Below are 57,671 nucleotides of genomic sequence, written 5' to 3'. Positions count from 1 at the left end.
CTTCCTGAACCTGGTTGAAAAGACCGACAAGCCAATCATCGTCGTCGGCTCGATGCGTCCGGGCACTGCCATGTCGGCAGACGGCATGCTTAATCTGTACAACGCCGTCGCCGTGGCGAGCAGCAAAGAAGCGCACGGCAAAGGCGTGCTGGTGACCATGAACGACGAGATCCAGTCCGGTCGCGACGTCAGCAAAATGATCAACATCAAGACCGAAGCGTTCAAAAGCGCCTGGGGTCCGCTGGGCATGGTCGTCGAAGGCAAATCCTACTGGTTCCGCCTGCCGGCCAAGCGTCACACCATGGATTCGGAATTCGACATCAAGAACATCAAGAGTCTGCCTGATGTAGAAATCGCCTACTCCTACGGCAACGTCAGCGATACCGCCTACAAGGCGTTGGCGCAATCCGGTGCCAAGGCGATCATCCACGCCGGCACTGGCAACGGCTCGGTGTCTTCGCGTGTGGTCCCGTCCCTGCAAGCCCTGCGCAAGGATGGCGTGCAGATCATTCGTTCGTCCCACGTCAACGCCGGCGGCTTTGTCCTGCGTAACGCCGAACAGCCTGACGATAAATACGACTGGGTTGTCGCTCACGACCTGAACCCGCAAAAAGCCCGCATCCTGGCGATGGTCGCGTTGACCAAGACCAACGACAGCAAAGAACTGCAGCGGATGTTCTGGGAATACTGATTGACCTTCGCCTGATCAGTTCTCGATCGGGCATTGCGCACCACCTGTCAGCTTGGCAGGTGGTGCCCCGCTGACACCCTTCAAGCATTTTTCCCACAAAAAAACTCGTCGAGTTCTACACCGAAATCGGAAACACGCTGTCAGAGGATTTTCTTGAATTTTAAGCAGTTGCGAAATCGCTTACAGTTAAATACTGTATGCACGTACAGCTTAATAAGGATAACCTCGTGGCCACCTCTCCTGCTGCTCCTGACGCTTACGAACGCATGGGTATGCGCGTTCAGAAAATCATCAATTCCCCCACCGCACAAAAAGCCAAAGCCGCACTGATTTTCCGTTTGCCGGATGAGCCAATGGACGACTGGGAGCGCTTGCTCGAGGAAATCGACGAGAACGACAACGTTACCCTCGCTTATCGCGATGACGGTGGCGTGCAGATTTTTTGGGTTGTGCCGAAGGAAGATTGATTCAATGAGTGTCCGCTGTGTTGCTTTGCTGTTGTTGTTTTTCGCCATGGGCGCCCAGGCTGGCGCCCCACGAACCTTTTCGGAAGCCAAGAAAGCCGCGTGGAAACTTTACGCACCGCAGTCCACCGAGTTTTATTGCGGCTGCAAGTACACCGGTAACAAGGTCGATCTGAAGGCTTGCGGTTATGTGCCGCGCAAGAACGCCAAACGCGCATCGAGAATCGAATGGGAGCACATCGTGCCGGCCTGGCAGATCGGTCACCAGCGACAGTGCTGGCAACAAGGCGGACGCAAGAATTGCACCCGCTACGATCCGGTGTATCAAAAGGCCGAAGCTGATTTGCACAACCTGGTGCCGAGCATTGGCGAGGTCAACGGTGACCGCAGCAACTTCAGCTACGGCTGGTTGCCGGTACAATCGGGCCAGTACGGTTCCTGCCTGACGCAGGTCGATTTCAAAGCGAAGAAAGTCATGCCCCGCCCTTCGATTCGCGGCATGATCGCCCGCACGTATTTTTATATGAGCAAACAATACGGACTGCGCCTATCGAAGCAGGATCGGCAGTTGTACGAGGCGTGGGACAAGACCTATCCGGTGCAGGACTGGGAGCGTCAGCGTAATCAAAGCGTGGCGTGCGTGATGGGACGAGGCAATGAGTTTGTCGGCTCGGTAAATCTGAAAGCCTGCGGTTGATTGCAGCACAAATAGAAAGGCCTCGAGCGCTATGCTCGAGGCCTTTTTCATGTCCGGCGTTCAACCTGCGTTGAAGGCGCTTCGTTTATGGCGTAAGCGGATGCTCAATCACCACTGACTCAATGTTCTGTTTCTTGGCTTTTACCAACGCCGCATCGACCTGCACCTTCCGCGCTTCGGCGTCAGCCTGAGAATTGAACGGACCGATCAGAATTCGTGTTTTACCACTGCCGTCCTTGACGACCGTCGGAACGAAAGCGTGCTCGATCAACCAGCCGCTCAGGTCACTGACTGCCTGAGGCGTTTCGCCACGCACTTCCAGATCCCACTGTGGCGCAGCGGCCGCCGGCGTTGCCGCGACCTTCGTCTCAGGCTTCGGCGCATCTACATTCTTGCCCTCACCGCAGCCTGCCAATGCCAGTGCCGCTACCAGCCAAACCAATTTGCGCACAACGCTTTCCTCGGAATTCGTAAAGCGGCGATCTTATCATTCATAAATACTTCGCGAGCCCCGCAAAATGGGCGCAAAACAACGAGAATGATGATTGCAGCCTCTGTATAGTTACGCCCTGGGAATTAATGCCGCATCTGCGCGTCAGAAAGAGGCACCCAAACCGTGAGACTTCGCACTAATCTATAGATACCACCGACCTCTGCACTGTCTGAATCAGGTGCCCTACAAAGCAATCAAGGAGAAGACCATGCTGATACTCACCCGCAAAGTCGGTGAAAGCATAAACATTGGTGATGACATCACGATCACCATCCTCGGAGTCAGCGGCCAACAGGTTCGCATCGGCATCAACGCTCCGAAAAACGTGGCAGTGCATCGTGAAGAAATTTACCAACGCATCCAGGCCGGCCTGACCGCTCCGGACAAGCCGCAAACCCCCTGAGCCACACCGCCTCACGTAGCCAGTCGTTTTGCCGTCGCGCAAGACTGGCTAAAGATTCACGCGCCGTTTAGCCATCCGCATTTCACCCCGCTGGGCACGGCGCCTGAAGCATGCTGACTCCCTTCACTTGCCCCTCCCTCCTTTCTTGCGCCGATATTACCTTTCACTCCTGGAGCTGGCTGTCGGACGTTTCCGATAGAGCGCGGAGAATTCCGCCTTCTAAGCGAATATCACGCCACGCGCCATGCCTGTCGCCGCGACCATTATCATGATCAGCAGCAGCGCTTCAACATGACTGATTCGCGCGTACAATTTCGCACGTCCGCTATCAAGCGCTACCCCGCGCGATGATGCGATGCGCCATTTGATCAGTGTGATCATGGGCGCAAGCTCTATCAGCAGGATCAGCACAAACAACGTCATCTTCAGATGAAACAGCGGCTGATGCAGGTAATAGTCAGAGCCTTTCTCGTAACCACCGAACGCACGCATCGCTCCGGTGATAAGCAGCGTCAAGGCTGAAAGCCCCCACAAGTTATCCGCGAGCAGAACGCGCTTGACCTCTCCCGTGCCCGCCGAGAGCTGGCTGAGCGCTGTGCCGCGCCTCAGCACCGCCCAGAAAGCCAAGGCAAACGCGAATAGATGAACAGCCGCAAGGATCCACTGGCTCAGCATCGAAGTGCCCCCTTATAAAGAGATGAAAATCAGCTGACAGTAGTAGACGAAATAACGGCGCTTCGCGCGCGGGTGAAGGGGAACCGATGCCAAACGCCAAATCGCAGGCAAAAAAATCCCAAGCAGCTGATGGAAGCTTGGGATTTAAAAATGCATAAACCGTGGTGGTGAACGCGGGACGAATGTTACTTAAATTCCCAACTTGCAACAAGGCTTTTTCGATAACTGGTTGGAGATTAAACTCTGTAACTCTTTGGATATCCGGATATTTTTTATGAACGAGGGCTAAAAAGCGCACCAAAAAAGCGCTTTGTATCGCTCCCTCTCAGTGCGCGGAAAAAAACAAAGCCCAGCGCAAGGCTGGGCTTGGATACCGGCAGCGAACTACTTTCGATAGAAGCGGCGGAAAACCGTTTTGCCGCTGTAGAGTCGCTTGCAAAGCTTTCGTGAGGCAAGCCCGGCTGCCAGGAATATCGCCCCAAATACGAACCACAGCACTGCCGAGTTCGTGGTGATGAAGGTATGAACCAACTTGGCCCCCCACCATCCAGCAACAACGCAAATGATCAGAAAGAAGATTGCGACGCCTTGTGGTGTGCCATAGCTCACCTCGGCTTGGCAACCCCGGCAGACTTGCGCCCCCCATGGCACCTCATTCAGGCAGTGAGGGCAAATAACAGTGTGATTGTTAGTCACTGATTCATTCCTTTGACAGGTTTCAGAAAACACAGCAGTTTATAAGGTTGTTGACCTTGTGGCGTCAGAAGCCAAAGCGCCGCATCATCAAGCTTCCAGCTTCGGCCAATTGAACTTGTAGTTGAGTGGTGGAAGCTCGAAATGCTCCGCCAGGTAAAGCGCCAGCATCTGTCCTTCTTTAGCGTAAGCCGTCGCCTTGTCCGGCGTTGGATACCAGCTCACCCACAACGACTCCAAAGGGAAAACCTGCTCGAAGGATGCGTAATTGAATCGCCATCCCGCCATATGACCAGCAGCGCCCGGATTTTTCGCGCACCGCACGAATGCGGCCAAACGGCGGCGTAAATTTTCGGATTCGCCAATGGTCAAAATGCCATGCTCGTCCGCACCGATTGCGCGCTGAATCTCCCTGTCTGCGCAAATGATGTACGCACCCGGTCCCGGCGGAGCGCTTGCATAGTGTTCGGTCAGCTTGAGCCACTCAGGCTCCCAGCCTCGCCAGTGTTCAACTTTCATCTTGCCTCCATAAATGAGGCGCAATGATATCACCGATAGACGTGATACCGACTTTGCTTCTAACTGCAGCCCAAAGTGACACAGGGACAGGACGACAGGGCGACAGGGCGACAGGACGAGCGACTGCGTTGAAGCAGGCGCCCAACTGGCTTTCTGAAATGGGTTTTGCAAAAGTTTTGCAAATCGCAGACAACAAAAAAGGGCCCACCTTTCGGTGAGCCCTTCCAGACCGCCCAGCAGAGCGGATTTTGTTTGGTAGGCGCGATTGGACTCGAACCAACGACCCCCACCATGTCAAGGTGGTGCTCTAACCAACTGAGCTACGTGCCTGCTGTGAGGCGGCATTCTACGGAATTCCGGAGGGGTGTCAACACCTTTTTTCACCTAACCCTATGAATATGCAAAATATTTAATTTCGCCTCAGCGACGAAGATTTTCCGGTGGCTGGCGGAGGTTTTTCAACTCGGGTAGGATCGACGCACTCGTAAAATATATTAAACAGAGGCGGCAGGATGGCGAACACCCAATACCCAGAGTCTTATTACGCTGCGTCGGCCAATGCCGTACCGCCCCGTCCCGTGCTGCAGGATGATGTGGAGACGGACGTCTGTGTGATCGGCGCCGGGTATACCGGGCTTTCCTCTGCCTTGTTCCTGCTGGAAAACGGCTTTCGCGTGACGGTGCTGGAAGCGGCCAAAGTCGGTTTCGGCGCGTCGGGGCGGAACGGTGGACAGATCGTCAACAGTTATAGCCGCGACATTGATGTCATCGAACGCACCGTGGGCCCCAAGCAGGCGCAACTGCTCGGTGAAATGGCCTTTGAAGGTGGCCGGATCATTCGCGAGCGCGTGGCCAGATACAACATCCAGTGCGACCTGAAAGACGGCGGTGTATTCGCCGCCCTCTCCGCCAAACAGATGGGGCATCTGGAATCGCAAAAGCGCCTTTGGGAGCGCTTCGGCCACACCCAACTTGAACTGATGGATCAACGCCGCATCCGTGAAGTGGTGGGTTGCGATCAATACGTCGGTGGCATGCTCGATATGAGCGGCGGACACATCCATCCGCTGAACCTGGCGCTCGGCGAAGCGGCGGCAGTCGAATCTCTCGGCGGCACTATCTATGAGCAATCACCTGCCGTGCGCATCGAGCGCGGTGCCAATCCGGTTGTGCATACACCGCAGGGCAAGGTCAGGGCCAGGTTCATCATCGTCGCCGGCAACGCCTACCTCGGTAATCTGGTGCCGGAACTGGCGGCCAAATCAATGCCGTGCGGCACTCAAGTGATCACTACCGAGCCGCTGGGCGATGAGCTGGCGAAGGCGCTATTGCCGCAGGATTACTGCGTGGAGGACTGCAACTATCTCCTCGACTACTACCGCCTCACCGCCGACAAGCGCTTGATCTTCGGCGGCGGCGTGGTTTATGGCGCTCGCGATCCGGCGAACATCGAAGCGATCATCCGCCCGAAGATGCTCAAGGCGTTCCCTCAACTCAAGGACGTGAAGATCGACTACGCCTGGACCGGCAACTTCCTGCTGACCCTGTCGCGCTTGCCGCAGGTCGGGCGCCTGGGCGACAACATCTATTACTCGCAGGGCTGCAGCGGTCACGGCGTCACCTACACGCACCTGGCGGGCAAGGTCCTCGCCGAAGCGTTGCGCGGTCAGGCCGAGCGCTTCGATGCCTTTGCCGACCTGCCGCACTATCCCTTCCCCGGCGGGCAATTGCTGCGCACACCGTTTGCCGCGCTGGGCGCCTGGTATTACGGACTGCGCGATAAATTCGGGATGTAAAAAGGGCCGCAAATCGCGGCCCTCTTCATTTCTGCATAAAGCTCAGAGCTGATCCCGGGCGATCCCGCTACGAATCCGCAGGATATCCGCCAGTACAGCCAGCGCAATTTCCGCCGGCGTCTTGCTGCCAAGGTTAAGACCGATCGGCGCATGAATTCGCGCCAGCTCCGCCTCGACCAGACCGCCAATGCGGCGCAAGCGCTCGAAGCGCTTTTGCGACGTCTGCTGCGATCCCATCACACCTATGTAAAACGCCTCGGTGCGCACCGCTTCCATCATCGCCAGATCGTCGATACGCGGATCGTGGGTCAGCGCCACCACTGCTGTGTCGCGATGGCAGCCACCGTCGGCAATGAACACCGAAGGCAACTGCCGACGGATTTCCACGCCATTGAGCACCACACCTTCAAGCACTTCATCGCGCGGATCGCAGAGAATCACTTCAAAGCCAAGCCCCACCGCGAACTCGGCACAGGCCTGCGCCACACTGGAGTAGCCAGCGAGCAACAAGCGCTGCGCCGCGCCGATACGGATGCGCACCCGATCGATCTCACGCTCGATCCGCGCGCCCTGCTCGCGATCAGCGAACAGAGCGCGCGCACCGCTGGCCAGATCGACTTCGCGAAGCAGACGACGCTGCCCCAGCAGCGCCGACTCCAGTTCACGCAGATGCGCCTGCACCGCGCAGTCGGCGTCAAGTTTCTCCACCAACACATCGAGAATGCCGCCACAAGGCAGGCTGACCCGCGAACGCGGATCATCGCCTTCGCCATAACGCACGACGCTGACCGCTTCGAGAAACGCACCTTCGGCGACGCGCTGAAGAAAATCCTCCTCGACGCAACCGCCGGACAGCGAGCCGATCCACTGCCCGCCTTCATTCACCGCGAGCAGCGAACCCGGCGCGCGCGGTGCCGAGCCGTAGGTGGCCAGCACGGTGCTCAGCCAGATGCGCTGCCCGGCCACCGACCATTCCAGCGCCCGACGCACCACTTGCAGATCGAGATGCTGCATATCAGTGGGCCTTGTGCTCGACGCTCGGCGCGTCGGCTTGCAGCTTCTGCACTTCGCTTACCGCCAGTTCAGCGCTCTGCCCGCCCCAACCCTGACGCAGGTAGTTGAGCAGATCGGTCAATTGCTCAGGACTGAGCTTTTCAGCAAAACCCGGCATCGGCTGCATGTGCTCGAACCCGGAGAACTTCTGCTCACCGATACCGTCCTCGATCACTCGCAACAGATTGCGCGGATCTTCCAGACGCAACGTGGTGTTGCCGCGCATGGCCACGGCGATGTGCGGCTTGCCTTCACCGCCAGCCGCGTGGCAACCGGCACAGACGTTCAGGTATTCCTGACGGCCGCGCTGTGCACTTGGGCTGAGCTTGTCCAGCGGCACCTCGACGAGTTCTTTGGCCGGCGCCGGTTGCTCGCCGAGAAGGAATGTCGCCATTGCTGCCAGATCAGCATTGCTCAGACCTTGAGTGCTGTTGTGAAACACCGGGAACATCTCGTTGAACATCGTCCCTTGCGCGCTCATGCCGTGCTTGAGAAACGTGCTCAGATCCTGCTGATTCCAGCCGCGCGCGGCCAGGTCGGTCGCCAGCAGGCTCGGCGCCAGATAACCATTGAGGATGCCGCCGGTCATGCGCTTGTCCATTTGCATCGCGCCGGGCAGGCCGCGTGGCGTATGGCATTCGCCGCAATGACCAAGGACGTCGACCATATACTGGCCGCGCTTCCACGTCTCACTCTTGCCTTCCGCCGGTTCCAGCTTGACGTCTTTGCCATAGATCATGTTCCAGCCGGTCAGGCCCAGACGCACATTGAACGGAAAGCTCAGGCTGGTCACCGGTGCGGCGCGTTCGATCGGCTCGATGGTTTTCAGATACGCGTGAATCGCATCGGAATCGGCGCGCGGCATCAGGTGATACGAGGTGTACGGCATCGCTGGATACAGATTCGCACCGTCGCGACGCTTGCCTTCGGTCAGCGCAGCGAAGAACTCGTCATCGCTGTACAGACCGATGCCGTGCTCTTTGCTCGGGGTGATGTTGGTGCCGTAGATCGTGCCGAATGGCGAGACGATCGGCAGGCCGCCGGCATATGGCGCGCCACCCGGTGCGGTGTGGCAAGCCATGCAGTCGGCGGCGCGAGCGAGGTATTCGCCGCGCTTGATCTGATCGTCGGCGTGGGCCGCCAAAAGCGGCACAGCCAGTCCGACCGCGAAAGTCAGGCGGGTCAGTAAACGCTTCATGCTCAACCCTCCTTAACCAGGCCGAGATCGGTCAGCACGTTGCGCGTGGCGTTGTAATAACGCACGTAGCCAGTGCAGCGGCAGACGTGATGGCCGAGGCTGTCCTCGATCACCTGTTCCAGCTGACTTTTGACGATCGGCTGGCGCTGCAGCTTCTCGACCAACACCGTCGCGGCGTTGACGAAGCCTGGCGCGCAGTAGCTGCACTGGAAAGCGAACTCGTCGACAAAGCGCTGCTGGATCGGATTGAGCTCGGTGACCTGGCCCTGCTCGTCGCGAGTGGCATGGCCTTCAATCGTGCGGACTTTCTTGCCCTCGAAGTAATGCGCACCGGTAATACAGGTGCGCACTTCTTCGCTGGTGCCGTCGGGGTTGTCGACGATCACCACACAGGCGTGGCAGATCCCCTGACCGCAGCCCAGACGCGAGCCGGTGAGATTTTTGTATTCGTGCAGATAGTCGATCATCGGCAGGTCATCAGGGATGTCCACCGGGCCGACGGATTGACCATTGAGGGTCAGTTGAAGCGGACGGTTAGCCATTGAGGGCCTCCTTGATGCGCGCAGCGGTAATAGGCAAGTCACGAACACGTTTACCGATGGCGTGCGCCACGGCGTTACCGATGGCACCGACAATCGGGATCATCACCACTTCGGCGATGCCCTTGGACGGATCGCTCGGCGACAGCGGCGGCAGGATCTCCGCAGTCTGCTTCCACACCGCAACGTGACGCGCCATCGGCAGACGGTAACGGTTGAAGTTCCAGTCACCCTCCCCCGGCCCGCCTTCGTACAACGGCATCTCTTCCATCAACGCATGGCCAATACCCATGGCGATACCGCCTTCGAGCTGGCCCTTGACCAACTCTTCAACCAGCACACGACCGCACTCGATCCACGAATGGTGGTTGAGCACCTGAACTTCCGCCGAGCCTTTGTTGACCTTCAACTCGACCAGCGTCGCGACCGGGCTGTAATAGGTCACGGCAGCGTTGTTCAACTGCACTACCGGGTAGTTGACGTTCTGCCGATCGAGCAGATGGAAGCCGGCGCTGTTCATCTGCGCTTTCTTCGCTTGCGGCGCGCCATCGCCGTATTTCACCGCCAGACCGTCGAGCGGCAGGCGCTCGCGCACGCCGTCGATACTGTACTCGGCCTCGGCCCAGCTCCAGCGGTTGAAACCATGCACCGTAGCGCCCGTCACCAGACCGCGCTCGTGGGCGCGCTTGGCCAGTTCTTCGAAACTAAGCGGCTGCATGCCGTTGGCGGTCAGCTTGCCATCGACCCAATGCGCATCTTCGCGGCGCACCACGTAAGGGTTGGCCTGGCCGCCGTACGGACCTTGGCGCCAGATCTCCAGTGCCGCCGGCCACAAACCATGGTTGAACAGCACGCGCGCCGCTTCACGAGTCGCATGGCTGAAGTAATAGGCGGAGTTGGTCGCCGAAGACGCCGACGCCAGCTTGCCGACCCAGCGCGGGTTGCGCAGCAGATTGTCCTGCTCGGCCTGACTCATGATGTACGGGTTGCCGCTGGTGATCAGCTGCATTTCCTGCCATTCGGTTTCGCCGGTTTTCACCTCGTGCGCCGGGCTGCCGAGGAAATCCGCGACGACCAGGGCTTGCGAGGTGGACATGCCGGTACCGATTTCGATGCCGATGTGGCGCAGAGTGATGCGCCCGTCTGCGGTGAATGCGATGCTGGCCATCGGCGCTTCGGAGCCAGTGCCGAAGTCTTTCTGGCAGATGGCGAAACCGATGCCGTACCAGTTATCCGGATCTGCCGCTTCACGCTGTTGCTTGATCGCGTCGCGGTTTTTCCAGACCTCGTGCACCGAGGCCTTGTCGAGAATTTCGTGCAGGCGCAGTGCACCGGCCGGGATTGCACCCTGGGTGTTTTTCATCCCCGAACGCAGGGCGTTGCGACGGCGCAAATCGATCGCGTCGACACCCAGACGATTGGCGATCTCGTCGACCATCATTTCGGTCGCCGCCATGCTCTGCAGGGTGCCGTAACCGCGCATCGAACCCGCTTCGACTGCGCGCGAATGATAGGCGGTGACCTGCAGGTCGTTCTGCGGCATGTAGTAGATCGACTGCGCAGCCGTGGCGCCAACCGCCGCCACCGATGGGCTGTAGTTGACCCGGCCGCCGCCGTCGACGCTCATTTCCGCACGGAAAATCTTGAAGGTGTAGTCGGTCTTGTCCACGGCCAACTGGTAGCGGATGTCGAACGGGTGACGCTTGATGCCGCTCTGGAATTGCTCGTAGCGGTCGTTGGCCAGACGCACCGGCACGCCGGCGCCGTACAGCGCGGCCAAAGCTGCATAGTAGACAAAAATGTTGTGGTCTTTGGAGCCGTACCCGACGGTATAGCCCGGGTGCATGTTCAGATTGGCCAGGCCAAAACGCGACGGCCCGATCATCTTCGCGGTCTCGGTCGCAACCTCCAGCGGGCACTGCGTCGCGACGACGAAATGCAGGGTTTTGGTTTTCGGGTCGTACCAGCCGTTGCCGTTGTCCGGCTCGAGGGCGGCCGGTTCGATCGACGGCGTCTTGTAGCGCTCATCGAACACCAGCCAGTTATCCGGCGGCGTGTCGATTTCCTGCTTCATGCGATCGGCGTAGAACAGGCCGCGCTCGGTGAGGTTGCCATGCAGGTTCGGCGATGCATTCCACACCGGCCGGCGGTTTTTCAGCATCGGGAACAGGATCGAGTCCTTGAGGCTGGCGAACTCGTCTTCGTCCGCCGAGGTTGCGCCGCCAACGCGCACGTAGCGGAAGCTGCCGTAGGGATCACCTTCATAGAACGGCACTTTGGCGCCGTAACGAATCGCTTTGTCATTGAATTTGAGTTGATTCTTGGCCTGACGGAAACGCTCGAAGTCGTTCCAGATCAGGATCGCTACCGGGTGACCGATGAACATCGGCACTTTGCCTTCCGGCAGCAATGGATCAGGCGCGTGCTCTTCGGGGAAAACGATACCGTCCTTGTCCAGATCGGCAGCGGTAACGATGCGGTCCGGCTGCAGATCGGCGCCGAGCCATGACAGGTCGTAGCCGGCGTAGATACGGTCGGCCTTGATGGTTTTCAGCAGCATCGCGTGGCCTTGTTGCTCAGGCCAGCCGGGCATGTCCTTGGCACGGATGTCGCGGGCAAAAACCTTGCTGCCGCAGACCTTGGACAAGGCATCGTTGCGTTGGCGCGCCTTGCCGTTATTGCCGAGCCATTTCTCGGACGGCACGGTGACGCTGTTTTCCATCAAGGCAGCCAGCGCCTGACTGCTGAGCGGCGTAAGCGTAACGCTCACACCCGCCACCAGCCCGCCCTGGAGGAACGAGCGCCGGGACATTTCACGGTTGGACATGGATCATCCTCTGGGCGGTTATAGGTCCGCCCTTGTGGTTATCTACTGGGGATCTCGAGTCGTGCAGAAGCTCTTTCTGGCGAAGCAAAGAGCTGTGTTGACAGTGCAAAGCTGACCGAAAGGTTAACTTTAAAGGTTTCTGCGCCCGCAGCAAACAACCAGTTACAAAAACCTGACTAAATAATCAAAAAAATCAATGCGACGTGGCACCGCATCCGATCCGCCGAGACGACAGAGCGTGCCTATGGTGGATTGAGCCTCCTCGCGAAAGCGATTTTCAGGCAATACAGATTTTGAATGTGCAGACGCTTTCGCGAGCAGGCTCGCTCCCACAGGAATTTGCATTGGCTTCAGGAGCGAGGAATAGGAATAACCAAATTTCAGACACAAAAAACCCCGGTCTTTCGACCAGGGTCTTTGCTATCGATCCGATTCAGCCGATGACTGGTTTCGGCGCTTCAAGGCGTTCAGTGGTCCTTGAAACAGATATGGCGCAGCGGACGGGACTCGAACCCGCGACCCCCGGCGTGACAGGCCGGTATTCTAACCGACTGAACTACCGCTGCGTATCGCTTTGAGCTTGCGCTCAAGTAACTCGTTTTGATTGCCGGCTTCGGTGCCTGGCAATCGCGAATCAGATAAATCTGATTCGTAAAATATGGCGCAGCGGACGGGACTCGAACCCGCGACCCCCGGCGTGACAGGCCGGTATTCTAACCGACTGAACTACCGCTGCGCGTCGGTGCAGGCACTTTCAGCCTACTCTCTTGCTTGCGCAAGCTTCTCGGGAGTGGTGGGTGATGACGGGATCGAACCGCCGACATTCTGCTTGTAAGGCAGACGCTCTCCCAGCTGAGCTAATCACCCGTTTGCATCTCCGAGGCCGCGAAATTTACGCAGGTGGCGAAGCTAAGTCAATAGCAGGATTAGAGTTTTTTTCAAAAACAGATTTTAGCTGCAAGCTGCAAGCTTCAAGAAAAAGCAAGATCAGCGAAAGCAGGCACACTACCATCATGCTTCTGCTTGCCGCTTGAAGCTTGATGCTTGAAGCTGCTACTGCTCGTAAATCATTTTCTTGGTCATGCCGCCGTCGACGACGAACTCTTGGCCGGTGACAAACCCGGCATTCCTCGACAGCAACCACGCCACCATCGCCGCCACGTCCTCGACCGTCCCTACCCTGCCGGCCGGATGCTGGGCATGATCGGCATCGGCCAAAGGTTCGGCGCGACGCACCGAGGGATCACGCGCGTCGATCCAGCCCGGACTGACTGCGTTCACGCGGATTTCCGGCCCAAGGCTGATTGCCAGCGCATGGGTCAGCGCCAACAGCCCGCCCTTGCTCGCCGCATACGCCTCAGAGTCCGCCTCCGACTGTCGCGCACGGGTCGAGGCCAGGTTGACGATCGAACCGTTGTGCGCACGCAGATACGGCGCACAGTGCTTGGCCAGCAACATCGGCCCGCTGAGATTTACCGCCAGCACCCGGTTCCAATAGGCCAGATCGAGGCTTTCCAGGGTGATGTTGTGCGGATCGGCCACCGCTGCATTGCAGACCAGCGCATCAAGGCGACCAAACTGCCCCAGCACCTCGGCCACGCCCAGCGCGACCTGATTTTCGTCTGCGACGTCCATGGCGATGAACCAGGCGTTCTCGCCCAGCACCTTCGCCACTTTCGAACCTCGCGTCCGATCGAGATCGGTCAGCACCACCTGCCAGCCTTCGCTGATCAGCCAAGCGGCAATTCCGAGGCCGATCCCGCGTGCAGCGCCGGTGACCAGCGCCACGCGACCATTGGTATTGGCCGCCGGTGTGGACAACTCGATCACAATGCCGCCAGACCGCGCGCCAGGTCGGCCTGCAGGTCAGCCACATCTTCCAGACCGACCGCGACGCGGATCAGGCTGTCACGAATGCCTGCCGCTTCACGCTCCTGCGGCGCCAGACGACCGTGGGAGGTGGTGCTTGGATGGGTGATCGTGGTTTTGCTGTCGCCGAGGTTGGCGGTGATCGAAATCAACCGCGTGGCATCGATAAAGCGCCAGGCGCCTTCTTTGCCGCCCTTGACCTCGAAGCTGACCACCGCACCAAAACCCTTCTGCTGGCGCTGGGCCAACTCGTGCTGCGGATGGCTCTTGAGGCCGGCGTAATGGACTTTCTCGATGCCGTCCTGCTGCTCCAGCCATTCGGCCAGCGCCTGAGCGTTGGCGCAATGCGCTTTCATGCGCAGGTTGAGGGTCTCGAGGCCTTTGAGGAAGATCCACGCGTTGAACGGGCTGAGGGTCGGCCCGGCGGTCCGCAGGAAACCCACCACTTCTTTCATCTGTTCACCGCGACCGGCGACAACGCCGCCCATGCAGCGACCCTGACCGTCGATGAACTTGGTCGCCGAGTGCACGACAATGTCCGCGCCGAGCTTCAGCGGCTGCTGCAACGCTGGAGTGCAGAAGCAGTTGTCGACCACCAGCTGCGCGCCCTTGGCATGCGCGATTTCTGCCAGTGCGGCGATATCCACCAGTTCGGCCAACGGATTGGACGGCGATTCGACAAAGAGCAGTTTGGTATTGGATTTGATTGCCGCATCCCACCCCGACAGATCGGCCAGCGGTACGTAATCGACTTCGACGCCAAAGCGCTTGAAGTACTTCTCGAACAGGCTGATGGTCGAGCCGAACACGCTGCGCGACACCAGCACGTGATCGCCCGCACTGCACAGGCTCATCACCACCGCCATGATCGCAGCCATGCCGGTTGCCGTGGCGACGGCCTGCTCCGCACCTTCCAGCGCGGCGATGCGCTCTTCAAACGCGCGCACGGTCGGGTTGGTGTAACGCGAATAAACGTTGCCCGGCACTTCGCCGGCAAACCGCGCCGCCGCATCGGCAGCGGTGCGGAACACGTAGCTGGAGGTGAAGAACATCGGATCACCGTGCTCGCCTTCCGGCGTGCGGTGCTGACCGGCACGCACGGCCAGAGTATCGAACGCTACGCCTTCGAGGTCGCTGTCCAGCCGACCGGCATCCCATTCCTGACTCATGCTGTCACTCCTTGCTGTGTTCTTGAAAAATGTCAGATACAAAACCGGCCCCTCAGGGCCGGTGGAAACTCAGTTGTTGTACAGATCGATGATCGCACTGACTGCCTGGGTCTTGACCTTCGAGGCATCGTTGCGCGCCTGCTCGATCTTGTCCAGATAAGCCTCGTCGACGTCACCGGTCACGTATTTGCCATCGAATACGGCGCAATCAAAGTTTTCGATTTTGATCTTGCCGCCGCCGACCGCTTCGATCAAGTCAGGCAGGTCCTGATAGATCAGCCAGTCAGCACCAATCAGATCAGCCACGTCCTGGGTCGAACGGTTGTGTGCGATCAGTTCGTGGGCGCTCGGCATGTCGATACCGTAGACGTTCGGGAAGCGCACCGCAGGTGCCGCCGAGCAGAAGTAGACGTTTTTCGCACCGGCTTCGCGGGCCATCTGGATGATCTGCTTGCAGGTGGTGCCGCGCACGATCGAGTCATCGACCAGCATGACGTTCTTGCCGCGGAACTCAAGCTCGATGGCGTTGAGCTTCTGGCGTACCGACTTCTTGCGCGCGGCCTGGCCCGGCATGATGAAGGTGCGGCCGATGTAACGGTTCTTGACGAAGCCTTCGCGGAATTTCACACCCAGGTGATTGGCCAGCTCCAGCGCCGCAGTACGGCTGGTGTCCGGAATCGGGATGACCACGTCGATATCGTGTTCAGGACGCTCGCGCAGGATCTTCTCGGCGAGCTTTTCGCCCATGCGCAGACGCGCCTTGTACACCGAGACGCCGTCGATGATCGAGTCGGGACGCGCCAGGTAGACATGCTCGAAAATGCACGGAGTCAACGACGGGCTGGTTGCGCACTGACGGGTGTGCAGCTTGCCATCTTCAGTGATGTACACCGCTTCGCCCGGCGCGAGGTCGCGGATCAGGGTGAAACCAAGCACGTCCAGCGAAACGCTTTCCGAGGCAATCATGTACTCGACGCCTTCGTCGGTATGACGCTGGCCGAACACGATCGGACGGATGCCGTGCGGATCGCGGAAACCGACGATGCCGTAACCGGTGATCATCGCAACGACGGCGTAGCCACCCACGCAACGGTTGTGCACATCGGTCACGGCGGCGAACACGTCTTCTTCGGTCGGCTGCAGCTTGCCGCGCTGGGCCAGCTCGTGGGCGAACACGTTGAGCAGCACTTCCGAGTCGGAACTGGTGTTGACGTGACGCAGATCGGATTCGTAGATCTCTTTGGCCAACTGTTCAACGTTGGTCAGGTTACCGTTGTGCGCCAGGGTGATGCCGTAAGGCGAGTTGACGTAGAACGGCTGGGCTTCGGCCGACGTCGAGCTGCCGGCAGTCGGGTAACGGACGTGTCCGATACCCATGTGGCCGACCAGACGCTGCATGTGACGCTGCTGGAACACGTCACGCACCAGGCCATTATCCTTGCGCAGGAACAACCGGCCATCATGGCTGGTCACGATACCGGCAGCGTCCTGGCCGCGGTGCTGGAGCACGGTTAGCGCGTCATACAGCGCCTGATTGACGTTCGACTTACCGACGATACCGACGATGCCACACATGCGACGCAACCCCTACTTAATGGATCTGAACTGAGCAACACTCACTGAGGCGTTTTCGCCGCCGGCAAGAGCTGCTCCTTGAACGGAATCTCAGCGGGTACGCTGATTCCGCTGGCAAGCCACTGACTGCTCCACCCGAGTATCAGGTTTTTGGACCAGTCGGCGACCAATAGAAACTTGGGCACGAGCTGTGATTCTTTCCACCACCCGTCCTGCTGTACCGGCCCCAGGCTCAACAGCCCGACTGCCACGACCACCAGCAACACGCCACGCGCTGCGCCGAAGGCCATGCCGAGGAATCGATCGGTCCCGGACAACCCGGTGACACGAACCAACTCGCCGATAAGATAATTGATCATTGCGCCCACAATCAGTGTGGCGACAAACATGATGGCACAGCCCGCAATCACGCGAGCCGATGGGGTTTCGATGTATCCGGCGAGGTACTCGGACAGTGAGCCACCAAACATCCAGGCAACCGCTCCTGCGATGATCCAGGTCAGCAGCGATAACGCTTCTTTTACGAAGCCGCGGCTCAGACTGATCAATGCGGAGATGGCGATGATTGCAACGATCGCCCAGTCAACCCAGGTAAATGGCACAGTGCAGCCTACAGACGGATAAGGCGGCGCATTTTAGCAGAGCGCATGGCTGTCGGTAAGCTGCGATTGTCAGTGCTTTTCAATCGAGGTGATAGATTTCAGCCACGTTCAGGCTGAAAACGGACAACGAAGCCCTTGAGGTTCTGTTGACGGCTCAGCAGATCACGCAAACGATCGGCCTCGGCACGCTCGATCAGCGGACCGACGAACACCCGATTCTTGCCATCGGCCGAACGGATATACGCGTTGTAACCTTGGCTGCGCAGGTTCTTCTGCAGGCTTTCGGCGCTGGCGCGGCTCGACAGGCTGGCAAGTTGCACCGACCAGCTCACCGACAGACCGTTGGCATCGACGCGGCTCTGCGTGGCATCAGGTTTGCTGGTTGCGGAGGTGATCGGCTGGGCCGGCGCCGGAATCGGCTTGGCCACCGGTGGCGGCGTTGCCGGGCGCGCAATCTGCGCCGGGATGGTCGGTGCCGGGGCGGCCGGAGCAGCAGCCGGAGCAGCAGGCACCGCTTCTTCAGCGACCTCCTCGTCCGTTGGCACCGGCTCCTGTGGCAAAGCCTGCGGCTCAGGCACGGCGACCGGATCCATTTGCACTTGCGGCATGGCCGAAGGCTGAGGCGCAGCCGGGGCCTCGACGATCACCTGACGCTGCTCGTCCTGACGGGAAAACAGCATCGGCAGGAAGATCACCGCCAGCGCCACCAGCACCAACGCGCCAACCATGCGCTGCTTGTACGCTTTATCCAGCAAAGCCATTTGCCGCTTCCTCCGTGGAGCGCCGGGCCAGCCATTCAAGGGCCTCGGCGACACAATAAAATGATCCGAACAAGAGAATCTCGTCGTCGCTGGTCGCAACCGCGCACTGCCCTTCCAGAGCGGCCGCGACGCTGGCGTAAGACGTAACCGAAGCGCCAAGGTTCTGCAGCGCTGCCTCAAGTTCAGCCACGGGACGCGCGCGCGGCGAATCCAGCGGCGCGACAGCCCAATGCGCGACACTAGCATTCAATTCGCCAACAACACCATCGAGATCCTTGTCCGCCAGCAGGCCGAATACCGCCAAACGCTTGCCAACCGGCGGCCGCGCCGCCAGACGGCGGGCGAGATATTCAGCGGCGTGCGGGTTGTGACCAACGTCCAGCAACAGATTCAGGCGCTTGCCATTCCACTCAAATGAACGACGATCAAGGCGCCCGACCACGCGCGTCGCCTGCAGCGCCGCGACAATCTGTTCGGCGTTCCACGGCAAACCCGTCAGCAGAAAGGCTTGCAGCGCCAGCGCGGCGTTTTCCATTGGCAGATCGAGCAACGGCAAGTCACGCAACTCGACCACTTGGCCCTGCGCATCGGTGCCGCGCCATTGCCAATGCTGCTCGGTGATACCGAGATCGAAATCGCGACCACGCAGGAAAAACGGGCAAGCCAGTTCGCGCGCCTTGTCGAGCAGTGGTTGTGGAGGATTCAGATCGCCACACAAGGCTGGCTTGCCCTGGCGGAAAATTCCAGCTTTCTCGTAGGCTACGGATTCGCGGGTATCGCCCAGATAATCGGCGTGATCGACGCCAATGCTGGTGACCAGCGCGATGTCGGCATCCACCACATTGACCGTGTCCAGACGCCCGCCCAACCCGACTTCTAGCACCACAGCGTCAAGCGCGGACTGTTGGAACAGCCAGAACGCCGCCAGAGTGCCCATTTCGAAGTAAGTCAGGGAAGTGTCGCCGCGGCCCGCCTCGACCGCAGCAAAGGCTTCACACAGCTGGGCGTCAGTGGCTTCGACGCCGTTGAGCTGCACCCGCTCGTTGTAACGCAGCAGGTGCGGAGAATTGTAGACACCAACGCTCAGGCCCTGCGCGCGTAGCAACGAAGCCACGAACGCGCAGGTCGAACCCTTGCCGTTGGTGCCGGTGACCGTGATCACCCGAGGCGCCGGCTGGCCCAGCCCCATGCGGGACGCTACCTGTTGCGAACGCTCCAGGCCCATGTCGATGGCCGACGGATGCAACTGCTCGAGGTAGGCGAGCCATTCACCAAGGGTGCGCTGGGTCATACGTTGGCAGGCACCGGCGGCACCACGATCGGCTCGATCGGCGCGGCGACGAATTTCGGCGTCGGCTTGCCGGTCATCTGCGCCAGCAGGTTACCCAGACGCGGGCGCAGTTCCTGACGGTGGATGATCATGTCGATAGCGCCGTGCTCCAGCAGGAATTCGCTGCGCTGGAAGCCTTCCGGCAGTTTTTCGCGCACGGTCTGCTCGATCACACGCGGACCGGCGAAGCCGATCAAAGCCTTCGGTTCGCCAACGATAACGTCGCCAAGCATCGCCAGACTGGCGGAAACACCGCCGTAGACCGGGTCGGTCAGTACGGAAATGAACGGAATGCCTTCTTCACGCAGACGTGCCAGCACGGCCGAGGTCTTGGCCATCTGCATCAGCGAGATCAGCGCTTCCTGCATGCGCGCGCCACCGGAAGCGGCAAAGCAGATCATCGGGCAGCGGTTTTCCAGTGCGTAGTTGGCAGCGCGAACGAAGCGCTCACCGACGATGGCGCCCATGGAACCGCCCATGAAGTTGAATTCGAATGCCGAAACCACCACCGGCATGCCCAGCAGGGTACCGCTGACCGAGATCAGCGCATCTTTTTCGCCGGTCTGCTTCTGCGCAGCAACCAGACGATCCTTGTACTTCTTGCCGTCGCGGAATTTCAGACGGTCAACCGGCTCCAGGTCAGCACCCAGTTCGTTGCGGCCTTCCGGATCGAGGAAAATGTCGATGCGCGCACGTGCGCCGATGCGCATGTGATGGTTGCACTTGGGGCAAACGTCCAGGGTCTTTTCCAGTTCCGGACGGTACAACACCGCCTCGCAGGATGGGCATTTGTGCCACAGACCTTCAGGCACCGAGCTCTTCTTGACCTCCGAGCGCATGATCGAAGGGATCAGTTTGTCTACTAACCAGTTGCTCATGCTTTCTTTCTCCAGTACCGGCGGCCCGAACGCTCTGGTTCGCAGCCCCGCGTATGCCCTTGAGCTAAATTCATGTGTGTGTGGCGATGATTGATGAAGAGTCGCGGTCAGCGCGGAACATGACCTGCGTACGATTCAGCAACCCTCAGCCGCGCCTGCTTTGTACAAGTGCATTGATGGACGGCGGCAGACTGCCAGCCGTCACATCGACGATGTATTGCCGCGCACCGCGTTGATGAATGCGCGAATCTTGTGGTGATCCTTGATGCCTTTGCTCGCTTCTACCCCGCCGCTGACATCCACCGCGTAGGGCTGGACCCGCGCAACCGCGTCGGCAACGTTTTCCGGCGTCAGGCCACCGGCGAGGATCAGCGGCTTGCTCAAATTTTGCGGAATCAATGACCAGTCAAACGCCTCGCCGGTTCCGCCGGGCACCCCTTCGACATACGTGTCGAGCAGCACGCCACTGGCGCCGGGAAAGGCGTCGCAGGCGGCAACAATGTCATCGCCAGCCTTGACCCGCAGCGCTTTGATGTACGGACGATGCCAGCCTTCGCACGCCTCCGCGCTTTCGTCGCCATGAAATTGCAGCAGATCAAGCGGCACCGCATCGAGGATTTCCCCCAGCTCGCAACGGCTGGCATTGACGAACAGGCCCACGGTGGTAACGAACGGCGGCAACGCCTTGATGATCGCCCTTGCCTGCTGCACGTTCACTGCACGCGGGCTGTTGGCGTAGAACACCAGACCGATCGCATCGGCACCGGCTTCGACGGCGGCCAGCGCATCTTCGATGCGGGTAATGCCGCAGATCTTGCTGCGAACGGCTGACATGTCAGGAAATCCTCAAGACAAAATCGAAAAACGTCCCGGATGGTAACAAAAGCGCTCAAGGGCGTCAGCCGTCAAGTTCGGAGAAACCCGTAAGGAAATGTGGCCCGATAAAGCGCTCGGGCAACGGGAATTCGTCGTGATACTCGACCTGCACCAGATACAGCCCGTACGGATGCGCCGTCACCCCGCCGGAACGACGCTCGCGACTTTCCAGCACTTCCTTCATCCATTCCACCGGACGCTCGCCTGCACCAATAGTCATCAGCACACCGGCAATATTGCGCACCATGTGATGCAGGAAAGCGTTGGCACGAATGTCGAGCACGATCATCTTGCCGTGACGGGTTACGCGCAGGTGATGCATCTTCTTGATCGGTGACTTGGCCTGGCATTGACCGGCCCGGAACGCGCTGAAGTCGTGGGTACCGATCAGGTACTGCGCGGCCTCGGCCATGCGCTCGGCGTCAAGCGGGCGATGATTCCAGGTGATTTCCTCATTGAGGTGCGCCGGGCGAATCTGATCGTTGTAGATCACATAGCGATAACGCCGAGCGATGGCTTTGAATCGCGCGTGAAAGTGCGCCGGCATAATCTTGGCCCAACTGACGCTGATGTCGTGGGGCAGATTGATGTTGGCGCCCATGACCCAGGCCTTCAACGAGCGATCGACCTGAGTGTCGAAGTGCACCACTTGGCCGCAGGCGTGCACGCCAGCATCGGTACGCCCGGCGCATTGCAGGGAAACCGGCGAATTGGCGACTTTCGACAAGGCTTTTTCAAGCTCTTCCTGCACCGTCGCCACACCGGTCAACTGACGCTGCCAGCCGCTGTAGCGCGAGCCTTTATACTCAACGCCCAGCGCGACGCGGTAAAAGCCGTCGGGCGCCATTTCGGCGACCGGGTTATCTATGTTTGCCAAGGTGGGACAGCCTGCTGATTTTGCAAAGGCGGGCATTATAAGGCGGTGGGCTGGGGATGCCAGAGTTCTCTATCGGCAGTACCGCCCCTTCGCGAGCAGGCTCACTCCCACATTTGCTATGCGTCGCCCTGTGGGAGCGAGCCTGCTCGCGAAAGCAATCGATCAGACACCGCAGAAACGGGCACAAACAAAAACGGCAGCCCCACCGGGCTGCCGCTTGTTGTTTACCGCAGAACTTACGCCAGATTGGACAGCATTTCCTTGGCCTCGCCCCGCTGCTTCTCGTCACCTTCGGTCAACACTTCGTTGAGGATGTCGCGCGCACCGTCGGCGTCGCCCATGTCGATATAAGCCTGGGCCAGATCGAGCTTGGTCGCCGCTTCGTCAGTGCCGGCGAGGAAGTCGAAATCGTCTTCGCCCAGATCATCCCCCAACGCAGCGTCCGCTTCGGTGAAGCTCGGCTCGGCCATGCTTTGCGACAGGCGATCCAGCTCGGCATTGACATCGTCCAGCTCGGCCGCGAAGGCGTCCGGCTCGGCGGCGGGATTGGTGTCCATTTCGTCCGCCAGCGACAAGTCGAAATCGGCTGGCAACTCCAGATCATCCTGCGGCACGTCAGCGACCGCCGGCGTCTCGACCGGAGGCAGATCTTTCACACCGTCATCAAGATCCAGCAGGAAGTCATCTTCAGCCAACGTGGCCGGCGATGGTTCGGCGCCGAGATCCATGTCCAGATCGAAGTCCGACAGATCGTCGAGATTGTCTTTCATCTCGGTCTGTTCCTGCAGCACCGAGGCGAAGCTCAGATCGTCTTCGGCCGGGAATTCATCCAGCTCGACCGGCGCTTCTGGCTCAGCCACTGGCGCAGGATCGACCGGGGTGATGTTGTCGAGATCGTCCAGGCTCAAATCGAACGCAGTGTCGAGGTCGTCAGCGGCAGTCTCGGGCGCTTGCGGCTCGTCCTGCAGCAGTTCCTTGACGTACTGCGCGTCCAGCTCGGCAGCGACAGCAGCCGCCGCCAAGCCACCGGCAGCAACCACGGCCATGGCCGGGAAGCGGCTTTTCAGTGCTTCGACCTTGGCGAAGTTGTCGCCGTTTGCCACCAGTTGGCGCTCTTGCGCGACGAACGCATCGCGGTCGCCCTGCTGGCCGTAGACTTCCATCAGTTTCAGGCGCAGATCGCTGCGTTCCGGCTCGAGGCTGACGCCCTCTTCCAGCAGCGCGGCGGCCTGGTTCAGGCGACCGGCGTTGATGTGCGACTGCGCTTTGTCGAGCACGTCATCCGATCGCTCGCCGGCCGGGGCCACCAGCGGCGCGGCAATCGGCGCAGCCATCACCACCGGAGCAACGACGGGTGCCGGGGTTGGCGCAGGTGCTGGAGCTGGCGTATTGAGTTTGACGCTGGCCGCTGGGGTTTCCAGGCCAGAGAAGCTGCTTTCCGGCAGATCCTGCTCAGCGGAGAACTCTTGCTCTTCAGCCAGAGCGCGGGCCATGCGCAGGTGCTTTTCGGCTTCCTGCTGGGCTTTGCGACGACGCGCCAGCAGCAACAGCAGAAGCAGCAGAACTACCGCACCGCCGCCGATCAGGCCGAGCAGAATCGGATTGGTCAGCAGTTCATTGAAGGCTTTGTCGTCATCGGCAGCAGCAGGCGGCGTAGTTTCAACCACCGGTTCGACGACTGGCTCAACCGGGGTTTCCGCTGGCGGCGCGATGGCCGACTCTGGAGTTGGTGAGGCCGCTGCGGCGTCGGCCGGAGTGGCTGGCGGTGTCGCGGCCAGTTCGGCAGTGATCGCCGGCACCGGCGGCACAGCACCGTTGGCGCCAGGCGCAGCGCCGGCACCGTCGGCTTGCATCTTCGCCAGTTGATTGTTTTTCAGCTCAATGAGCTTCTGGAGCTTGTCCAGCTGGCTCTGCAGATCAGCCATGCGGCTTTTCAGTTCCTCGTTGTCACGACGGGTCGTGTCGAGGTTTTCCTGGGTGATTGCGAGTTTATTGCTCAGCGCCTTGGCGTCGCCGGCCGGGCCTTTCGCACCGGGCTTGGCGCTTTCCGCCGAGACCAGGCTCAGGTTGTCCTGAGTGTTGGCCGCTGTACCGGTATTGCCACGGCCGCGATTGGTCGCGTCGAGTTGCTGCTGACCGGTGCCAGGCTTGGCCACGTAACGACGGCCCTGACGCCAGGCGTCGTTCTGCGCCGCCACTTCAGCGATGGCTGCCGACTGCGGCAGCGCCGTGCTTTGTACCGGATCCGGCAGACGCAGCACCTGGCCGGTTTTCAGGCGGTTGATGTTGCCGTCGATAAAGGCATTCGGATTGAGCGCCTGAATCGCCAGCATGGTCTGCTGCACCGAGCCGCCGTTGCGTGCTTTCGCGGCGATTTCCCACAAGGTGTCGCGCGGCGTGGTGGTGTATTGATTGCGATGGGTGGCGCCAGTGGTTGGCGCGGTGATGGTCTGCGACGGTGCCGGTTGCGCGGCAGCGTCAGCGGTCTGCGGCGAGAACTTCGACGGATCGAGCAGCACGCTGTAATCACGCAACAGGCGGCCATTGGGCCACATCACCTGCACGAGGAACTTCACCATCGGTTCCGACAGCGGTTGGCTCGAAGTCACGCGCAACACGCTTTTGCCGTTGGCGTTGAGCACCGGGGTGAACGTCAGATCATTGAGAAACGCCTGGCGGTCGACGCCAGCCTTGGCGAAGTCTTCGGGTGAAGCCAGGCTCGGTACCACCTCGGCGGCAGTGAGATCCTTGACGTCGAGCAGCTCGATTTCAGCCACCAACGGCTGGTTCAGGGTCGACTTCAGGGTCAGCTCCCCGAGCCCGAGGGCATGCGCCATACCGGAGGACAGCGCCGAGGCGGCCGCTATTGCTAACACCAGTTTGCGAACTTGAACCATAGCCTCATCCTTTGTTTGAACGTTCCTCGGCCAGCGAGAAGCTTTTGAATACCGCTGCCGTAAGGCATTGCACGCGACGACGAGGGTCGCCGCGCGCGATCATTTCTGTGCTGCCCCGGAAAGTCCCGGAGAGTGACTCGTCATTGACGCGCTTCGGGCAAGCATAGCGCTCACCTAGAATCAGTCGACAAATTGTTGCCAAGTATCTTTTACAGCAGGTCTTTTATCAACAACTCAGCCAGTTGCACGGCGTTGAGTGCCGCGCCTTTGCGTACGTTATCTGACGTCAGCCAAAGATTTAGTTCCGCCGGGTCGTCGACGCCACTGCGCACGCGGCCGACGTAGACCACGTCCTGCCCCACCGCATCGCCAACCGCGGTCGGATAATCGCCGGCATCAACCAGCTCGATGCCCGGTGCTGCCTCAAGCGCGGCGTTGACCTTTTCCAGGTCAACAGCGCTGCCTGACTGCAAGGTCACGCTAAAGCTATCGCCAAAAAACACCGGGGCTTGAACGCAAGTGGCGGAAATCTTCAATAAAGGTTTCGCCAGCACCTGGCGCAACTCGCGTACCAGACGTTTTTCCAGCAGCGTGTGGCCTTGTGCATCCGGCGTGCCGACTTGGGCCAGCAGGTTGAAAGCCATCTGCCGATCAAAGAAGGTCGGCTCCAGCGGGCGCATGTTCAGCAGCTCGGCGGTCTGCCGCGCGAGCTCGGTGACCGCCTCGCGACCTTGGGCGGAAACGGCCAGATTGGCGGTGACGTTGACGTATTGCAGATCGATCAGATCAAGCAACGGCGCCAGCACCACCGCAAGCGTAGTGGCCGACGGGCTTGGGCTGCTGACCTGGAATGGGCTTTTCAGACTGGCGAGGATCTCGGCATTGGCCTCCGGCACCACCTGGGGCGCCTGATCGGCCGGCAAGGCGCCGGAGAGATCGATCAACGAGCAACCGGCAGCGTGCGCGCGAGCGGCGTAGCTCAGCGACACCGCAGCGCCCGCGGCGAAGAACACCAGTCTGACCGTGCTGAAATCGAACTCGTCGACCTCGCGCACGCGTACGTTTTTGTTGCGGAACAGCACCGAGCTACCGGCTGATTCACTACTGGCCAGCAAGTGCAAATTGCCGACCGGGAAGTCGCGTTCTTCGAGAATATGTACGAGGGTTTCGCCGACAGTACCGGTGGCGCCGATAACGGCGATATCGAAAGTCTGGGTCATGGAACTACCTCTGGCAAAACGGGGGAGCGGCACTTTACCGGGTGGGTGGCGCACAGGCAATTTCTGCCCGTACCGATCGTTCCCACGCTCTGCGTGGGAATGTCTCAACGGACGCTCCGCGTTCTGCTTTGGAAGGGACGCAGAGCGTCCCGGGATGCATTCCCACGCGGAGCATGGGAACGATCACTGCGCATAAAAAAACCCGCACCTCTTTCCAAGGCACGGGCTCGTTCATTGCTTCAAGCGATCAACGCTCCAGCAGGATCCGCAGCATGCGCCGCAGCGGTTCGGCCGCGCCCCACAGCAGCTGGTCGCCGACGGTGAAGGCACCGACGAACTGCGAACCCATGTTCAGCTTGCGCAGACGACCGACCGGGACATTCAGGGTGCCGGTAACCTTGGTCGGGCTCAGCTCCTGCATGCTGATTTCGCGATTGTTCGGCACCAGTTTGACCCATGGGTTGTGCTGACTGATCAGCCCTTCGATATCGGCGATCGGTACGTCTTTGTTCAGCTTGATGGTCAGCGCCTGGCTGTGGCAGCGCATGGCGCCGATGCGCACGCAGATGCCGTCGACCGGAATCGGGCTCTTGAAGCGACCGAGAATCTTGTTGGTCTCGGCCTGGGCCTTCCATTCTTCGCGGCTCTGGCCGTTTGGCAGTTCCTTGTCGATCCACGGGATCAGGCTGCCGGCCAACGGTACGCCGAAGTTTTCGGTCGGATACGCTTCACTGCGCATGGCGTCGGCCACGCGACGGTCGATGTCGAGGATCGCGCTGGCCGGGTCAGCCAGTTGATCGGCGACAGCGGCGTGGGTCGCGCCCATCTGCTTGATCAGTTCACGCATGTTCTGCGCGCCGGCACCGGAGGCCGCCTGATAGGTCATGGCGCTCATCCACTCGACCAGACCGGCCTCGAACAGACCGCCCAGCCCCATCAGCATCAGGCTGACGGTACAGTTGCCGCCGATGTAGTTCTTGGTGCCCGCGTCCAGCTGCTGGTCAATGACCTTACGGTTGACCGGGTCGAGAATGATCACCGCATCATCGTTCATGCGCAGGCTCGACGCCGCGTCGATCCAGTAACCCTGCCAGCCGGCTTCGCGCAGCTTGGGGAATACTTCGCTGGTGTAGTCGCCGCCCTGGCAGGTCAGGATCACGTCGAGGGTCTTCAGCTCGTCAATGCTGTAAGCGTCCTTGAGCGGAGCAATGTCCTTGCCCACGGACGGGCCTTGGCCACCAACATTGGACGTGGTGAAAAACACCGGCTCAATAAGATCGAAATCCTGCTCTTCCAGCATCCGCTGCATGAGCACGGAACCGACCATCCCGCGCCAACCGATCAGACCTACACGTTTCATCGCAACTACACCTTCTTGAAAAGTGGGCCGCTGCTTTGTATTGAATTTCGCAGCGGGCCCGAGAGATTACAGATTCCGCAGCGCGGCGACTACTGCGTCGCCCATTTCCTGCGTACCGACTTTGGTACAACCGGCCGAGTAGATGTCGCCGGTGCGCAAGCCCTGATCGAGCACCACACTGACGGCTTTTTCGATGGCATCGGCAGCGTCGTGCAGATTGAAGCTGTAACGCAGCATCATCGATACCGACAGGATCGTCGCCAGCGGGTTGGCGATACCTTTGCCAGCGATGTCCGGCGCCGAACCGTGGCACGGCTCGTACATGCCCTTGTTGTTGGAATCCAGCGAGGCCGACGGCAGCATGCCGATCGAACCGGTGAGCATCGACGCTTCGTCGGAGAGGATGTCGCCGAACATGTTGTCGGTGACGATCACGTCGAACTGCTTGGGTGCACGCACCAGTTGCATGGCGGCGTTGTCGACGTACATGTGGCTCAGTTCGACTTCCGGGTAATCCTTGGCCACCTGCTCGACCACTTCGCGCCACAACTGGCTGGATGCCAGCACATTGGCTTTGTCCACCGAGCAGAGCTTCTTGCTACGAACCATGGCCATGTCGAAACCGACACGGGCGATGCGGCGGATTTCGCTTTCGCTGTACGGCAGGGTGTCGTAGGACTGACGCTCGCCGTTGTCCAGCGTACGGGTGCCACGCGGCGCGCCGAAGTAAATGCCGCCGGTCAGCTCACGGACGATGAGGATGTCCAGACCGGCAACGATTTCCGGTTTCAGGCTCGACGCGTCGGCCAGTTGCGGATAGAGGATCGCCGGGCGCAGGTTGCCGAACAGGCCCAGTTGCGCACGGATTTTCAGCAGACCGCGTTCAGGGCGGATATCACGCTCGATGGTGTCCCATTTCGGCCCACCGACAGCGCCCAGCAGTACGGCGTCGGCAGCCCGTGCACGATCGAGGGTTTCGTCGGCCAGCGGCACGCCGTGCTTGTCGATGGCCGCGCCACCGATCACGTCGTGGCTCAGCGCGAAGCCCAGGCTGTACTTGTCATTGGCCAATTCCAGCACCTTGACCGCTTCGGCCATGATTTCCGGACCAATACCGTCACCCGGGAGAATCAGAATCTGCTTGCTCATGCTTTCCTCGTGTCTTCAAGCGGTGCGCCACTGAACGGCGCGCCGGGAAAATTCTTAGCGCTCGGCCATCAGTACGATCACATCGGTACTGAACGAGCCGTCGGCATCTATCTCAAAATACTCACGCACTTCGTTGCCCATCGACTGCTGCAACTGGCGGATCGCCGCGCGCATCACGTCAGGTGTGCGCATGCGCTCGACCCAACTGCTGTACTCCAGGCGCAGGCGCTGACGCGTGGTGCTGCGCACATGCAGACCGGCCTCGCTGACCTGACGCAGCCACTCGGCGGCGGAGTAGTCGCGCACATGGCTAGTGTCGCGCAGCACTTCAACGCTTTGCAGGTAAGTGTCGAACAATGCACTGCCCGGTGACAACACATCAACGAACGCCGCCACCCCGCCCGGCTTCAGCACCCGACGCACTTCGCGCAAGGCCAGACCGAGATCGCTCCAGTGATGCGCCGAATAGCGGCTGAACACGAAATCGAACTCGCCATCGACGAACGGCAAGCGCTCGGCAGCGCCGTTGACGGTAATGATGTTGCTCAAGCCGCGATCGACGGCAGCGCCGGCAACCACGTCGAGCATTTGTTGCGACAGGTCGTAAGCCACCACTTCCCTGACCAGCGATGCAACATGAAAGCTGACGTGACCGGCACCACAACCCAGATCCAGCACCCGCGCACCGTCCTGCCCGGCCAGCTCAGCCTGCAGCAGTGCGAATTCACTGCCTTGGGCGTGAACGGCGCTGCTCAGGTAAGCGGCGGCCTGTTCGCCGAATTGCTTCTGGACGACCTGAGTGTGTTGGGCGGTGCTGGTCATGGTCACATCCTGGTATCTACGTTGTTTGGGCTGCCGTCTTCGCGAGCAGGCTCGCTCCCACAGGGGAATGCATTCCAAGGTGGGAGCGAGCCTGCTCGCGAAGGGGCCCGCCTTGACTACATCAATCTCGAATCAAGCGTCGCGAAACAACCACGGCTGACTAACCCGATGCTTGGCTTCGAACGTCGCAATCGCGTCGCCGTCCTGCAAGGTCAGGCCGATATCGTCAAGACCATTGAGCAGGCAGTGCTTGCGAAACGCATCGATTTCGAAGCTGTACACCTTGCCATCCGGGCGGGTCACGGTCTGCGCTTGCAAGTCGACCTGCAATTGATAACCCGGCTCGGCTTCAACTTGCTTAAACAGTTCATCAACTTCTGCATCGCTGAGGATGATCGGCAGCAGGCCGTTCTTGAAACTGTTGTTGAAGAAGATGTCGGCGTAACTCGGCGCGATGATGCTGCGGAAACCGTACTCTTCCAGCGCCCACGGCGCGTGTTCACGGCTCGAGCCGCAGCCGAAGTTCTCGCGGGCGAGCAATACGCTGGCACCCTGATAACGCTCGGCGTTGAGGACGAAATCCTTGTTCAACGGACGCTTGGAGTTGTCCTGATACGGCTGGCCGACATCCAGATAACGCCACTCGTCGAACAGGTTCGGACCGAAACCGGTGCGCTTGATCGACTTCAAGAACTGCTTGGGAATGATCTGATCGGTGTCGACGTTGGCACGATCCAGAGGCGCGACAAGACCCGTGTGCTGAGTAAATGCCTTCATCTTTACTGTGCTCCTTGGATCAATTCACGAACATCGATGAAACGGCCGTTCACTGCTGCTGCCGCCGCCATGGCCGGGCTGACCAGGTGGGTACGGCCACCGGCGCCCTGACGGCCTTCGAAGTTACGGTTGGAAGTCGAGGCGCAATGCTCGCCGGACTCCAAACGGTCCGGGTTCATCGCCAGGCACATCGAGCAGCCCGGCTCGCGCCATTCGAAACCGGCCTCGAGGAAAATCTTGTCGAGCCCTTCGGCTTCGGCCTGCGCCTTGACCAGACCTGAGCCCGGCACGACGATCGCCTGCTTGATGGTCGAGGCGACCTTGCGGCCCTTGGCGATCACCGCAGCGGCGCGCAAGTCTTCGATGCGCGAGTTGGTGCAAGAACCGATGAACACGCGATCGAGCTGAATGTCGGTGATCGCCTGATTGGCGGTCAAACCCATGTATTTCAAGGCACGGACGATCGAGTCGCGCTTGACCAGATCCATTTCCCTGGCCGGGTCCGGCACCTTCTGATCAACAGCCAAAACCATCTCAGGGGAAGTGCCCCAGCTGACTTGCGGCTTGATTTGCGCAGCGTCGAGCTCGACCACCGTGTCGAACTTGGCATCGGCGTCGGAAACCAGGTCTTTCCAGGCTTCGACGGCCATGTCCCACTGCTCGCCTTTCGGCGCGAATGGACGACCTTTGACGTAGTCGATGGTCTTCTGGTCCGCCGCCACCAGGCCGACGCGGGCGCCGGCTTCGATGGACATGTTGCAGATGGTCATGCGGCCTTCAACGGACAGATCGCGGATCGCGCTGCCGGCAAACTCGATGGCATGGCCATTACCGCCAGCGGTGCCGATCTTGCCGATCACCGCAAGGACGATGTCCTTGGCGGTCACGCCGAACGGCAACTGGCCTTCGACGCGCACCAGCATGTTTTTCATTTTCTTGGCGACGAGGCACTGGGTGGCGAGGACGTGCTCGACCTCGGACGTGCCGATGCCGTGAGCCAATGCGCCGAATGCGCCGTGGGTCGAAGTGTGCGAGTCGCCGCAGACCACGGTCATGCCCGGCAAGGTCGCGCCCTGCTCCGGGCTGATCACGTGAACGATGCCCTGACGCACGTCGTTCATCTTGAATTCGACGATGCCGTATTCATCGCAGTTGTCGTCGAGGGTCTGCACCTGCAAACGCGAGACCTGGTCGGCAATGGCTTCGATACCGCCCTTGCGCTCCGGAGTGGTCGGTACGTTGTGGTCCGGGGTCGCAATGTTGGCATCGATGCGCCAAGGCTTGCGCCCGGCCAGGCGCAGGCCTTCGAAGGCTTGCGGCGAAGTCACTTCGTGGATGATGTGACGATCGATGTAGATCAGCGCCGAGCCATCGTCGCGCTGCTTGACCAAATGCGAATCCCAGAGCTTGTCGTAGAGCGTTTTGCCGGCCATCAGACGGTTCCTCATCAGCTTGTTTCTATGCCCTGGGCTTATCAATAACCCTTTGGCTTGTGAGGCCGATCCTATGGGGTTAGATTAAATAACTCAAATTCATATTTTTTATGCTTTGGATAACCAACTGGAATGCGACATGGACTTGGCTAACCTCAACGCTTTTATTGCCATCGCCGAGACCGGCAGTTTTTCCGGCGCTGGCGAACGCCTTCATCTGACCCAACCGGCGATCAGCAAGCGCATCGCCGGGCTTGAGCAGCAATTGAAGGTGCGGCTGTTCGACCGACTGGGTCGCGAAGTAGGCCTGACCGAGGCCGGTCGTGCCCTGCTGCCACGGGCTTATCAGATTCTCAATGTGCTCGACGACACCCGCCGCGCCCTGACCAACCTGACCGGTGAAGTCAGCGGCCGTCTGACCCTGGCCACCAGTCACCACATCGGCCTGCACCGCTTGCCGCCTCTATTGAGGAGTTCACCCGCCGCTACCCACAGGTTGCGCTGGATATTCAGTTCCTCGATTCGGAAGTGGCCTACGAGGAAATTCTCCACGGCCGCGCCGAACTGGCGGTCATCACCCTCGCGCCAGAGCCACACACCTTGGTCAAAGCCACGCCGGTATGGGACGACCCGCTGGATTTCGTCGTCGCCCCGGAGCACTCGCTGATCAATAACGGCGTCGTCAGTCTGGCGGACATTGCCGGTCATCCGGCGGTTTTCCCCGGCGGCAACACCTTTACTCATCATATCGTCCAGCGTTTGTTCGAAGCCCAAGGCCTCACGCCGAACATCGCCATGAGCACCAACTATCTGGAAACCATCAAGATGATGGTCTCCATTGGCCTGGCCTGGAGCGTGCTGCCGCGCACCATGCTCGACGAACAAGTGGCAAGCATCGCATTGCCGGGCATACAGCTCACTCGCCAGCTAGGCTATATCTTGCACACCGAACGGACGCTATCGAATGCAGCTAGAGCCTTCATGGCCCTGCTGGATGCACAAATCGATCGGCCAGGGATCCCGGCCTGACTTGTGCTACTTCTATAGAGCCGCTCCTGTGCCTAACGCCACTCAGCTCAAGGCCCGCTGACAATGCCGAAATCCGTTGACCGAACTCCGCCGATGCCGCGAATCCAGGCCGTCGATCCGCGCCATTCCGAGCAGAGCTGGGAAAGCGCGCCGCAACTGCTCGCTGCACTCAACGGCGCGCGGCTCGGCGCGTGGTATTGGGACATCGAGCGTGGCCAGATCAGCTGGTCGCGGGGCACCCAGGCGTTGTTCGGTTTCGATCCACGGCAGCCGTTGCCCGCCGACCTGGAATATCTCGACCTGCTGCCGCCGGAAGACCGCGCGAAAACCGTGCGCGCGTTCCACGCAGTGATCGCCGGCGCCCCGCTGGAGCAGGCGATGCATCACCGCATTCGCTGGCCCGACGGCAGCCTGCACTGGCTGGAGATCAGCGGCAGCCTGTTGCCGGACAAGAACGGTCGGCCCCGAATGATCGGGGTGATTCGCGAAATCACCCACCAACGCCAGCGCGAGCAGGCCCTGAGCAGCTCGGAGAAACGTTTCGCTACACTTTTCCACCTGTGCCCGAACATGGTGCTGCTGACCCGTCAGGAGGACGGCCTGATCAGCGAGGCCAATCAGTATTTCGAAAGCCTGTTCGGCTGGCCGGTGCAAAGCGCGATCGGCCGCACCACCCTGGAACTGGGCTTGTGGGTGCATCCCGAGCAACGTGCCGAACTGGTGAAAAAAACCAAGGCCAAGGGCGAACTGATCAGCATGGAAGTGCAGTTCCGCGCCAGCAACGGCCAAGTCCACGACGGCATCCTCAGCGCGCAGAAAGTCGAGCTCGAGGGCCAGCCCTATCTGCTCAGCACGTTCCTCGACACCACCGAACGCAAAGCCGCCGAACTGGCCTTGAAGGACAGCCAGGAACGCCTCGACCTGGCGCTGGATTCAGCACAACTTGGCACCTGGGACTGGCACATCCCCAGCGGCATGCTTTACGGCTCGGCGCGCGCTGCGCAATTGCACGGGCTGGAGCCGATTCCATTCCATGAATCATTCGAGGAGTTTTTCGAAGGCGTGCCGGGCGAGGAGCGCGACACTATGCGCGACGCCTACCGCAGCCTGCGCGAGGGCCCCGCCGGCAATTATCAACTGACCTATCGCGTGCAATTGCCCGACGGCAGCTCGCGCTATCTGGAAAGCCGCGCCCGCCTGTACCGCGACGACAACGGCGCGCCGCTGCGCATGGCCGGCACGCTGCTGGACATCACCGATCAGGTCGAGCGGGAGCAGCGGCTGGTGGCATCGGAAGAAAAATTCGCCACGCTGTTCCAGGTCAGCCCCGATCCGATCTGCGTGACGCGCCAGGAAACCGGGGAGTTCATCGAGATCAATTCGAGCTTCAGCCAAACCTTTGGCTGGAGCGCCGCCGATGTGATCGGCCACACCGCCGAGGAAATCGGCCTGTGGGACGCCTCGGCAAAAAGCCTGCAACGCATCGAACGGGTGATTCGCGAACAAGGCCTGAGCAACGTGGCCATTCTCGTCCAGCACAAGGACGGCCAGTCGCTGACCTGCGTGATTTCCAGCCGGCAGATCAGCGTCGGCAATCAGCCGTGCATCGTCACCACCCTGCGCGACATCACCCAGCAACAGCGCTCGGAAGCGGCGCTTAAGGCCAGTGAAGAAAAATTTGCCAAGGCGTTCCATTCCAGCCCCGACGCCATCACCATCACCGAGCGCGACACCGGGCGTTATCTGGAGGTCAACGATGGCTTCTGTCGCCTCACCGGCTACCGCGCTGACGAAGTAGTGGGCAAAACCGTTTATCAGGTGGGGATCTGGGCCGAAGAGAAACAGCGCTCGACCTTACTCGCCGAATTGCAGATCAAGGGCCGCGTGCATCATCAGGAAATGCTCGGGCGCAACAAGCGCGGCGAATTGCTCACCGTGGAAGTCTCGGTCGAGCCAATCACCCTCAATGAAACCGCCTGCCTGCTGCTTACCGCGCGCGACGTCAGCCTGTTGAAGAACGCCGAAGCACAGATTCGTCACCTGGCCTATCACGACCCGCTGACCAACCTGCCCAACCGCGCCCTGCTGATGGATCGCCTGAGTCAGCAGATCGCCCTGCTCAAGCGCCACAATCTGCGCGGCGCCTTGCTGTTCCTCGACCTTGATCACTTCAAGCACATCAACGATTCCCTCGGCCACCCGGTCGGCGACACCGTGCTGAAAATCATCACCGCGCGGCTCGAAGCCAGCGTGCGCATGGAAGACACGGTGGCGCGCCTCGGTGGCGATGAATTCGTGGTGTTGCTCAGCGGCCTCGAAGGTTCGCGCAGTGAGGTCAGCGAGCAAGTACGTGCCCTGGCCGACACCATTCGCGAATTGCTTTCGGAGCCGATGTTCCTCGATGGCCAGCGCCTGCAAGTGACGCCGAGCATTGGCGTTGCATTGATTCCCGATCATGGCTCGACGCCGACCGACCTGCTCAAACGCGCCGACATCGCCCTGTACCGCGCCAAGGACTCCGGGCGCAACACCACGCAGATGTATCACAACACCATGCAGAAAGCGGCCAGCGAACGCTTGCGCATGGAGACCGATCTGCGTCTGGCGCTATCGCGCGGCGAGTTCAACGTGCACTTTCAGCCGCAAGTCGATGCCCGCGACAACCGCATCATTGGCGCCGAAGCCCTGGTGCGCTGGAACCATCCCGAACTCGGCGCGCAATCGCCCACCGAGTTCATCAAAGTGCTGGAAGACAGCGGTCTGATCCTTGAAGTCGGCACGTGGATCCTCGATGAAGCCTGCAACGCCTTCAAACAACTGATCGCGCTGAAACTGGTCGACCCGCACAACTTCAGCCTGTGCGTGAACATCAGCCCGCGGCAGTTCCGCCAGAACGATTTCGTCGAACGCATCGAACACAGCATGACCAGCCACGGCCTGCCCTGCTCGCTGCTGAAACTGGAGATCACCGAAGGCATCGTCATTCAGAATCTGGACGACACCATCAGCAAAATGCGCCGCTTGAAAAAGCTCGGCGTGAGTTTCGCCATGGACGATTTCGGCACCGGTTATTCATCACTGACGTACCTGAAACGGCTGCCGGTCGACACGCTGAAAATCGACCAGTCGTTTATCCGCGATGCGACCACCGACTCCAATGTCGCGGAGATCATTCGCGCAATTGTCGCGATGGCCCGCAGCCTCGAGCTGGAAGTCATTGCCGAAGGCGTGGAGACGCCGGAGCAGTTGGCGTTTTTGCAGGGGTTGGACTGCCATTTGTATCAGGGCTATTTGCACAGCCGGCCGGTGGCGCTGGAGGATCTGAAGAAACTGCTCGAATAGCGGACGCAAAAAAGGGCGCCATCGCTGGCGCCCTTTTTTGTTGCCCTGGGGTTATTGCAGAACGGGCTGCTGCGCTCCATTGATCGGGATGCGCTTGGCTTTCGCTTCTTCCGGGATCACACGGAGCAGGTCAATGCTCAGCAGGCCGTTGCGCAGGGCAGCGTCTTTGATCTCGATGTGATCGGCCAGACGGAACGACAGCTTGAAGGCTCGCTGGGCGATGCCTTGATGCAAGAACGTGACGCTCTCGTCAGTGTCACGCTTGCCGCCACTGATGGTCAGCACACCCTTCTCGACTTGCAGGTCCAGGTCTTCTTCCTGGAAACCGGCGGCCGCAACGACGATACGGTATTGGTCATCACCGTGTTTTTCAACGTTGTAAGGTGGGTAGCTACTGCCTGGCTCGTTGCGCAGGGCGGTTTCGAACAGGTCGTTGAAACGGTCGAAACCTACCGAGGAACGGAACAGTGGCGCGAGAGAAAATGCAGTACTCATGATTCAAATCTCCTGAAAACAATCAGCAAGGTTTTGTGTCTCCGCGACCCGAATTCGGCATCGCGTAACCCTTAGATAGGGACCGCTGTTTTGATTTCAAGAGATTATTTTGAGATTTTTATGCGGCCTCGACGAGCGGCAATCCGAGCAAACGCGAGACCTGATCCGGCTCGGTTTCGCGGCGCAGAACGGTGAAAAGCTCGACGGCTTGCGGGTAGTTGCGCGTCAGCATGGCCAGCCATTGCTTGAGGCGACCGGGCGATTGGCGCGCGGTCATTTGCGCCTTGGCCTGCAGCCAAAAGTCCTGAATCAGCGGCATCAGCTCGGCCCAGGTCATCTCGACGACCTCTTCGCCAGCGCGCGCCGCAGCGATCTGCCGAGCGAGATCCGGGCGGGAGACCAGACCCCGACCGAGCATGATGTCTTCGACACCGCTGATTTCGCGGCACCGACGCCAGTCTTCGACGCTCCAGATGTCCCCGTTGGCAAACACCGGCACCTTGACCACGTCCTGCACACGCGGGATCCACTCCCAATGAGCAGGCGGTTTGTAGCCGTCCATTTTCGTCCGCGCATGCACGACGATGTGCTCTGCCCCGCCTTCGGCCAGCGCCGTGGCGCAGACCAGCGAGCCGTCAGGGCTGTCGAAACCCAGACGCATTTTTGCCGTGACCGGGATGTGCGCCGGTACGGCGCGACGGACGTGCTCGACGATCTGGTTGAGCAGTTCCGGTTCCTTGAGCAGCACGGCACCGCCGCGGGATTTGTTGACGGTCTTGGCCGGGCAGCCGAAGTTCAGATCGATCACTTCCGAGCCAAGCTCGCAGGCCAGCGCGGCGTTTTCCGCCAGGCAAACCGGATCGGAACCGAGCAATTGCACGCGCAGCGGCACACCGGACGCGGTGCGAGCACCGTTGAGCAGCTCGGGGCCGAATTTGTGGAAGTAAGCCGGGGTGAGCAACTGGTCGTTGACCCGAATGAATTCGGTCACGCACCAATCAATGCCGCCAACGCGGGTCAGCACGTCGCGCAGGATGTCGTCGACCAACCCTTCCATGGGCGCCAGAGCAATTTGCATGGGGAAACACTACTTGGAGAAAAACGTGCGGCAGTTTACTGGATATCGCAGAAAACCGCAGGACAACACATATCTCTGTGGAAGCGAGCCTGCTCGCGAAGACGGTCTGTCAGCTCATGCATGCGTGACTGACCTGACGCTTTCGCGAGCAGGCTCGCTCCCACGGGTGAGATTTACATCGCCTCTGCAATATGGATCGCCGGGCCATAGCCTTCGATAAATTCAGCGGGCATGCGCTTCGGCTTGCCGGTCGACAGTTCGATGCAAACAAATGTGGTCTGCGCGCGCAACAGGGTGGCGTTGTCGCTGGGGCGTTTGAGTTGGAAATGCCGGGTCATTTTCAGGCGCTGATCCCAGTCGACGATCCAGGTCGCCAGTTGCAGTTCATCACCTTCATAGGCGGCGGCCAGGTAATCGATTTCGTGGCGGACGACAGCCATCGCCCGATCCAGCCGCCGATACTCGACCAGGTCCAGGCCGAGGCGCTGCGAGTGGCGCCAGGCGCAGCGCTCGAGCCAGGTCACGTACACCGCGTTGTTGGCGTGCCCGAGCCCGTCGATGTCTTCGGCGCCTACTTGCAGATCAATGGTAAACGGCGTTGCCCGATCCCAGCCCATGCCCCACTCCCGGTCAAAGTTTTCAACCGGGGCAGTGTAACGGAGCTCAGGCCGATTGGCGCGCCTGAAGGCTGCGACCGGCAAGCAGTGATAACACACCATCAATCACTCGAGGGTCGGCCAGCACGCGTTGATGGCCGCCGCTTTCCAGGCGCAGCAGGCGACTGTCGAACCAGGCTTCGTGAATCAATTGCGATTCCTTTACCGAGACGAAATTGTCGTCCTCGGCATGCACGATCAGGCCGGGCATATCCAGTTGATAGTGGGCAACGTCAAGCGTCGCGGCGCGCATGCCGACGTCCTGCTCGACTTGACGAATGAACGCCGAGCGCGCGCGCGGCGGCATGCCGACCATGCGCGCGAATCCGCGCAGTACACCGAGAATGCGCGACGGTGCGGCGATGCTGACCAGGGTTTCGGTGCGCAACCCCAATTGCACAGCGAGCATCGCGCTGGCGCCGCCCATGGAGTGACCGATCACCGCTTGCAGCGGCGGCAATTCGGCAGCGGCTTCAAGCATGGCGCGAGCGAACAGCACCACATTGGCTTCGCGCCCAGGGGAGCGACCATGGGCCGGGCCGTCGAGTGCGACGACTGTATAACCGGCATCGACCAGCGCATTGATCAGCGAAGCGAATTGCGTTGGCCGCCCTTCCCAACCATGCATCAGCAGCACCGTAGGGCCTTGGCCCCAGCGCAGCGCCGACAGGCCGAAGCGCAACGTGATGCGTTCGGAGCTGGCCAACAGCGGCAGCTCCCAATCCCGCAGCGGTAGTGCGCGGGGCGTCATGAACGCCAGGCGCATTTTGCTCGCCACCAGTTTCGGTGCAAACCAGCCCAAGGTACCGTTAACGCCACGAACCCACTTCAACGCGTTCATCGCTCTCTCCTCAGGCTTGCTGCCTTCAGGTCAACGCACCGCCGACTTGGCAGCGCGCAGCAGTCGATCGGATAACTCTCCCGGGCCCAGCGCTCTTGCCAGCGCCAGACCGCCCACCATCAGCGCGACGTCGGCCAGAGCCTTGTCGGTGTCTTCCGGGCTGGCCGCCAGTTGCGCGACCATCAGCTCCAGATGCTCGTTCAGCGCGATGCGGAACGATTCCGGCAAACGCCCCAACTCACCAATCGAAGCCGGAATCGGGCACGCCGCGTCGCTGGAATCACGGTGTTTGCGCGACAGGTAGAACGCGGCCACCAAGGCTCGACGCTCTTCGCCGGTCAGATCGGCATCCATGTCGGCAATCAAGTCGCGACGGCGGCCCAGCAGTTGCTTGAACGCTTCGAGCATCATCGCGTCCTTGCTTTCGAAATGTGCGTAGAAACCGCCAACGGTCAGGCCGGCGGCGCCCATCACTTCGCCCACGCTCGGGTCTGCCGGGCCGCGCTGAATCAATGCGGCGCTGGCAGCCTTGAGGATGCGTTCGCGGGTTTGAGCTTTTTTATCGTTCATCGTTGCCTCCGAATATTACGACTAGAATATTATTCGCATAATAATATTCCGCAAGTCATGAATATGACCGCTGGTCTGAAGCACAGTGTAAGGAAAAAGGAGAGTTGGCCAAACGCCAGACAAACAAAAGGGCCATTCAATAATTGAATGACCCTTATAAAATCCCGCAGAGCGGGTAATCGTGGCGTCCCCTAGGGGACTCGAACCCCTGTTACCGCCGTGAAAGGGCGGTGTCCTAGGCCACTAGACGAAGGGGACACAAACCCTTCTATACAACTGATCAGTGCTGAGAGCTGATCGATTCAAGGCCGGTGTGGCCAGACCTTGAACTGTAAAATTGGTGGAGCTAAGCGGGATCGAACCGCTGACCTCCTGCATGCCATGCAGGCGCTCTCCCAGCTGAGCTATAGCCCCGGATTTTTCGCCTCGCGGCGGAGTGATCTCTTGCAACATCACTTCTGTAAAACTGGCGTCCCCTAGGGGACTCGAACCCCTGTTACCGCCGTGAAAGGGCGGTGTCCTAGGCCACTAGACGAAGGGGACGCAAACCCTTCTATACAACTGATCAACGCTGAGTGTTGATCGCTTCAAGGCCGGTGTGGCCAGACCTCGAAGTGTAAATTGGTGGAGCTAGACGGGATCGAACCGTCGACCTCTTGCATGCCATGCAAGCGCTCTCCCAGCTGAGCTATAGCCCCTCATCGCTGAGGACGGGGCGAATCTTAAGGGCGTATCGAAAGCCTGTCAAACTTATTTTTGAAAAATTTCAAAATTTTTTGCCGGGATAACAATCACTTACCGCCCTCCCCCGTAAATTCGGGAGAAACGCCGAAGGCAGGATCAAAAGATCGCAGCCTTCGGCAGTCCTGCAAAGAAGCAAAAGCAATCAGGCGATGGCGCCCAAGAGCTTTTCCCACTCTTTGTTTTCTTTCTTCGACACGCCACCCAGCAGGTCAATCGCCTGTCGCAAGCGGAAACGGGTCAGGTCCGGGCCGAGGATTTCCATCGCATCGAGCACCGACACCGAACTCGCCTGCCCGGTGATCGCAGCAAACATCAGCGGCATCGCATCGCGCAGTTTCAATTCGAGCGATTCGACTACCGCCTGGATCGTCGCGGTGATGCTGTCCTTCTCCCACTGACGCAGGCTTTCCAGCTTCCACAGGATCAACTGCATCAACTGACGAACCTGATCGCCGGAGAGTTTTTTCGACTCGAACAGCTTGGCATCCGGATTCACGCCGCCGGCAAAGAAGAACCCTGCCAGCGGTGCGACCTGGCTGAAGGTTTCAACCCGGCCCTGCACGTGCGGCGCGATCTTCATCATGTACTCGGGATTGAACGCCCACTTCTGCACCCGCGCAGCGAATTCTTCCACAGGCAGGTCGCGCAGCCACTGGCCGTTGAGCCACGACAGCTTCTCGATGTCGAAGATCGGCCCGCCGAGGGACACCCGCTTGAGGTCAAAATTGTCGACCATTTCCTGCAGCGAGAACTTCTCGCGCTCGTCCGGCATCGACCAGCCCATGCGCCCGAGGTAGTTGAGCATCGCTTCCGGCATGAAGCCCATACGCTCGTAGAACGTCACCGAGGTCGGGTTCTTGCGCTTGGACAGCTTGCTCTTGTCCGGGTTACGCAGCAGCGGCATGTAGCACAACTCCGGTTGTTCCCAGCCGAAGTATTCGTACAGCAGAATCAGTTTCGGTGCCGATGGCAGCCATTCTTCGCCACGCAGCACGTGGGTGATGCCCATCAGGTGATCGTCGACCACGTTGGCGAGGAAGTACGTCGGCAGGCCGTCGGTCTTCATCAGCACTTGCATGTCCATGCGATCCCACGGGATCTCGACGTCGCCACGCAGCATGTCCGGCACCACGCAGACGCCTTCGCTCGGCACCTTCATGCGAATCACGTGCGGTTCGCCAGCAGCCAGGCGCGCCGCGACTTCTTCCTTCGACAGCAACAGTGCGCGGCCGTCGTAGCGCGGGGTTTCGCCGCGAGCCATTTGCTCGGCGCGCATCTGATCGAGTTCTTCAGCGGTGCAGAAGCACGGGAACGCATGGCCCATGTCGACCAGTTGCTGGCAGTACTTCTGATAGATATCGCCGCGCTCGCTCTGCCGATAAGGGCCGTGCGGGCCGCCGACGTCCGGGCCTTCGCTCCAGTCGATGCCGAGCCAGCGCAGGGCGTCGAAGATCTGCTGTTCGGACTCGCGGGTCGAACGCAACTGATCGGTGTCTTCGATGCGCAGGATGAACTCACCGCCATGCTGCTTGGCAAAGCAGTAGTTGAACAATGCGATGTAAGCGGTACCTACGTGGGGGTCCCCGGTAGGCGATGGCGCGATGCGAGTGCGGACGGTGGTCATGGCTTGTCTCGAAAAAATGAAGAGCAGAACAATCAAGCGGCGAATGGTAACAGGCGACACCCGCCCCGCTCCAGCGGGCAGGTATTTAAGCCAGATACCCTAAGGCCTTCCGATTGTGAAGGCCATTCCCGAGCAGGCTCGCTCCCACAAGGAACGATCCCTTATACCGTAAGCAATCGCTCGCGCAGTTTGGCAATCTCATCGCGCATCTGCGCCGCTGCTTCGAATTCCAGATCCCGCGCCAGTTGGTACATCTTCTCTTCCAGCGCGCGGATGCGTTTGGTGATTTCGCTGGGCGAGCGCAACTCGGCTTCGTACTTGGCGTTCTCTTCGGCGGCCTTGGCCATGCCTTTGCGCTTCTTGCTGCGCGAACCCGGCACGGTGGCGCCTTCCATGATGTCGGCAACATCCTTGATCACGCCTTTCGGGGTGATGCCGTTCTCAAGGTTGAAAGCGATCTGTTTCTCGCGACGGCGCTCGGTCTCGCCAATCGCCCGCTCCATCGAACCGGTCATGCGATCGGCGTAGAGAATCGCCCGGCCATTGAGGTTACGCGCAGCGCGACCGATGGTCTGGATCAGCGAGCGCTCGGAGCGCAGGAAGCCTTCCTTGTCGGCGTCGAGAATCGCCACAAGTGACACTTCCGGCATATCGAGGCCTTCACGCAGCAGGTTGATCCCGACCAGCACATCGAACACGCCGAGGCGCAAGTCGCGGATGATCTCGACGCGCTCGACGGTGTCAATGTCCGAGTGCAGGTAACGCACGCGCACGCCGTGGTCGGCGAGGTAATCGGTCAGGTCTTCGGCCATGCGCTTGGTCAGCGTGGTGACCAGCACCCGCTCTTCTATCGCCACGCGTTTGGTGATTTCCGAGAGCAAGTCATCGACCTGGGTCAGCGCCGGCCGCACTTCAACCTGTGGGTCGACCAGACCGGTCGGCCGCACTACTTGTTCGACCACGCGCCCGGCGTGCTCGGCTTCATAGTTGCCGGGCGTCGCCGAGACGAAAATGGTCTGCGGGCTGACCCCTTCCCACTCGTCGAAACGCATGGGCCGGTTATCCAGCGCCGAAGGCAGGCGGAAGCCGTACTCGACCAGGGTTTCCTTGCGCGAACGGTCGCCCTTATACATCGCACCGACCTGCGGCACGCTGACGTGGGATTCGTCGATGACCAACAGCGCGTCGGCGGGCAAGTAGTCGTAAAGCGTGGGTGGCGCCGCGCCGGATGGACGCCCGGACAGGTAACGTGAGTAGTTTTCGATGCCGTTGCAGTAACCCAGTTCGAGGATCATCTCCAGATCGAAACGGGTGCGCTGTTCCAGACGCTGGGCTTCCACCAGTTTGTTGTTGCTGCGCAGGTATTCGAGGCGCTCCTGCAATTCGACCTTGATGCCTTCGATGGCGTCGAGCAGGGTTTCCCTAGGCGTCACGTAGTGGCTCTTCGGATAGAAGGTGAAGCGCGGCATCTTGCGGATGACTTCGCCGGTCAGCGGATCGAAGGCGGAAATGCTCTCGACCTCGTCATCGAACAGCTCGATACGAATCGCTTCCAGATCCGATTCCGCCGGGAAGATGTCGATCACGTCGCCGCGCACGCGGAACGTTGCCCGGGCGAAATCCATGTCGTTGCGGGTGTACTGCAAGTCCGCCAAGCGCCGCAGCAGCGCGCGCTGATCGAGCTTGTCGCCGCGATCCACGTGCAAGACCATTTTCAGATAGGTTTCAGGACTGCCCAGACCGTAGATGCACGACACCGTGGTGACGATGATCGCGTCCTTGCGCTCGAGCAACGCTTTGGTTGCGGACAGGCGCATCTGCTCGATGTGGTCGTTGATCGACGCGTCCTTCTCGATGAAGGTGTCGGACGACGGCACATACGCTTCGGGCTGGTAGTAGTCGTAGTAGGAAACGAAATATTCCACGGCGTTGTTCGGGAAGAACGCCTTGAACTCCCCGTACAACTGCGCGGCCAGGGTCTTGTTCGGCGCCAGCACCAGCGTCGGACGCTGTACCTGGGAGATGACGTTGGCGATGCTGAAAGTCTTGCCCGAGCCGGTCACACCGAGCAGTGTCTGGTGCGCCAGCCCGGCTTCAATGCCTTCTACCAACTGGCGAATGGCTTCCGGCTGATCGCCGGCGGGCTCGAAGCGGGTGACTAGCTGGAATTCCGACATACACACCTCTGGAATCGCGGCATTTCCGAGTCAGACGGAGCACCGCGAGGACGACCGCAAACGACCGATGTCGCGCAAGAAAAATCTGGATTGTGCTTAATGTGGTGGCGATTGCCCGGGCTTTCAAGGCAAACGTCCTACATCCGGTAAAGACTCTGACAAAGTCAATCGACTAACGGTCAAGAAATAATCGGAAAAACTTACCGCAAAAGCCGATTCGCCTGTCGCCATTGCGCGGTGATGGCCTCTATACTAGCTCCCCGTTTGTGCACCGCTCTAGTGCATTCGGCTGGAGCGCTACACGTCCCTCCACTCTCCATTCAGAGCCGCCGTAATAATGAGCCTGTTCTCCGCTGTCGAAATGGCACCCCGCGATCCAATCCTGGGTCTCAACGAAGCATTCAACGCCGATACCCGGACCACCAAGGTCAACCTGGGTGTGGGCGTCTACTGCAACGAAGAGGGGCGAATTCCACTGCTGCGCGCAGTGATCGAAGCCGAGACGATTCGCGTCGCGCAACACGCTTCGCGCGGTTACCTGCCGATCGATGGCATCGCTGCCTACGACCAGGCCGTGCAGAAACTGCTATTCGGCAACGACTCGCCGCTGATCAGCGCCGGTCGCGTCATCACCACTCAGGCCGTCGGCGGCACTGGCGCACTGAAAATCGGCGCCGACTTCCTCAAGCAACTGCTGCCGAACGCCGTCGTGGCGATCAGCGACCCGAGCTGGGAAAACCACCGCGCGCTGTTCGAGACCGCTGGTTTCCCGGTGCAGAACTACCGTTACTACGACGCTGCCACCCATGACGTGAACCGTGCCGGCATGCTTGACGACCTCAACGCCCTGCCAAACGGCTCGATCGTTGTCCTGCACGCTTGCTGCCACAACCCGACCGGCGTCGACCTGACCCCGGCGGACTGGAACAAGGTACTGGAAGTGGTCAAGGCCAAAGGTCACGTGCCGTTCCTCGACATGGCCTATCAGGGCTTCGGCGACGGCATCGATGAAGACGCCGCCGCTGTGCGCCTGTTCGCTGAATCCGGCCTGACCTTCTTCGTCTCGAGCTCGTTTTCCAAGTCGTTCTCGCTGTACGGCGAACGCGTTGGCGCGCTGTCGATCATCAGCGAATCGAAAGAAGAAAGCGCGCGCGTACTGTCGCAGGTCAAGCGCGTGATCCGCACCAACTACTCCAACCCGCCGACCCACGGCGCCAGCATTGTTGCTGCGGTGCTGAACAGCCCGGAACTGCGCGCGCAGTGGGAAGCCGAGCTGGCCGAAATGCGCCTGCGCATTCGCGGCATGCGCGAGCAGATGGTTGCCCTGCTGGCGGAAAAAGCCCCAGGCCGCGACTTCAGCTTCGTCGGTCGTCAGCGCGGGATGTTCTCCTACTCCGGCCTGACCACTGAACAAGTGCATCGCCTGCGTAACGAGTTCGGCATCTACGCCCTGGACACAGGTCGCATCTGCGTGGCTGCGCTGAACCAGAGCAACATCAAGGCTGTGACGGACGCGATCGTTCAGGTCATCTGATTTCGCCGCGTGATGAAAAACGGGAAGCCTTGAACGGCTTCCCGTTTTTATTTGTCCCGGATAACGCCTTGCAACCTCTAGAATGCACACAATTCTGAACGGTAGGAGCTGGTAGGAGCTGACGAGTGAAACGAGGCTGCGACCTTTTGATCTTGTTTTAAGATCAAGATCAAAAGATCGCAGCGTTCCGCAGCTCCTACCGGTTTTGTGTACACCCGAGATTTTTGAAGAGAACCCATATGAAAAACGACAACCTGCGCGCCGACCGTGATGACCTGGATGATTTCATCCCGCGCGCTCCGGCCAAGCGTGAAAAGAGCCTGGTGCTGCAAGTCGCCACCGGGGTATTCCTCGGTGGCCTGGCCCTGTGGCTGGTGCAACTGGCTGCGACGGCAGCCTATGCCAAACTCATGCTCGGCACGATCACCTTCGGCAGTTAAGTCAGCTCGGCCGAGCGTTGAGTGGCAGCATCGTCGTAAATCACATACAGCGATTCGGCGACCTGGCTCTTGATGGCCTTGCTGCTTTCAAGACCAAGGACGAAACCTTCGGCCTTGCCGCCAGCGCGGTTCAATTCTTCGGCGGTGCTTGCCCCAGTGATTGCATCGAAGAGTTTTTCGGCATGCGGGCCGATGCCTTTGGGCAGGCTGATCTGTGCAGTGCTCATGCGAGCACCTCGGTGTTACGGGTGATTTGAGTCATGGCGCGTACCTTTGCGGCGAATGGCCGGCAGCGCGTGTGACCACTTCCGGGCTGCCATGGTAGACCTCTGAGGCCTTTCTGGTAACCGCCAATCGCCGACAAAATGCCGTCCGTCCTGACGAATCGTAAAAGTTACCAACCCGCGCTTGACTTCTCTTTTTGAATCAGTAACATACGCACCAATTCCGCAATAGCTCAGTTGGTAGAGCAAGTGACTGTTAATCACTGGGTCCCTGGTTCGAGTCCAGGTTGTGGAGCCAAATAGCAAAGCCCCTGAATCGCAAGGTTCAGGGGCTTTTTTGTGGGTGCTCGAAAAATATTAAGAGGCCGATCTGCGTGGGCAGAGCGGCCTTTTCTGTTTCAGCAGTGGCGGTCAGACATGTTCGCTGCTTTTCACTTGCACCTTCGGCGCGCCGTGCCCATGGTCGTGGTCATCCGGCTCGATCACCGGCACTTCCTTGCCATCGCAATCATGCAGCTTGCCGTCGCTGAAGTAGTCGCCTTCACGCAGCGCGGCCAGATCGCGGTAGCGCAGGGTGCGCTCTTCCGCAGCGGCGAACACCGACTGCTGATCCGAGTTGCCGGTCGTGAAGTGGTTGAAGGCCAGGTTGAGCAGGATCGCCATGATCGCTGATGAACTGATGCCCGAATGGAAAATCGTCGCGAACCAGCTCGGGAAATGATCGTAGAAGTTCGGCGCGGCGATCGGGATCATGCCGAAACCGATCGAGGTGGCAACGATGATCAGATTGACGTTGTTGCGATAGTCCACCTTCGACAAGGTGCGAATGCCGCTGGCCGCCACGGTGCCGAACAGCACGATCCCGGCGCCGCCAAGGACCGAAGTCGGTACGGCAGCAATCACCCGGCCCATGAACGGCAGCAGCCCGAGCACCACCAGGAACACGCCGCCGGTGGCGACCACGAAACGGCTCTTGATCCCGGTCACCGCCACCAGCCCGACGTTCTGCGCGAAAGCACTTTGCGTAAACGAACCGAAGATCGGCGCAAACATGCTCGACAGCATGTCGGCGCGCAGGCCGTTGCCCAAGCGCTTGGAGTCGACCTTGGTGCCGATGATCTCACCGACGGCGAGGATGTCCGCCGAGGTCTCCACCAAGGTCACCATGACCACAATGCACATCGACAGAATCGCGGCGAAATGGAAGGTCGGCATGCCGAAGTGGAACGGTGTCGGGAAGCCGAACATGGGGCCGGTGGTGACGCTGGAGAAATCCGCCATGCCGAGGAACACCGCCAGCACCGTGCCGATGACCATGGCCAGCAGAATCGACAACCGCGAAATGGTCGAGCTGCCAACCTTGCTCAGCAGCAACACCAGCACCAGCGTGACCGCCGCCAGACCGATGTTCTGCATGCTGCCGAAGTCCGGCGCGTGGCTGTTGCCGCCCATCGCCCAGCGTGCGGCCACCGGCATCAGCGTCAGGCCGATGGTGGTGATCACAATGCCGGTGACCAGCGGCGGAAAGAACTTGGTGATGCGTGAAAACACCGGCGTGATCAGCAAGCCGATCAACGAGGCGGCAATCACCGCACCCAGCACCGATTGGAAACCGCCCTCCCCGCCGCTGCTGACGATCGCGACCATGGTCGCCACGCCGGAGAACGATACGCCCTGAACCAGCGGCAGCTGACAGCCAAAAAACGGCAGACCCAGGGTTTGCAGCAGTGTCGCCAGCCCCCCGCAAACAATGAAGCAGCAATCAACAGACCAATGTCCGCCGGCGACAGACCGGCCGCCTGGCCAATGATCAGTGGCACCGCAACGATACCGCCGTACATGGTCAGAACATGTTGCAGGCCGTAAGCCATATTCGCGCCGACCCCGAGGTTTTCGTCCTCGGGCCGTTGGTGTGAAACATGGGGCGTTTTCATGGTGGGGGGTTCCCTGGTTTTTGTTATGCGCACACTGTATTCAATACTCAGGACAAATGTCCATAGAGTTGTATACAACTTATCAGTCACATAATGGTTAGGTAGCCATCCAACCTTCTAGCCTGCACTTCTTGCCCCAACAAACCCGGCAACAATATCCCCGCTGCGTCCGCACCAGTGCCCACTAGGCTGAAGTGTTCACGGCGACCGACGGTACAGTCGCGCTCTTCATTATACATATAAAGTATGCATAATGAAGTCATTCAAGATTCAGTACGACAAAAGCAAAAACGCAGCCAACAAACTCAAGCACAAAGGCATCAGCCTCGCCGAAGCCGAACCGGTTTTCCATGACGAACGCGCACTGACACTTGAGGACAACGACCATGACGAGCAACGCTGGATTACCCTCGGCCTCGATGCCAAAGGTCGTGTGCTTGCCGTTGCTTACAGGTACCGCGAAGCCAATGTTGTTCGAATCATTTCCGCACGTCTCGCCACACCCAGGGAACGGCGCGCGTATTTTCAGGAGGCTTGACCGATGAAAGACGAATATGACTTTTCCGCAGGTAAACGCGGCGCAGTAGCGCCGAACAAGGGCAAGACCCGCATCACCATCATGCTTGACGACGCGGTGATCGAAGCGGCGCGTACGGCCGCAGAAGCCGAGGGCTTTGGCTACCAGACTGTGATCAACAACACCCTTCGCCATGCTTTGCTTGATGGCGCACGCCAGCTGGACCGCTCTGACGATTCGGGCCTGTCGGGGCAATTCAAGAAAGGCATCACCGCCACCGATCTCAAGAGTCTCGAGCGAAAGTTGTCGGCGGCCATCGGCGAGATTCGTCGCGTATTGGAGCCTGACGTAAAGCCTTAGATGGAGGCTGGTGCGATTACCCGAGCCAGCGCTTGCCGCACACGCGGAGAATCAGGCACCTGAAGGTCAAATTCACGCCGCAGCAATTTCATCAGCTCGTCGATGTCCGCCACCTCGCGCCGCTCACTGTCCGCGCCCATGTGATGAATGGCAAAACTGCCGTTGTTCAGAGTTTTGCGCCAGCCGTCGCCAGTGCGCGCGACCATCAGGCGCTGGGCAAAGGGTGAGTCGGGATGCGTCGAGACGTACCAGTTACCAACGGTGTAGTCGATGTGTTCCTGGCGCTGCAAATCGAACAGATACATCGGCCGCCACTCGCCCGCGACTTTGGCGCGCAGCAGGTAGCCGTCGATCAGCTTTTCGATGCAATAGGGTTCGTGCGGGGTGGGTTGCTCATCTTCACTGTCGAGCAACAGCGGTGCGGTCGGCACCATGCCGCCGAAGCCGACGTCGGCGATGTAGCGCACGCCGTCGATGGTGACCAGGCTCAAACGATGAGTTCGCGCTGTCCAGCTGCCTTCCGGTTGATTCATCACCACGCGCCCGCTGATTGCCCGCGCGTCGAAGCCCAATTCCAGCAACAGTGCGAAGAACAGGTGGTTGAGTTCGTAGCAATAGCCGCCGCGACCGCCAATCAGGGTTTTCTCTTCAATGGATGGCAGATCGATCAATACCGGTGCCCCGGTGATGGTCGCCAGATTCTCAAACGGAAAGACGCCTGTATGGCGCAACTGCAATTGACGCAACGTATCCAGCGTCGGCGGCGGCGCTGTGTCGAAACCAAGGCGTTGCAGGTACAGATTGGTATTGGTCAGCCGTGGTGCACTCATTGCTCGATCCTTATGCATGGGGGTCGCAGAACACTGCGTCAATATTGCCCTGTATACGGGATCAGGCACGGCTTTCGACAATTGATTTCGCCAATCACCCGGTCAGCGTTTCTTCCGCGAGCCGATGCGAATCCATGTCGGCGCATGGTCACTGGCATGCGGTTCGTTGCGCACCCAGGCGTCGACGCCGGCGTCGTGCAGATACGGGCTCAAGGCCGGGTTGAGCAGCAAATGGTCGATACGCAGGCCGGAGTTGGTTTGCCAATGATTGCGGAAGTAATCCCAGAAGGTGTAGAGGCGTTCTTCGGGATACACGTGGCGCAGGGAGTCGGTCCAACCCTGATCCAGCAGTCGCTGGTAGCACTCGCGGCTTTCGGGTTGCAGCAAGGCGTCCTTGAGCCATGAGCGCGTGTTGTAGATATCCATGTCGGTGGGCACGACATTGAAATCACCGGCGAGTACCACCGGGTGATCGCTGCTCTGCAAATCTTTTGCGTAATTGATCAGGCGTTCGAACCAGGCCAGTTTGTAATCGAATTTCGGCCCCGGCTGCGGGTTGCCGTTGGGCAGATACAGGCAACCGACCAGCACGCCATGCACCGCCGCCTCGATATAGCGACTATGGGTGTCATCGGGATCGCCGGGCAAACCGCGTCGGCTCTCCAGCGGCTGCGCATCGCGCGCCAGAATCGCCACGCCATTCCATGACGCCTGGCCCTGCCAGATCGCGCCGTAACCGGCGGCTTCCAGTTCGGCGGCAGGAAATGCACTGTCGACTGATTTGAGCTCTTGCAGGCAGACGATGTCCGGTTGCTCGCGCTTGAGCCATTCCAGCAGATTTGGCAGCCGTGCACGCATGCCATTGACGTTGAAGGTGGCGATCCGCAGGTTTTTCATTGTCCGCAACTCCTGCCCGGTGGGAATGAAAATTGTGACCCTGAGAGCGCTGCGCAGGTTGCATCGAATGACAACGCAATAGCTCAGACGCGATTACGCAGCCACTGCAGGAAGCCTCTTTTCGGCGCGATCACGGGCGTTTCCTCGGTCAGCGACTGCGCCTTGTGCAGGCGGAAATCGAGCAATGCCTGCATCGCATCGTGAATGTCATGGCGCGCGTCCAGGCACGGTTTCAAGTAGGACTTCTCGATGCGATACAGCGCGCAGAAAGTCTTCGCGGAAAAATCCGCCGGCAACGCGGTGTCCGAGAGAATGCCGGCCTCGCCGATCACCTCGCCCGGCCCCATGCGTCCCGATTCCAGCGGCGCACCGTGGCGCTTGAGCGTCACCGAAACCACGCCGGATTCAATGATGAACAAATGATCGCTGACCTCCCCGCCTGCCAGGATCGTCTCGCCGGCGCGAAAGGTTTGCAGGGTCATGTTCTGGCTGAAGGTGTCTTTCTCTTCCTCGCGCAGCGTCGAGAAGATCGGTGAGCTTTCCAGCAGCGCCCGTGGCCGCGACAACTGCGGCACGGCGTTGGTCTCGTTGCTCGACAGCAGATTGACCCCAGAGGCCTGCAAATGCCGGTAAGCGAGGTCGAACAACTGATTACGCACCACGCGCTTTTCACCCATCGAGGCAACAAATCCGCTGATTTCATATTCCGCGCTGCCGCTGGCAGAACTTTTCAACGACACGCTCGGCGCCGGTGTGTCGAGCAACTGCCGACAGCCTTGCATCGCCCGCTCCAGTGCCTCGATCACCGAGCTGGGCCGGGCATGGGGGCTGACGGGAACGCTGACCGAAACCCCGAACATATTGCTCGGGCGACTGAAATTGATGATTTTGGCTTTCGCCGCCAGCGAGTTCGGAATCACGGCCATGCTGCCCTGGCTGGTTTGCAGACGCGTGGCGCGCCAGTCGATGTCGGTGACGCGGCCCTCGGTGCCGTCGATGGAGATCCAGTCATCGAGTTGATAGGGTTTGGTGGTGTTGAGGACGATGCCGGAGAACACATCGCTCAAGGTGCTCTGCAAGGCCAGACCGACAATGATCGCCAACGCGCCGGAGGTTGCCAGCACGCCTTTGACCGGCAGATCGAGCACGTACGCCAGCGCTGCAATGATGGCGATGAGGAAGATCACTGCCCCCAGCAAGTCCTGCAACAGCCGGCCGGTGTGGCCGACGCGCTGCATCATCACCGCGCCGATCAACACCGTCAGGGTGCGCGCGCCGAACAGCCACCAACCGATCTGCAACCCGGTCGCCGCCAGATGCAGCGGGACGTTGTCGGCCCACGGTGCCGGTTCCATCGGGTTGAGGCCTTCGTTGAACAGAACGATGCTGAACAGGGCAAAAATCAGCACCCGCACCAGCAGTTTCCATTCGCTGCCGTGAGAGCTGATCAGCCGCCACAGGCCAAGATCGAGCAGGATCAGGATCAATGCGCAAAACAACGGATGTTCGGTCAGCAGAGACAGCATCAAACAACTCCGACAAGGGCCAATCGCGAGAAGATCGCACAGATTGGCACAGTGTAGGAGCAATTGATTTCGGCGGATGAACAGCGTCTCGAAAACGCTGAAAAACCTGTGGGAGCGCGCCTGCTCGCGAAGGCGTCCTGGCAGTCACTACCGCTTGGACTGATCAGAGCATTCGCGAGCAGGCTCGCTCCCACAGGGGCGTTTCAGTTGCCAGTAAAGCTCAGCGTCAGGCGTGCATCCGGCCAAAGCGTCCGGACTGGAAGTCGGCGAAGGCCTGGTGGATTTCCTGCTCGGTGTTCATCACGAACGGGCCATGGCCGACGATCGGCTCGTCGATCGGCTCGCCGCTGAGCAGCAACACCACCGCGTCCTCGCTGGCCTTGAGAGTGAGTTGATCACCGTCGCGCTCGAACAGCGCCAACTGCCCTACCCCAACCGATTCCGCGCCGTTGACCTGCACCGAGCCTTTCAATACCACCAGTGCGGTGTTGCGTCCTTCGTGCAGATCGAGCGTCAGCAGCTTGCCGGCATTGAGGCGCAGATCCCAGACGTCGATCGGCGTGAACGTCCGCGACGGTCCGGTGTGCCCGTCGAATTCACCGGCGATCAGCCGCAGGCTGCCAGCGTTGTCGTTGAGCGCGATGCTCGGAATGTCGCGGTCGAGAATGGTCTGGTAACCCGGCGCAGCCATTTTATCCTTGGCCGGCAGGTTGACCCATAACTGGACCATTTCCAGCTTGCCGCCCGTTCTGGCGAAGTTTTCCGAGTGAAATTCCTCGTGGAGGATCCCGGACGCTGCGGTCATCCACTGCACGTCACCCGGGCCGATGGTGCCGCCACTGCCAGTGGAATCACGATGCTGCACTTCGCCGTCGTAAACAATGGTCACGGTTTCGAAACCACGATGCGGGTGCTGGCCGACGCCACGCTGCTCGGTGGTCGGGGTGAATTCGGCGGGACCGGCGTGATCGAGCAGCAGAAACGGGCTGATGTGCTTGCCCAGGTTGTCGTAGGAAAACAGCGTGCGTACCGGGAACCCATCGCCGACCCAATGGCCGCGCGGGCTGGTGTAGATGCCGATGATGTTTTTCATGGGGTCTCCAATGTGGGGATTCATTGGATTAAGCCTAAGGGCATATCGAATATTCGACTAGAGGGCTAGAACCGGCTGGAGTGTTCCATGAGTAGAACAATTCATTCAGCGGGACGCTCTTCGCGAGCAGGCTCGCTCCCACAGGAGACTGCATTGGTTCAGAGACAGTCCGCCAGGCCACGCATGGCTTCGCGCAACTTGTCGATAGCACGCTTGACTCCCGCGTGTTTACTGTCTCGGCAAGCCCGTTCCAGTTCCGCACACGCCGCAACAACCCGCGCGGCCCCGACCATCCGCGCGCCACCCTTGATGTGGTGGGCCAATTCGCGCAAACCGTTGCGGTCGGCAATCGGCAACTGCTCCAGAGCTTGCAGGTCGTCGCGAAGGCTTTTGCCGACCTGCTTGCGCAAGCGTTCGATCAGCGAGTGATCGGCCCCGGCCATCTGTTCCAGCGCGCTCAGATCAATCTCGACTGGCTCGGTGCTTGGCTGTTGATCTTCGTGCGGCTCGCAACGGCGAGCGTCTTTCAAGGCTTCAGCCAGATCATGCAAGCGAATCGGTTTGAACAGGCAGCCGTCCATGCCGGCATCCAGACAGCGCAGGCGTTCTTCAATCTGCGCATTGGCAGTAAAGCCGAGAATCAGGCACGGCCCGCGTCCCGTAACGGCTTCTTCAGCGCGAATGCTGCGCGCCAGTTCATAGCCATTGCGTCGCGGCATGTTGCAGTCGGTGATCACCACATCGAAGGCCTGGGTTCGCCAGCGGTCCAGCCCCTGTTCGCCATCGCTGAGGTCCACCGTGCGATGCCCCAGTTCGCTCAGTTGCCAGCACATCAGCAAGCGGTTGACCGGGTGGTCGTCCACCACCAAAACGTTCAATGCACAGGTAGCGGGCGCCGCGTCGGGCATTGCCGCTGTGGTCGTCGTTGCGGGCAGCAGCGGCAATTGCAGGTTGATTTCCACGCGCGTGCCTTGCCCCAGGTCACTGTCGAGGCGCAACGTGCCGCCCATAATGTCGCAGAGGTTGCGGCTGATCACCAGCCCCAGACCGGAACCGCTGCGCGCCGTTTGTGGGCTATTGCCGGCTTGAACGAACGGGCTGAACAGCCGCTTCTGGTCTTCGACACTGATGCCGATGCCGCTGTCTTCGATCAGGACCTGCACCTCCACTTGCTGGTCCGATGTCGCGAGAATCTGCAGCCGCAAGCTGACCTCGCCTGTCTCGGTGAATTTGATCGCATTGCTCAGCAGGTTCGACAGCACTTGTTTGAATCGCGTCGGATCGATCGATACATCAATGTCAGCGCACGGATCAAGTTCGATGCGCCACACCAAGCGCTTCTGCCGCGCCAGCCCTTCGAACACACGGCATACCGAAAACACCGCCTCGCGTAGATTGGCCCGCTCGGGGGCGAGGGACAAATGCCCCGACTCGATGCGCGCGATATCGAGAATGTCGCCAATCAACGCCAGTAATTGCTGGCCAGCATTGGATGCCACTTGAATCGCCAAGCGGTCGGTCGCGCCCTCCTCTGCACGTTTGAGCGCCAGTTCGAGCATGCCGATCAGGGCATTCATTGGCGTGCGGATCTCGTGGCTCATGGTCGCCAGAAAGGTGCTTTTGGCTCGATTGGCCTCGTCGGCCGCGTCCTTGGCCTGCTGCAGTTGCAACAACCATTGCTGACGCTGCTGAATCTGCCGACGCTGCCAACCGATCCAGAGTAGCGCCACGAGCAGCAAGGCCGCTGCGCCGGCGAAACCCAGCAGAATTTCCTGACGATGGCGCAGCCAGTAGCTGTCCTCGACCACCACGTCGTGGCTCCAGCGCTCGACCAGTTCATCCATTTGCTGCGGCGCGATGCTCAGCAACGCCTTGTTCAGGATCGAGTGCAGCAACGCCGATCGAGGTGCGGTAGCGAGCGCGATGCGCGCCGGCTGGTCGCCAACAGTGCCGGTGATACGCAGGCGGTCGCGATACTGCCGGGCGATCAGAAAACGCGCCACCAGCAGCGAGCTAACCGTCACGTCGACCTGTCCCCTGGCAATCAGCGCCATGCCTTCGGCAGGGCTTCTGACCTCGACCAGGCGCAGGCCGGGCACGCGTTGCAACAGGTAATCGCGCAAAGGATGGCCGCGATAGATCGCCAGACGTTTGCCGGCCAACGCGTCGAGAGGCAGTGGATGCGGCCCATTCGCCGCGCTGACCAGCACGAACGGATTGTTCAAGTAGGCGCGGGTGAATTGCAGCTGCGCTTCACGCTCGGTGCTCGGCGTCACCACGGGCAAAACATCAAGCGCACCGGCCTGCAGTTGCTCGAACTGATCGTTCAGTGAGCTGCCACGCACGATCTCGAAATGCAGGCCACTGCGCTGCGCAATCAGGTTCAACAACTGCGCCGCCAGCCCATTGAAGCGCCCGTCGCCATCGAAAAACGCCAACGGCGCGAAATCTTCGACGGCGCCCACGCGCACCACCGGGTGCTGATCCAGCCACTGCTGCTCGGCGGCACTGAGCTGGACCCGCGATTGTTCGGCCATCTCGGCGAGGCCGGCGCTCCAGCGCTGTTCGATCAGATGCCGACGCTCCATGGGCACAGCCAGCAGGGCCTTGTCGACGATGCGCTTGAGCACCACGTCGCTGCGCAACAACGCAAAAGCGAACGGATTGGCGTCAAGCCCCGCCGGCCCGGCCAATTGCAGGTCATTGCGGTAATTGATGTTGATCAGATAGTTGGCGCTGATGAAATCGCCAAGATAAACGTCGTCAGCACCGAAGGCGACCGCCCCGAGTGCATCCATGGCTGAAGCATAAAGCTGCACCTGAGCGCCGGGGTAAAACGCCTGAACATGCGCCAGCGGCAGGTAATCTTCGACCATGGCAATGCGCTTGGCTGAACGATCAGCCGGCAGTTTCTCGTCGTGGCGCGTGACCAGCATCGGCTGATCTTCAGCGTACGGCCGCGACAGAAGGAAGTCCGGATCTGCCGCTTCGAAACTGTTCGAGGTGCCCAGCAGATCGACATCAGCGCGCTTGAGCGCCGCCATCAGTGCGGGCCGATCGGCGAATCGCCGCACTTCAATCCTGATGCCGAGCAGTTGTGCCAGCAGATCGGCGTAATCGGCTGTCAGCCCTTCCAGCTCATGCTGATTGCGGGTGATTTCGAAGGGCGGGTAATCCGGGCCGGAGATGCCCATGCGTAACACTGGATGCTCACGCAGCCACTGACGCTCACCATCATCCAGACGAACCTGGACATTGCCCGGTTCGAGACGGGCCAGCACCTCCAGCGTCTGTGGCTGGTCATTCGCCCAGACCGAGGCAACGAATCCGAGCCACAGCCATGAAATCCGCAGTCCCTGCTTCATGTCGGTCACTCAGATCAGGTGATTGCGCTTGGCGAACTCACGCAGGAGCACCAGTGAACCCAGGCCAAGTTTCGCCATCATGCGGGTTTTGTAGGTGCTGACGGTCTTGTGACTCAAGTGCATCTCCTGGGCGATGGCCTTGTTCGGCTTGCCCAGCGCCAGATTGACGAAAATGCATAGCTCTCGATCGGAAAGCTGCGCGATCAGCTCCTTTTCAGTACGTTGCACAGCGTTGTATAGACCGCTGGTATTGGGCAATGCGCAGAAATAGGTGTGGCCGGACATCAGTGCCTTGATGGCTTCGTGCAGCAGCGTCAGCTGATTGCTCTTGGTCACGTAGCCCCTCGCCCCGGCACGCAGGCAGCGCTCCTGATAATGCGTCGGCTCATGCATGCTGAATACCAGCACCCGGCAGCGCGCCGTCGGTGCCTTGATCTGGATTCGTGTCAGCACTTCCAGCCCGTCCATGGACCCCAGCCCCAGATCAAGCACGACCAGATGCGGATCATGCGCGCAGATCAACGGCACGACTTCATTGCCACTGGACGCTTCATGAATCCGGGTAAAGCCTTGAGCCTGCAGGACGATTCGAATGGCCGCGCGCACAACTGGATGATCATCGACGATCAGCGCTGACTTCATTGACACTCCTGCAAGATCGAAGACATCGCAACATTCTGTTCCGGAGTCGGTGGCTGCGCCGGCACTGTTACATGGATGGGCAAAAGAATCACCTGTCAGGTCTGACAGTT

General features: G+C 60.1%; 47 protein-coding genes, 9 tRNA genes and 2 pseudogenes (1 of these 58 cut by a window edge). 12 read left to right on the top strand and 46 right to left on the bottom strand.

Features of this window, described 5'->3' with window-relative positions; genetic code table 11:
- The 3 genes from ACZZZ4_RS18415 to ACZZZ4_RS18405 form a co-directional block, all read left to right on the top strand.
- Nucleotides 1–691, top strand: the 3' portion of a protein-coding gene (locus tag ACZZZ4_RS18415) for an asparaginase (RefSeq protein ID WP_039762072.1). 398 nt of this gene lie to the left of the window's left edge; 691 of the gene's 1,089 nt are visible here — the last part of the coding sequence; the start codon falls outside the window, past its left edge; the stop codon is at nt 689–691.
- Between the two features lie 197 nt (nt 692–888).
- Complete coding sequence (locus tag ACZZZ4_RS18410) at nt 889–1,158, top strand: DUF1654 domain-containing protein (protein WP_016774035.1); 270 nt, start codon at nt 889–891, stop codon at nt 1,156–1,158.
- Nucleotides 1,159–1,162: 4 nt separating this feature from the next.
- On the top strand, nt 1,163–1,852 hold the full coding sequence (locus ACZZZ4_RS18405) for an endonuclease (RefSeq protein WP_024012402.1): 690 nt from the start codon (nt 1,163–1,165) through the stop codon (nt 1,850–1,852).
- Between the two features lie 85 nt (nt 1,853–1,937).
- Here ACZZZ4_RS18405 and ACZZZ4_RS18400 read toward each other — a convergent pair whose 3' ends face one another.
- Nucleotides 1,938–2,303, bottom strand: coding sequence for an SPOR domain-containing protein (locus ACZZZ4_RS18400; protein WP_039762070.1), 366 nt, complete (start codon nt 2,301–2,303; stop codon nt 1,938–1,940).
- A gap of 250 nt (nt 2,304–2,553) precedes the next feature.
- Between ACZZZ4_RS18400 and csrA the strand changes: the two genes are divergently transcribed.
- Nucleotides 2,554–2,748 carry a carbon storage regulator CsrA gene (gene csrA / locus ACZZZ4_RS18395; RefSeq protein ID WP_003179932.1) on the top strand — a complete coding sequence of 65 codons (195 nt, stop codon included), beginning with the start codon at nt 2,554–2,556 and terminating at the stop codon, nt 2,746–2,748.
- A 219-nt stretch (nt 2,749–2,967) separates the two neighbouring features.
- Here csrA and ACZZZ4_RS18390 read toward each other — a convergent pair whose 3' ends face one another.
- The 3 genes from ACZZZ4_RS18390 to ACZZZ4_RS18380 all read right to left on the bottom strand — a co-directional run bounded on the left by ACZZZ4_RS18390 (nt 2,968) and on the right by ACZZZ4_RS18380 (nt 4,965).
- Nucleotides 2,968–3,423, bottom strand: coding sequence for a DUF2214 family protein (locus ACZZZ4_RS18390; protein ID WP_463548388.1), 456 nt, complete (start codon nt 3,421–3,423; stop codon nt 2,968–2,970).
- Between the two features lie 783 nt (nt 3,424–4,206).
- Nucleotides 4,207–4,635: a hypothetical protein gene (locus ACZZZ4_RS18385; RefSeq protein ID WP_039762066.1), complete on the bottom strand. Its 429-nt coding sequence runs from the start codon at nt 4,633–4,635 to the stop codon at nt 4,207–4,209.
- Nucleotides 4,636–4,888: 253 nt separating this feature from the next.
- A tRNA-Val gene (locus tag ACZZZ4_RS18380) sits at nt 4,889–4,965 on the bottom strand.
- A gap of 182 nt (nt 4,966–5,147) precedes the next feature.
- On the opposite strand from ACZZZ4_RS18380, the gene ACZZZ4_RS18375 reads away from it, so the two are divergent.
- Nucleotides 5,148–6,431, top strand: coding sequence for an NAD(P)/FAD-dependent oxidoreductase (locus ACZZZ4_RS18375; RefSeq protein WP_039762065.1), 1,284 nt, complete (start codon nt 5,148–5,150; stop codon nt 6,429–6,431).
- Nucleotides 6,432–6,473: 42 nt separating this feature from the next.
- On the opposite strand, the gene ACZZZ4_RS18370 is transcribed toward ACZZZ4_RS18375, so the two are convergent.
- The 23 genes from ACZZZ4_RS18370 to leuC form a co-directional block, all read right to left on the bottom strand.
- Nucleotides 6,474–7,445, bottom strand: coding sequence for an XdhC family protein (locus tag ACZZZ4_RS18370; protein WP_463548387.1), 972 nt, complete (start codon nt 7,443–7,445; stop codon nt 6,474–6,476).
- Nucleotide 7,446: 1 nt separating this feature from the next.
- A complete protein-coding gene (locus ACZZZ4_RS18365; RefSeq protein WP_463548386.1) occupies nt 7,447–8,682 on the bottom strand; it encodes a c-type cytochrome in 1,236 nt (411 codons plus the stop codon).
- A 2-nt stretch (nt 8,683–8,684) separates the two neighbouring features.
- The gene (locus ACZZZ4_RS18360) at nt 8,685–9,224 is read right to left on the bottom strand and encodes a (2Fe-2S)-binding protein (protein ID WP_016773947.1); all 540 of its coding nucleotides are present in this window, start codon (nt 9,222–9,224) and stop codon (nt 8,685–8,687) included.
- Entirely contained in the window at nt 9,217–12,048 is a 2,832-nt protein-coding gene (locus ACZZZ4_RS18355) for a xanthine dehydrogenase family protein molybdopterin-binding subunit (protein WP_463548385.1), read from the bottom strand. The genes ACZZZ4_RS18360 and ACZZZ4_RS18355 overlap by 8 nt, the downstream gene beginning before the upstream one ends.
- Nucleotides 12,049–12,537: 489 nt before the next feature.
- Nucleotides 12,538–12,614: transfer RNA gene (locus ACZZZ4_RS18350), tRNA-Asp, on the bottom strand.
- Between the two features lie 93 nt (nt 12,615–12,707).
- Nucleotides 12,708–12,784 (bottom strand) — tRNA-Asp (locus ACZZZ4_RS18345).
- Nucleotides 12,785–12,839: 55 nt separating this feature from the next.
- Nucleotides 12,840–12,915 (bottom strand) — tRNA-Val (locus ACZZZ4_RS18340).
- 186 nt (nt 12,916–13,101) lie between these two features.
- Nucleotides 13,102–13,878 (bottom strand): SDR family oxidoreductase, encoded by a 777-nt coding sequence (locus tag ACZZZ4_RS18335; protein ID WP_039762059.1) that lies wholly within the window; start codon nt 13,876–13,878, stop codon nt 13,102–13,104.
- Complete coding sequence (locus tag ACZZZ4_RS18330) at nt 13,875–15,086, bottom strand: O-succinylhomoserine sulfhydrylase (RefSeq protein WP_129999125.1); 1,212 nt, start codon at nt 15,084–15,086, stop codon at nt 13,875–13,877. Before ACZZZ4_RS18330 ends, ACZZZ4_RS18335 begins: the two co-directional genes overlap by 4 nt.
- Before the next feature lie 69 nt (nt 15,087–15,155).
- Complete coding sequence (gene purF, locus ACZZZ4_RS18325; RefSeq protein ID WP_039762055.1) at nt 15,156–16,661, bottom strand: amidophosphoribosyltransferase; 1,506 nt, start codon at nt 16,659–16,661, stop codon at nt 15,156–15,158.
- Nucleotides 16,662–16,702: 41 nt separating this feature from the next.
- Nucleotides 16,703–17,263, bottom strand: a complete 561-nt coding sequence (locus ACZZZ4_RS18320; protein WP_129999126.1) for a CvpA family protein — start codon at nt 17,261–17,263, stop codon at nt 16,703–16,705.
- 98 nt (nt 17,264–17,361) lie between these two features.
- Nucleotides 17,362–18,024 carry an SPOR domain-containing protein gene (locus ACZZZ4_RS18315; protein ID WP_039762054.1) on the bottom strand — a complete coding sequence of 221 codons (663 nt, stop codon included), beginning with the start codon at nt 18,022–18,024 and terminating at the stop codon, nt 17,362–17,364.
- The gene (gene folC, locus ACZZZ4_RS18310) at nt 18,008–19,315 is read right to left on the bottom strand and encodes a bifunctional tetrahydrofolate synthase/dihydrofolate synthase (RefSeq protein ID WP_039762052.1); all 1,308 of its coding nucleotides are present in this window, start codon (nt 19,313–19,315) and stop codon (nt 18,008–18,010) included. The genes ACZZZ4_RS18315 and folC overlap by 17 nt, the downstream gene beginning before the upstream one ends.
- Nucleotides 19,312–20,232 (bottom strand): acetyl-CoA carboxylase, carboxyltransferase subunit beta, encoded by a 921-nt coding sequence (accD, locus tag ACZZZ4_RS18305; protein WP_016773939.1) that lies wholly within the window; start codon nt 20,230–20,232, stop codon nt 19,312–19,314. The genes folC and accD overlap by 4 nt, the downstream gene beginning before the upstream one ends.
- Nucleotides 20,233–20,433: 201 nt before the next feature.
- On the bottom strand, nt 20,434–21,066 hold the full coding sequence (locus tag ACZZZ4_RS18300) for a phosphoribosylanthranilate isomerase (protein ID WP_463548384.1): 633 nt from the start codon (nt 21,064–21,066) through the stop codon (nt 20,434–20,436).
- 64 nt (nt 21,067–21,130) lie between these two features.
- On the bottom strand, nt 21,131–21,955 hold the full coding sequence (gene truA / locus ACZZZ4_RS18295) for a tRNA pseudouridine(38-40) synthase TruA (RefSeq protein ID WP_039762050.1): 825 nt from the start codon (nt 21,953–21,955) through the stop codon (nt 21,131–21,133).
- Between the two features lie 266 nt (nt 21,956–22,221).
- Nucleotides 22,222–24,882, bottom strand: a complete 2,661-nt coding sequence (locus tag ACZZZ4_RS18290) for a FimV/HubP family polar landmark protein (protein ID WP_463548383.1) — start codon at nt 24,880–24,882, stop codon at nt 22,222–22,224.
- 209 nt (nt 24,883–25,091) lie between these two features.
- Nucleotides 25,092–26,102, bottom strand: a complete 1,011-nt coding sequence (locus ACZZZ4_RS18285; protein WP_463548382.1) for an aspartate-semialdehyde dehydrogenase — start codon at nt 26,100–26,102, stop codon at nt 25,092–25,094.
- A 247-nt stretch (nt 26,103–26,349) separates the two neighbouring features.
- Entirely contained in the window at nt 26,350–27,462 is a 1,113-nt protein-coding gene (gene asd / locus ACZZZ4_RS18280) for an aspartate-semialdehyde dehydrogenase (protein WP_039762046.1), read from the bottom strand.
- Between the two features lie 66 nt (nt 27,463–27,528).
- Nucleotides 27,529–28,611 (bottom strand): 3-isopropylmalate dehydrogenase, encoded by a 1,083-nt coding sequence (leuB, locus tag ACZZZ4_RS18275; protein WP_463548381.1) that lies wholly within the window; start codon nt 28,609–28,611, stop codon nt 27,529–27,531.
- A gap of 54 nt (nt 28,612–28,665) precedes the next feature.
- On the bottom strand, nt 28,666–29,433 hold the full coding sequence (locus ACZZZ4_RS18270; protein WP_463548380.1) for a class I SAM-dependent methyltransferase: 768 nt from the start codon (nt 29,431–29,433) through the stop codon (nt 28,666–28,668).
- 132 nt (nt 29,434–29,565) lie between these two features.
- Nucleotides 29,566–30,210 carry a 3-isopropylmalate dehydratase small subunit gene (leuD, locus tag ACZZZ4_RS18265; RefSeq protein ID WP_007913445.1) on the bottom strand — a complete coding sequence of 215 codons (645 nt, stop codon included), beginning with the start codon at nt 30,208–30,210 and terminating at the stop codon, nt 29,566–29,568.
- A gap of 2 nt (nt 30,211–30,212) precedes the next feature.
- Nucleotides 30,213–31,643 (bottom strand): 3-isopropylmalate dehydratase large subunit, encoded by a 1,431-nt coding sequence (gene leuC, locus ACZZZ4_RS18260; RefSeq protein ID WP_310407352.1) that lies wholly within the window; start codon nt 31,641–31,643, stop codon nt 30,213–30,215.
- A gap of 139 nt (nt 31,644–31,782) precedes the next feature.
- Here leuC and ACZZZ4_RS18255 point away from each other — a divergent pair.
- A pseudogene (locus ACZZZ4_RS18255) lies at nt 31,783–32,672 on the top strand (LysR family transcriptional regulator).
- 63 nt (nt 32,673–32,735) lie between these two features.
- A complete protein-coding gene (locus ACZZZ4_RS18250; RefSeq protein WP_463548379.1) occupies nt 32,736–36,014 on the top strand; it encodes a PAS domain S-box protein in 3,279 nt (1,092 codons plus the stop codon).
- Nucleotides 36,015–36,065: 51 nt separating this feature from the next.
- On the opposite strand, the gene ACZZZ4_RS18245 is transcribed toward ACZZZ4_RS18250, so the two are convergent.
- From ACZZZ4_RS18245 to uvrB, 11 genes are all read right to left on the bottom strand, one after another.
- Nucleotides 36,066–36,509, bottom strand: coding sequence for an Hsp20 family protein (locus ACZZZ4_RS18245; RefSeq protein ID WP_039762036.1), 444 nt, complete (start codon nt 36,507–36,509; stop codon nt 36,066–36,068).
- Nucleotides 36,510–36,627: 118 nt separating this feature from the next.
- Nucleotides 36,628–37,587, bottom strand: coding sequence for a tRNA dihydrouridine synthase (locus ACZZZ4_RS18240; RefSeq protein ID WP_039762034.1), 960 nt, complete (start codon nt 37,585–37,587; stop codon nt 36,628–36,630).
- Between the two features lie 173 nt (nt 37,588–37,760).
- Nucleotides 37,761–38,204 carry an acyl-CoA thioesterase gene (locus tag ACZZZ4_RS18235; protein WP_129999133.1) on the bottom strand — a complete coding sequence of 148 codons (444 nt, stop codon included), beginning with the start codon at nt 38,202–38,204 and terminating at the stop codon, nt 37,761–37,763.
- A 46-nt stretch (nt 38,205–38,250) separates the two neighbouring features.
- Complete coding sequence (locus ACZZZ4_RS18230) at nt 38,251–39,084, bottom strand: alpha/beta fold hydrolase (protein WP_016773922.1); 834 nt, start codon at nt 39,082–39,084, stop codon at nt 38,251–38,253.
- A 30-nt stretch (nt 39,085–39,114) separates the two neighbouring features.
- Nucleotides 39,115–39,654 carry a TetR/AcrR family transcriptional regulator gene (locus ACZZZ4_RS18225; RefSeq protein ID WP_039762033.1) on the bottom strand — a complete coding sequence of 180 codons (540 nt, stop codon included), beginning with the start codon at nt 39,652–39,654 and terminating at the stop codon, nt 39,115–39,117.
- Between the two features lie 182 nt (nt 39,655–39,836).
- Nucleotides 39,837–39,912 (bottom strand) — tRNA-Glu (locus tag ACZZZ4_RS18220).
- Nucleotides 39,913–39,992: 80 nt separating this feature from the next.
- A tRNA-Ala gene (locus tag ACZZZ4_RS18215) sits at nt 39,993–40,068 on the bottom strand.
- Between the two features lie 53 nt (nt 40,069–40,121).
- Nucleotides 40,122–40,197: transfer RNA gene (locus ACZZZ4_RS18210), tRNA-Glu, on the bottom strand.
- Nucleotides 40,198–40,276: 79 nt separating this feature from the next.
- Nucleotides 40,277–40,352: transfer RNA gene (locus ACZZZ4_RS18205), tRNA-Ala, on the bottom strand.
- A gap of 188 nt (nt 40,353–40,540) precedes the next feature.
- Nucleotides 40,541–42,022 carry a glutamate--tRNA ligase gene (gltX, locus tag ACZZZ4_RS18200; RefSeq protein ID WP_463548378.1) on the bottom strand — a complete coding sequence of 494 codons (1,482 nt, stop codon included), beginning with the start codon at nt 42,020–42,022 and terminating at the stop codon, nt 40,541–40,543.
- A 161-nt stretch (nt 42,023–42,183) separates the two neighbouring features.
- Nucleotides 42,184–44,199, bottom strand: a complete 2,016-nt coding sequence (uvrB, locus tag ACZZZ4_RS18195) for an excinuclease ABC subunit UvrB (protein WP_039762031.1) — start codon at nt 44,197–44,199, stop codon at nt 42,184–42,186.
- Nucleotides 44,200–44,536: 337 nt separating this feature from the next.
- Here uvrB and ACZZZ4_RS18190 point away from each other — a divergent pair, with 337 nt between their 5' ends.
- Nucleotides 44,537–45,733, top strand: a complete 1,197-nt coding sequence (locus tag ACZZZ4_RS18190) for an amino acid aminotransferase (protein WP_016773918.1) — start codon at nt 44,537–44,539, stop codon at nt 45,731–45,733.
- Nucleotides 45,734–45,972: 239 nt separating this feature from the next.
- Nucleotides 45,973–46,173: a hypothetical protein gene (locus ACZZZ4_RS18185; protein ID WP_016773917.1), complete on the top strand. Its 201-nt coding sequence runs from the start codon at nt 45,973–45,975 to the stop codon at nt 46,171–46,173.
- Here ACZZZ4_RS18185 and ACZZZ4_RS18180 read toward each other — a convergent pair.
- Nucleotides 46,170–46,400, bottom strand: coding sequence for a hypothetical protein (locus tag ACZZZ4_RS18180; protein WP_039762028.1), 231 nt, complete (start codon nt 46,398–46,400; stop codon nt 46,170–46,172). The two genes, ACZZZ4_RS18185 and ACZZZ4_RS18180, sit on opposite strands and share 4 nt — an antisense overlap.
- 219 nt (nt 46,401–46,619) lie before the next feature.
- Here ACZZZ4_RS18180 and ACZZZ4_RS18175 point away from each other — a divergent pair.
- Nucleotides 46,620–46,695, top strand: a tRNA-Asn gene (locus tag ACZZZ4_RS18175).
- 113 nt (nt 46,696–46,808) lie between these two features.
- Here ACZZZ4_RS18175 and ACZZZ4_RS18170 read toward each other — a convergent pair.
- Nucleotides 46,809–48,331: pseudogene (locus tag ACZZZ4_RS18170) on the bottom strand (nucleobase:cation symporter-2 family protein).
- Nucleotides 48,332–48,584: 253 nt separating this feature from the next.
- Between ACZZZ4_RS18170 and ACZZZ4_RS18165 the strand changes: the two are divergent.
- Nucleotides 48,585–48,869, top strand: coding sequence for a BrnT family toxin (locus tag ACZZZ4_RS18165; protein ID WP_463548377.1), 285 nt, complete (start codon nt 48,585–48,587; stop codon nt 48,867–48,869).
- A 3-nt stretch (nt 48,870–48,872) separates the two neighbouring features.
- Entirely contained in the window at nt 48,873–49,208 is a 336-nt protein-coding gene (locus ACZZZ4_RS18160; RefSeq protein ID WP_129999138.1) for a BrnA antitoxin family protein, read from the top strand.
- Here the strand turns inward: ACZZZ4_RS18160 and ACZZZ4_RS18155 are convergent.
- The 6 genes from ACZZZ4_RS18155 to ACZZZ4_RS18130 form a co-directional block, all read right to left on the bottom strand.
- Nucleotides 49,205–50,038 (bottom strand): arylamine N-acetyltransferase family protein, encoded by an 834-nt coding sequence (locus ACZZZ4_RS18155; protein ID WP_463548376.1) that lies wholly within the window; start codon nt 50,036–50,038, stop codon nt 49,205–49,207. The two genes, ACZZZ4_RS18160 and ACZZZ4_RS18155, sit on opposite strands and share 4 nt — an antisense overlap.
- Before the next feature lie 102 nt (nt 50,039–50,140).
- Complete coding sequence (xth, locus tag ACZZZ4_RS18150; RefSeq protein WP_130887377.1) at nt 50,141–50,935, bottom strand: exodeoxyribonuclease III; 795 nt, start codon at nt 50,933–50,935, stop codon at nt 50,141–50,143.
- A gap of 83 nt (nt 50,936–51,018) precedes the next feature.
- Nucleotides 51,019–52,461: a mechanosensitive ion channel domain-containing protein gene (locus ACZZZ4_RS18145; RefSeq protein ID WP_463548375.1), complete on the bottom strand. Its 1,443-nt coding sequence runs from the start codon at nt 52,459–52,461 to the stop codon at nt 51,019–51,021.
- Nucleotides 52,462–52,687: 226 nt separating this feature from the next.
- Nucleotides 52,688–53,554: a pirin family protein gene (locus tag ACZZZ4_RS18140; protein ID WP_463548374.1), complete on the bottom strand. Its 867-nt coding sequence runs from the start codon at nt 53,552–53,554 to the stop codon at nt 52,688–52,690.
- Between the two features lie 158 nt (nt 53,555–53,712).
- On the bottom strand, nt 53,713–56,919 hold the full coding sequence (locus ACZZZ4_RS18135; RefSeq protein ID WP_463548373.1) for a transporter substrate-binding domain-containing protein: 3,207 nt from the start codon (nt 56,917–56,919) through the stop codon (nt 53,713–53,715).
- A 9-nt stretch (nt 56,920–56,928) separates the two neighbouring features.
- The gene (locus ACZZZ4_RS18130; protein ID WP_129999143.1) at nt 56,929–57,561 is read right to left on the bottom strand and encodes a response regulator transcription factor; all 633 of its coding nucleotides are present in this window, start codon (nt 57,559–57,561) and stop codon (nt 56,929–56,931) included.
- Nucleotides 57,562–57,671 lie beyond the last annotated feature (110 nt).

This window comes from Pseudomonas sp. AC252 (assembly GCF_979258105.1).
The sequence above is the reverse complement of the archived record's forward strand: the minus strand, read 5'-3'. Positions and strand labels throughout refer to the sequence as shown.

Bases quoted from the DNA above. Each gene is read 5' to 3' on its own strand.
- ACZZZ4_RS18165 (WP_463548377.1), top strand. From the start codon at position 48,585: ATGAAGTCATTCAAGATTCAGTACGACAAAAGCAAAAACGCAGCCAAC.
- ACZZZ4_RS18410 (WP_016774035.1), top strand. From the start codon at position 889: ATGCACGTACAGCTTAATAAGGATAACCTCGTGGCCACCTCTCCTGCT.
- ACZZZ4_RS18365 (WP_463548386.1), bottom strand. From the start codon at position 8,682: ATGAAGCGTTTACTGACCCGCCTGACTTTCGCGGTCGGACTGGCTGTG.
- ACZZZ4_RS18300 (WP_463548384.1), bottom strand. From the start codon at position 21,066: ATGTCAGCCGTTCGCAGCAAGATCTGCGGCATTACCCGCATCGAAGAT.
- ACZZZ4_RS18160 (WP_129999138.1), top strand. From the start codon at position 48,873: ATGAAAGACGAATATGACTTTTCCGCAGGTAAACGCGGCGCAGTAGCG.
- ACZZZ4_RS18190 (WP_016773918.1), top strand. From the start codon at position 44,537: ATGAGCCTGTTCTCCGCTGTCGAAATGGCACCCCGCGATCCAATCCTG.
- ACZZZ4_RS18385 (WP_039762066.1), bottom strand. From the start codon at position 4,635: ATGAAAGTTGAACACTGGCGAGGCTGGGAGCCTGAGTGGCTCAAGCTG.
- accD (WP_016773939.1), bottom strand. From the start codon at position 20,232: ATGAGCAACTGGTTAGTAGACAAACTGATCCCTTCGATCATGCGCTCG.
- ACZZZ4_RS18235 (WP_129999133.1), bottom strand. From the start codon at position 38,204: ATGGGCTGGGATCGGGCAACGCCGTTTACCATTGATCTGCAAGTAGGC.
- ACZZZ4_RS18130 (WP_129999143.1), bottom strand. From the start codon at position 57,561: ATGAAGTCAGCGCTGATCGTCGATGATCATCCAGTTGTGCGCGCGGCC.
- ACZZZ4_RS18270 (WP_463548380.1), bottom strand. From the start codon at position 29,433: ATGACCAGCACCGCCCAACACACTCAGGTCGTCCAGAAGCAATTCGGC.
- ACZZZ4_RS18245 (WP_039762036.1), bottom strand. From the start codon at position 36,509: ATGAGTACTGCATTTTCTCTCGCGCCACTGTTCCGTTCCTCGGTAGGT.
- truA (WP_039762050.1), bottom strand. From the start codon at position 21,955: ATGGCGCCCGACGGCTTTTACCGCGTCGCGCTGGGCGTTGAGTATAAA.
- ACZZZ4_RS18140 (WP_463548374.1), bottom strand. From the start codon at position 53,554: ATGAAAAACATCATCGGCATCTACACCAGCCCGCGCGGCCATTGGGTC.
- ACZZZ4_RS18330 (WP_129999125.1), bottom strand. From the start codon at position 15,086: ATGAGTCAGGAATGGGATGCCGGTCGGCTGGACAGCGACCTCGAAGGC.
- gltX (WP_463548378.1), bottom strand. From the start codon at position 42,022: ATGACCACCGTCCGCACTCGCATCGCGCCATCGCCTACCGGGGACCCC.
- ACZZZ4_RS18250 (WP_463548379.1), top strand. From the start codon at position 32,736: ATGCCGAAATCCGTTGACCGAACTCCGCCGATGCCGCGAATCCAGGCC.
- leuD (WP_007913445.1), bottom strand. From the start codon at position 30,210: ATGAAGGCATTTACTCAGCACACGGGTCTTGTCGCGCCTCTGGATCGT.
- ACZZZ4_RS18315 (WP_039762054.1), bottom strand. From the start codon at position 18,024: ATGGCTTTGCTGGATAAAGCGTACAAGCAGCGCATGGTTGGCGCGTTG.
- ACZZZ4_RS18155 (WP_463548376.1), bottom strand. From the start codon at position 50,038: ATGAGTGCACCACGGCTGACCAATACCAATCTGTACCTGCAACGCCTT.
- xth (WP_130887377.1), bottom strand. From the start codon at position 50,935: ATGAAAAACCTGCGGATCGCCACCTTCAACGTCAATGGCATGCGTGCA.
- ACZZZ4_RS18180 (WP_039762028.1), bottom strand. From the start codon at position 46,400: ATGAGCACTGCACAGATCAGCCTGCCCAAAGGCATCGGCCCGCATGCC.
- leuB (WP_463548381.1), bottom strand. From the start codon at position 28,611: ATGAGCAAGCAGATTCTGATTCTCCCGGGTGACGGTATTGGTCCGGAA.
- ACZZZ4_RS18285 (WP_463548382.1), bottom strand. From the start codon at position 26,102: ATGACCCAGACTTTCGATATCGCCGTTATCGGCGCCACCGGTACTGTC.
- ACZZZ4_RS18145 (WP_463548375.1), bottom strand. From the start codon at position 52,461: ATGCTGTCTCTGCTGACCGAACATCCGTTGTTTTGCGCATTGATCCTG.
- ACZZZ4_RS18135 (WP_463548373.1), bottom strand. From the start codon at position 56,919: ATGAAGCAGGGACTGCGGATTTCATGGCTGTGGCTCGGATTCGTTGCC.
- ACZZZ4_RS18185 (WP_016773917.1), top strand. From the start codon at position 45,973: ATGAAAAACGACAACCTGCGCGCCGACCGTGATGACCTGGATGATTTC.
- purF (WP_039762055.1), bottom strand. From the start codon at position 16,661: ATGTGTGGCATCGTCGGTATCGTCGGTAAGTCGAACGTCAATCAGGCG.
- ACZZZ4_RS18225 (WP_039762033.1), bottom strand. From the start codon at position 39,654: ATGAACGATAAAAAAGCTCAAACCCGCGAACGCATCCTCAAGGCTGCC.
- ACZZZ4_RS18370 (WP_463548387.1), bottom strand. From the start codon at position 7,445: ATGCAGCATCTCGATCTGCAAGTGGTGCGTCGGGCGCTGGAATGGTCG.
- folC (WP_039762052.1), bottom strand. From the start codon at position 19,315: ATGACCCAGCGCACCCTTGGTGAATGGCTCGCCTACCTCGAGCAGTTG.
- ACZZZ4_RS18360 (WP_016773947.1), bottom strand. From the start codon at position 9,224: ATGGCTAACCGTCCGCTTCAACTGACCCTCAATGGTCAATCCGTCGGC.
- csrA (WP_003179932.1), top strand. From the start codon at position 2,554: ATGCTGATACTCACCCGCAAAGTCGGTGAAAGCATAAACATTGGTGAT.
- uvrB (WP_039762031.1), bottom strand. From the start codon at position 44,199: ATGTCGGAATTCCAGCTAGTCACCCGCTTCGAGCCCGCCGGCGATCAG.
- ACZZZ4_RS18355 (WP_463548385.1), bottom strand. From the start codon at position 12,048: ATGTCCAACCGTGAAATGTCCCGGCGCTCGTTCCTCCAGGGCGGGCTG.
- ACZZZ4_RS18405 (WP_024012402.1), top strand. From the start codon at position 1,163: ATGAGTGTCCGCTGTGTTGCTTTGCTGTTGTTGTTTTTCGCCATGGGC.
- ACZZZ4_RS18230 (WP_016773922.1), bottom strand. From the start codon at position 39,084: ATGAACGCGTTGAAGTGGGTTCGTGGCGTTAACGGTACCTTGGGCTGG.
- ACZZZ4_RS18375 (WP_039762065.1), top strand. From the start codon at position 5,148: ATGGCGAACACCCAATACCCAGAGTCTTATTACGCTGCGTCGGCCAAT.
- leuC (WP_310407352.1), bottom strand. From the start codon at position 31,643: ATGGCCGGCAAAACGCTCTACGACAAGCTCTGGGATTCGCATTTGGTC.
- ACZZZ4_RS18390 (WP_463548388.1), bottom strand. From the start codon at position 3,423: ATGCTGAGCCAGTGGATCCTTGCGGCTGTTCATCTATTCGCGTTTGCC.
- ACZZZ4_RS18240 (WP_039762034.1), bottom strand. From the start codon at position 37,587: ATGCAAATTGCTCTGGCGCCCATGGAAGGGTTGGTCGACGACATCCTG.
- ACZZZ4_RS18290 (WP_463548383.1), bottom strand. From the start codon at position 24,882: ATGGTTCAAGTTCGCAAACTGGTGTTAGCAATAGCGGCCGCCTCGGCG.
- asd (WP_039762046.1), bottom strand. From the start codon at position 27,462: ATGAAACGTGTAGGTCTGATCGGTTGGCGCGGGATGGTCGGTTCCGTG.